Origin of the sequence: Sphingobacterium sp. InxBP1, from assembly GCF_026191775.1 — a bacterium.
In the GTDB taxonomy this organism is placed as follows: domain Bacteria; phylum Bacteroidota; class Bacteroidia; order Sphingobacteriales; family Sphingobacteriaceae; genus Sphingobacterium; species Sphingobacterium thalpophilum.
Genome location: NZ_JAINDX010000039.1, coordinates 230,687 through 288,357 on the forward strand (window position 1 = coordinate 230,687; position 57,671 = coordinate 288,357).

44 protein-coding genes (2 of these 44 running past the window's edge) are annotated in these 57,671 nt (G+C 43.7%); 11 read left to right on the forward strand and 33 right to left on the reverse strand.

All coding sequences use genetic code 11. From position 1 onward, the window contains the following. Positions 1-542, reverse strand: partial view of an alpha/beta hydrolase gene (locus tag K7A41_RS04140; RefSeq protein WP_265712724.1) — the 5' portion only. 307 nt of this gene lie to the left of the window's left edge; the window shows 542 of its 849 coding nt (coding positions 1-542); the start codon lies at positions 540-542; the stop codon falls past the left edge of the window. 25 nt (positions 543-567) lie between these two features. Beyond that, entirely contained in the window at positions 568-1,779 is a 1,212-nt protein-coding gene (locus K7A41_RS04145; RefSeq protein WP_265712725.1) for an alanine dehydrogenase, read from the reverse strand. A 155-nt stretch (positions 1,780-1,934) separates the two neighbouring features. On the opposite strand from K7A41_RS04145, the gene K7A41_RS04150 reads away from it, so the two are divergent. The 5 genes from K7A41_RS04150 (at position 1,935) to ytxJ (ending at position 6,393) form a co-directional block, all read left to right on the forward strand. Beyond that, the gene (locus K7A41_RS04150; RefSeq protein ID WP_265712726.1) at positions 1,935-3,860 is read left to right on the forward strand and encodes a nucleoside-diphosphate sugar epimerase/dehydratase; all 1,926 of its coding nucleotides are present in this window, start codon (positions 1,935-1,937) and stop codon (positions 3,858-3,860) included. 77 nt (positions 3,861-3,937) lie between these two features. Then, positions 3,938-4,609, forward strand: a complete 672-nt coding sequence (locus K7A41_RS04155) for a tetratricopeptide repeat protein (protein WP_028070760.1) — start codon at positions 3,938-3,940, stop codon at positions 4,607-4,609. Positions 4,610-4,689: 80 nt separating this feature from the next. Beyond that, on the forward strand, positions 4,690-5,178 hold the full coding sequence (gene ribH / locus K7A41_RS04160) for a 6,7-dimethyl-8-ribityllumazine synthase (RefSeq protein WP_265712727.1): 489 nt from the start codon (positions 4,690-4,692) through the stop codon (positions 5,176-5,178). A gap of 146 nt (positions 5,179-5,324) precedes the next feature. Further along, the gene (locus K7A41_RS04165) at positions 5,325-6,062 is read left to right on the forward strand and encodes a hypothetical protein (RefSeq protein WP_265712728.1); all 738 of its coding nucleotides are present in this window, start codon (positions 5,325-5,327) and stop codon (positions 6,060-6,062) included. Between the two features lies 1 nt (position 6,063). Then, positions 6,064-6,393 carry a bacillithiol system redox-active protein YtxJ gene (gene ytxJ / locus K7A41_RS04170; protein WP_265712729.1) on the forward strand — a complete coding sequence of 110 codons (330 nt, stop codon included), beginning with the start codon at positions 6,064-6,066 and terminating at the stop codon, positions 6,391-6,393. A gap of 86 nt (positions 6,394-6,479) precedes the next feature. On the opposite strand, the gene K7A41_RS04175 is transcribed toward ytxJ, so the two are convergent. Continuing rightward, the gene (locus K7A41_RS04175; RefSeq protein WP_028070764.1) at positions 6,480-6,890 is read right to left on the reverse strand and encodes an RNA-binding S4 domain-containing protein; all 411 of its coding nucleotides are present in this window, start codon (positions 6,888-6,890) and stop codon (positions 6,480-6,482) included. Between the two features lie 177 nt (positions 6,891-7,067). Between K7A41_RS04175 and K7A41_RS04180 the strand changes: the two genes are divergently transcribed. From K7A41_RS04180 to folP, 4 genes are read left to right on the forward strand one after another with little or no spacing between them, the layout of a single operon-like run. Continuing rightward, positions 7,068-7,886: a 2,3,4,5-tetrahydropyridine-2,6-dicarboxylate N-succinyltransferase gene (locus K7A41_RS04180; protein ID WP_028070765.1), complete on the forward strand. Its 819-nt coding sequence runs from the start codon at positions 7,068-7,070 to the stop codon at positions 7,884-7,886. Between the two features lie 31 nt (positions 7,887-7,917). Then, positions 7,918-8,496: an L-threonylcarbamoyladenylate synthase gene (locus K7A41_RS04185; protein ID WP_028070766.1), complete on the forward strand. Its 579-nt coding sequence runs from the start codon at positions 7,918-7,920 to the stop codon at positions 8,494-8,496. 1 nt (position 8,497) lies between these two features. After that, entirely contained in the window at positions 8,498-8,977 is a 480-nt protein-coding gene (locus K7A41_RS04190) for a DUF4920 domain-containing protein (protein WP_265712730.1), read from the forward strand. Beyond that, positions 8,974-9,813 carry a dihydropteroate synthase gene (folP, locus tag K7A41_RS04195; RefSeq protein WP_265712731.1) on the forward strand — a complete coding sequence of 280 codons (840 nt, stop codon included), beginning with the start codon at positions 8,974-8,976 and terminating at the stop codon, positions 9,811-9,813. Before K7A41_RS04190 ends, folP begins: the two co-directional genes overlap by 4 nt. A gap of 113 nt (positions 9,814-9,926) precedes the next feature. Here folP and K7A41_RS04200 read toward each other — a convergent pair whose 3' ends face one another. From K7A41_RS04200 to K7A41_RS04315, 24 genes are all read right to left on the reverse strand, one after another. Further along, positions 9,927-10,421, reverse strand: a complete 495-nt coding sequence (locus K7A41_RS04200; protein ID WP_265712732.1) for a c-type cytochrome — start codon at positions 10,419-10,421, stop codon at positions 9,927-9,929. Between the two features lie 17 nt (positions 10,422-10,438). Further along, positions 10,439-11,380 carry a transporter gene (locus tag K7A41_RS04205; protein ID WP_265712733.1) on the reverse strand — a complete coding sequence of 314 codons (942 nt, stop codon included), beginning with the start codon at positions 11,378-11,380 and terminating at the stop codon, positions 10,439-10,441. A gap of 54 nt (positions 11,381-11,434) precedes the next feature. Then, the gene (locus K7A41_RS04210; RefSeq protein WP_265712734.1) at positions 11,435-12,496 is read right to left on the reverse strand and encodes a cytochrome-c peroxidase; all 1,062 of its coding nucleotides are present in this window, start codon (positions 12,494-12,496) and stop codon (positions 11,435-11,437) included. A gap of 2 nt (positions 12,497-12,498) precedes the next feature. Next, positions 12,499-13,365, reverse strand: a complete 867-nt coding sequence (locus K7A41_RS04215) for an MbnP family protein (RefSeq protein WP_265712735.1) — start codon at positions 13,363-13,365, stop codon at positions 12,499-12,501. A 56-nt stretch (positions 13,366-13,421) separates the two neighbouring features. Further along, positions 13,422-14,270: a FixH family protein gene (locus tag K7A41_RS04220; RefSeq protein ID WP_265712736.1), complete on the reverse strand. Its 849-nt coding sequence runs from the start codon at positions 14,268-14,270 to the stop codon at positions 13,422-13,424. Between the two features lie 18 nt (positions 14,271-14,288). Further along, entirely contained in the window at positions 14,289-14,948 is a 660-nt protein-coding gene (locus tag K7A41_RS04225; protein WP_265712737.1) for an SCO family protein, read from the reverse strand. A gap of 84 nt (positions 14,949-15,032) precedes the next feature. Continuing rightward, on the reverse strand, positions 15,033-15,410 hold the full coding sequence (locus K7A41_RS04230; protein ID WP_051607064.1) for a hypothetical protein: 378 nt from the start codon (positions 15,408-15,410) through the stop codon (positions 15,033-15,035). A gap of 176 nt (positions 15,411-15,586) precedes the next feature. Next, a complete protein-coding gene (locus K7A41_RS04235) occupies positions 15,587-16,912 on the reverse strand; it encodes a DUF5125 domain-containing protein (protein ID WP_265712738.1) in 1,326 nt (441 codons plus the stop codon). A gap of 26 nt (positions 16,913-16,938) precedes the next feature. Continuing rightward, positions 16,939-18,432, reverse strand: coding sequence for a glycoside hydrolase family 30 protein (locus K7A41_RS04240; RefSeq protein ID WP_265712739.1), 1,494 nt, complete (start codon positions 18,430-18,432; stop codon positions 16,939-16,941). A gap of 45 nt (positions 18,433-18,477) precedes the next feature. Further along, positions 18,478-19,998 carry a RagB/SusD family nutrient uptake outer membrane protein gene (locus K7A41_RS04245; protein ID WP_265712740.1) on the reverse strand — a complete coding sequence of 507 codons (1,521 nt, stop codon included), beginning with the start codon at positions 19,996-19,998 and terminating at the stop codon, positions 18,478-18,480. Positions 19,999-20,009: 11 nt separating this feature from the next. Next, a complete protein-coding gene (locus K7A41_RS04250; protein ID WP_265712741.1) occupies positions 20,010-22,988 on the reverse strand; it encodes a SusC/RagA family TonB-linked outer membrane protein in 2,979 nt (992 codons plus the stop codon). A gap of 249 nt (positions 22,989-23,237) precedes the next feature. After that, positions 23,238-24,866 carry a DUF6377 domain-containing protein gene (locus K7A41_RS04255; RefSeq protein ID WP_265712742.1) on the reverse strand — a complete coding sequence of 543 codons (1,629 nt, stop codon included), beginning with the start codon at positions 24,864-24,866 and terminating at the stop codon, positions 23,238-23,240. Between the two features lie 160 nt (positions 24,867-25,026). Then, positions 25,027-29,577 carry an efflux RND transporter permease subunit gene (locus tag K7A41_RS04260; protein ID WP_265712743.1) on the reverse strand — a complete coding sequence of 1,517 codons (4,551 nt, stop codon included), beginning with the start codon at positions 29,575-29,577 and terminating at the stop codon, positions 25,027-25,029. A gap of 13 nt (positions 29,578-29,590) precedes the next feature. Next, positions 29,591-30,697 (reverse strand): efflux RND transporter periplasmic adaptor subunit, encoded by a 1,107-nt coding sequence (locus tag K7A41_RS04265; RefSeq protein ID WP_265712744.1) that lies wholly within the window; start codon positions 30,695-30,697, stop codon positions 29,591-29,593. Between the two features lie 143 nt (positions 30,698-30,840). Continuing rightward, positions 30,841-31,203, reverse strand: coding sequence for a hypothetical protein (locus tag K7A41_RS04270; RefSeq protein ID WP_028070780.1), 363 nt, complete (start codon positions 31,201-31,203; stop codon positions 30,841-30,843). A gap of 129 nt (positions 31,204-31,332) precedes the next feature. Further along, positions 31,333-32,265 (reverse strand): endonuclease/exonuclease/phosphatase family protein, encoded by a 933-nt coding sequence (locus K7A41_RS04275; RefSeq protein WP_265712745.1) that lies wholly within the window; start codon positions 32,263-32,265, stop codon positions 31,333-31,335. Positions 32,266-32,273: 8 nt separating this feature from the next. After that, entirely contained in the window at positions 32,274-34,565 is a 2,292-nt protein-coding gene (locus K7A41_RS04280; protein WP_265712746.1) for a GH92 family glycosyl hydrolase, read from the reverse strand. Positions 34,566-34,742: 177 nt separating this feature from the next. After that, the gene (locus K7A41_RS04285; protein ID WP_265712747.1) at positions 34,743-36,665 is read right to left on the reverse strand and encodes a RagB/SusD family nutrient uptake outer membrane protein; all 1,923 of its coding nucleotides are present in this window, start codon (positions 36,663-36,665) and stop codon (positions 34,743-34,745) included. 20 nt (positions 36,666-36,685) lie between these two features. Beyond that, a complete protein-coding gene (locus tag K7A41_RS04290; protein ID WP_265712748.1) occupies positions 36,686-39,937 on the reverse strand; it encodes a SusC/RagA family TonB-linked outer membrane protein in 3,252 nt (1,083 codons plus the stop codon). Between the two features lie 159 nt (positions 39,938-40,096). Next, entirely contained in the window at positions 40,097-40,789 is a 693-nt protein-coding gene (locus tag K7A41_RS04295; protein ID WP_265712749.1) for a response regulator transcription factor, read from the reverse strand. A gap of 7 nt (positions 40,790-40,796) precedes the next feature. Next, positions 40,797-42,119: a sensor histidine kinase gene (locus K7A41_RS04300; protein WP_265712750.1), complete on the reverse strand. Its 1,323-nt coding sequence runs from the start codon at positions 42,117-42,119 to the stop codon at positions 40,797-40,799. Between the two features lie 88 nt (positions 42,120-42,207). After that, positions 42,208-44,502, reverse strand: a complete 2,295-nt coding sequence (locus tag K7A41_RS04305) for a GH92 family glycosyl hydrolase (protein ID WP_265712751.1) — start codon at positions 44,500-44,502, stop codon at positions 42,208-42,210. Between the two features lie 10 nt (positions 44,503-44,512). Then, positions 44,513-45,235 carry a basic secretory protein-like protein gene (locus K7A41_RS04310; RefSeq protein ID WP_265712752.1) on the reverse strand — a complete coding sequence of 241 codons (723 nt, stop codon included), beginning with the start codon at positions 45,233-45,235 and terminating at the stop codon, positions 44,513-44,515. 6 nt (positions 45,236-45,241) lie between these two features. Next, positions 45,242-47,596: a GH92 family glycosyl hydrolase gene (locus K7A41_RS04315; RefSeq protein ID WP_265712753.1), complete on the reverse strand. Its 2,355-nt coding sequence runs from the start codon at positions 47,594-47,596 to the stop codon at positions 45,242-45,244. A gap of 61 nt (positions 47,597-47,657) precedes the next feature. Here K7A41_RS04315 and K7A41_RS04320 point away from each other — a divergent pair, with 61 nt between their 5' ends. Next, positions 47,658-47,861, forward strand: a complete 204-nt coding sequence (locus K7A41_RS04320; protein ID WP_265712754.1) for a TlpA family protein disulfide reductase — start codon at positions 47,658-47,660, stop codon at positions 47,859-47,861. Positions 47,862-47,957: 96 nt separating this feature from the next. Here the strand turns inward: K7A41_RS04320 and K7A41_RS04325 are convergent, their stop codons facing one another. From K7A41_RS04325 to K7A41_RS04345, 5 genes are all read right to left on the reverse strand, one after another. After that, positions 47,958-50,435 carry a phosphocholine-specific phospholipase C gene (locus K7A41_RS04325; RefSeq protein WP_265712755.1) on the reverse strand — a complete coding sequence of 826 codons (2,478 nt, stop codon included), beginning with the start codon at positions 50,433-50,435 and terminating at the stop codon, positions 47,958-47,960. A gap of 230 nt (positions 50,436-50,665) precedes the next feature. After that, complete coding sequence (locus K7A41_RS04330; protein ID WP_265712756.1) at positions 50,666-52,258, reverse strand: DUF3843 family protein; 1,593 nt, start codon at positions 52,256-52,258, stop codon at positions 50,666-50,668. A gap of 191 nt (positions 52,259-52,449) precedes the next feature. Then, complete coding sequence (locus K7A41_RS04335; protein WP_265712757.1) at positions 52,450-53,250, reverse strand: tyrosine-protein phosphatase; 801 nt, start codon at positions 53,248-53,250, stop codon at positions 52,450-52,452. A gap of 181 nt (positions 53,251-53,431) precedes the next feature. Beyond that, on the reverse strand, positions 53,432-55,393 hold the full coding sequence (locus tag K7A41_RS04340; RefSeq protein ID WP_265712758.1) for a hypothetical protein: 1,962 nt from the start codon (positions 55,391-55,393) through the stop codon (positions 53,432-53,434). A gap of 85 nt (positions 55,394-55,478) precedes the next feature. Continuing rightward, the gene (locus K7A41_RS04345; RefSeq protein ID WP_265712759.1) at positions 55,479-56,183 is read right to left on the reverse strand and encodes a hypothetical protein; all 705 of its coding nucleotides are present in this window, start codon (positions 56,181-56,183) and stop codon (positions 55,479-55,481) included. 268 nt (positions 56,184-56,451) lie between these two features. Here K7A41_RS04345 and K7A41_RS04350 point away from each other — a divergent pair, with 268 nt between their 5' ends. Beyond that, complete coding sequence (locus K7A41_RS04350; protein WP_265712760.1) at positions 56,452-57,096, forward strand: HAD family hydrolase; 645 nt, start codon at positions 56,452-56,454, stop codon at positions 57,094-57,096. Between the two features lie 47 nt (positions 57,097-57,143). Here K7A41_RS04350 and K7A41_RS04355 read toward each other — a convergent pair whose 3' ends face one another. Continuing rightward, positions 57,144-57,671, reverse strand: the end of a protein-coding gene (locus tag K7A41_RS04355; RefSeq protein ID WP_265712761.1) for an alpha-L-fucosidase. 978 nt of this gene lie beyond the right edge of the window; 528 of the gene's 1,506 nt are visible here — the last part of the coding sequence; the start codon falls outside the window, past its right edge — the gene reads right to left on this strand; the stop codon is at positions 57,144-57,146.

The following is a 57,671-nucleotide window of genomic DNA, read 5'->3' on the forward strand; positions in this document are numbered from 1 at the left end:
TTCTCCATAGAGATCACAGGATAGATCAGTCCCGCGAAATCGGGTCTGAGGGAAATGTGACTAGGGTTAGAAATATAATCTTTTTTAAATTTGGTAATCAAAGTAGAAGCCAGATGCCCACCTGCAGAAAATCCGATCACACCCACTTTCTTGAACTCGGGATGCGTGGTTCTGATCAACTGCATCGCACGCTGTGCGTCCTGAAGTGGCCCTATACTCTTATCCCGCATAATATTCGGCGATGGCAGTCTATACTGTAACACATATGCGGCATACCCATTTTTCACCAGTTCTTTGGCCACAGCATGTCCTTCATGATCCATGGCGATATGCGAATAGCCACCTCCAGGGATAACGAGAACCGCAATATTCTTTATCGCAGGTCCCTCCGGCATATAGGCAAATATTTTGGGAACATTTTTTTCGGTAAGAGTCAGCGGATTATCCGTTGCGTTGGGTATACTATCTGCATATAGGTTTGTTGCATCCTGAGCCTTTGTTAATGAGATCAGAGAAAATAAGATCATAAGAATTCTTTTCATCGGTTTAAGTTTGTTCATGTATATTTTATAGTGAAGACACGACCAAAAGATCCAGATCTTTGGCAGTCATATTAAAGCGGTCGGCCATATCAGCATTCGTCAGGTTACCCTGATAAAGGTAAATAGAACTCCTGATCCCCGGATTCTTCCAGATGGCGTTTTTCAGCCCTCCGAGCTCCGCGAAATCCAACAATATAGAGGTGAAAATATTGCTCATGGCATAGGTGGCTGTCCGCGCCACACGCGAAGCAATATTGGGGACACAATAATGAATCACATCAAATTTGCGAAAGACAGGCTTGTCGTGTGAAGTTACCTCTGAAGTCTCAAAATTTCCGCCTTGATCAATACTCACATCGATAATCACCGAATTAGGCTTCATTTTGGACACGGTTTCTTCGGAAATTACGCAGGCCGAACGCCCATTGCGGGCACGCAATGCACCAATAACGACGTCCGAACTAATAACGGCCTTATTTAAAATAATGGGTTGTATCACAGATGTAAACACCCTACTGCCCAGATTATTTTGCAGGCGTCGCAGTTTATAGATGGAATTATCAAACACTTTCACTTCTGCTCCGAGCGCGAGCGCCGTTCGTGCAGCCTGCTCGCCTACAGTTCCGGCACCTATAATCACCACCTCCGTCGAAGCTACTCCTGTAACTCCTCCGAGCATCAAGCCCTTTCCCCCAAATGCATTGCTCAAATATTCACCGGCGATCAAAGTCGCTGTCGCCCCCACAATCTCGCTCATAGCGCGAACCACTGCCAAACAACCGCCCTCATCTCTTAAATACTCATAGGAAATCGCGGTAATCTTTTTATGCATCAATGCTTTCAGCACCTCCACATTCATCAGCGAGGGCTGCTGCGACGACAATAACAACTGTCTCTCCTTCATCAACTTAACTTCTGCCACAGTCGGGCTCCCTACTTTAATGATCAGATCGGCCTGATACACCTCCTCTCTGGAAGAAACAATCCGCGCGCCCTGCTCGCTATAATGATGGTCCAAAAAGTTCGCCCCGGCACCCGCACCAGTCTCAATCACGACCTCATGCCCATTCTCGACCAACAAGGCAACCGCCAATGGAGTCAAGCATATACGCTTTTCCTGGAAGGAGATTTCTTTTGGAATACCGATAAAAAGACTTTTTGCATTCTTTTTCTTCTCAAACAACATCTCTTTTGGAGAAATCATCGCCTGATTCGCAAGCTTCCCTAACTCATTCATCTTATTAAATTGACTTTAGTTAAAATTACGATAAATAATTAATCTAATCAAAACGAAGATGAATATGCTTGCTTCTACAGGAATATTATACCACAAAGCCGATTGGAATGACGCAAAATTCTCTACATTTGTCTTAGTAAAACAGATATAATAACATGCTTAGTAAAGTCAGTATCGTACCTAGATGGATCATCTTTTTGTTGGATATTTTCAGCGTTTCCATGGCTTATCTCCTCGCAAACGTCATTTATTACGACTTTAACTTTGACTTTCTGACTGACATAGATTTCAGTATCCGATTCATCCTATTTATCAGCGTCTGCTCCTTGTCATTTTACCTATTCAAGATGTATACAGGAATAATTCGTTACACAAGCGCGATAGATTCCATACGCATATTATCGACGATCATATTCAGTGTCTTCGTTCTTCTGGTGATCAAATTAATCATTCAGGCCAACGAAATTGAACGCAACATTCCTACCGCATTGATCATATTTTTTGCCCTCTTTTCCTTTCTAATTCTGACCGTTTACCGGACCATCATTAAGATTTTCTTCCTCTATACCAAGAAAGTGAACGGCACCAGAAAGAAAACGTTGATCTATGGTGCAGGAGATTTGGGCATTGCAGTCAAAAGAACATTAGATCACGATATTCGCTCCAAAAATGCCATCATCGGATTTTTGGATGATAACGACCAGAAAATCAACAAAGTCATCGACGGAACCAAAATCTATTCCTCGAAAAAGTTCAGCCATCTGATCGGCACCCTCAACGTTGAAGAAGTCATCATTGCCTCGCACAACATTCCGTCGGAACGCAAAAACGAAATTACAGACATAGCATTAGAACGCAATGTCAGTATCCTGACGCTTCCACCAGTGAAAAAGATAATGAATGGGGACCTCAATCCCAATCAGATACAGAAAATAAAAATCGAGGATCTGCTCGAACGCGATCCGATTAAAATCAATGACGACCATATCCTGAGCCAGACAAAGGGCAAAAGGATATTGGTCACCGGTGCGGCAGGTTCCATTGGAAGCGAAATTGCCTCCCAGTTGGGAAAATATGAACCGCAGATGATTATTCTTTGCGACCAGGCTGAATCACCGTTACACAATTTGCAATTGGACCTGCAGGATGAATTTCCCAATCAGGTGTACCACACATATATTGCAGATATCCGGAGCACGAAAAGAATGCGTCTTCTCTTTGAAACTTTCAAGCCCCATTATGTGTATCACGCAGCAGCCTATAAGCACGTGCCTATGATGGAAAACCACCCTTTGGAAGCTGTACAGACCAATGTCATGGGGACAAAAAACCTTGCCGATCTGGCCGTGGAATTTCAGGTCGAAAAATTTGTATTTGTCTCCACAGATAAAGCTGTCAACCCCACCAATATTATGGGCGCAACAAAACGTATAGCCGAAATATATGTGCAGTCCCTAAACAATCATCTGGAGAGCCAGACTCAGGGCACCGCGAATACGAAATTCATTACCACCCGCTTTGGCAATGTACTCGGTTCAAACGGATCGGTAATACCCAGGTTCAGAGACCAAATTCAAAAAGGAGGGCCTGTTACGGTAACCCACCCCGAAATCACGCGCTATTTTATGACGATTCCTGAGGCCTGCCGCTTAGTACTGGAAGCTGGGGCCATGGGACAGGGAGGAGAGATATTCGTCTTTGACATGGGCAAATCGGTCAAGATTGTTGAACTTGCGAAGAAAATGATCCGGCTTTCGGGTTTCAAACCAAACGAAGATATCGAAATAAAATTCACAGGATTAAGACCCGGGGAAAAACTGTACGAAGAGCTATTAAACGACCTGGAAAACACCCTCCCCACACACCACGAGAAAATTATGATTGCCAAGGTTCGGGAAAATGATTACAGCATCGTGAGCCTCAAACTCGATGAACTAAAGTGCCGTTTAGCGACACAAAACAAAAACGAGGTTGTCTATCAAATGAAAATCATTGTACCGGAGTTTAAAAGTAAAAATTCGATTTATGAACAGCTAGACAAAGAAATTGAGCTGTCAAATGAGTCAGAACGCAAAAGTTAATTCATTTTAAAATTGTAAAACGCTTGCAAATTTGCCCGAAAAGTGTATTTTTGCAATCCATATTTTACTGATTAGTAATGTCTAAAAACACAAATAATACAAATCAAGGTTTCAAACCTTCAAAAGGATCTTTTTTTCAAGATAATCAGAAAAGCGTAGTCTTTATCTTAGGCGGTGTCGTTGTTTTGATTCTTCTTTATTTCGGGTATCAGAAGCTTTATTTGCAGCCTAGAGCCGAAGAAGCTTCCAACCGGATGTATAAAGCAGAGCAGCTTGCCCCCATCGATTCATTACAAAACAAAGCTATCTCTGGTGACGGATCCTTCCTTGGGTTTAAACAAATTGCGGAAGAATATTCAAATACAAAATCGGCTAATATTGCTAACGCTTATTTAGGTGGCCTTTACTTACGTCAGGGAAAATTTGATGAAGCAGTAAAGGCACTCGAAAAATATTCGCCAACTGGCAGTCAGATTTTAGACCCACTGGTCATTGGTCTTACTGGTGATGCTTATTCTGAACTAAAGGATTACAAAAAAGCAGCAGACTACTACAAACAAGCTTCGGAAAAATCGAGCAATTCGTACACCACTCCGTTATTTTTGAAAAAATTGGGTCTTGTATATGAAGCGCAAAACGATTATAAAAGTGCAGAAACTGCGTACAAAAAAATCAAAACAGACTTCCCCGAAAGTCAGGAGGCCTCGACAATCGACGGTCTGTTAGGCAGAGTACAAGCGCATCTATAAAGATCTTAAATCACGAGAAAAGGGACTATTTGATAGCCCCTTTTTTTGTGACCGTCTAATTCATTATCTTTGCTCCTATTATGGCAAGTAGCATTAAAAATTTATCCGACTTTTCGCATATTCAAGTTGCGGATGCAAGCCCGTTCAGATTTGCAATAGTAGTGGCACAATGGAACGCAGAGATTACCGGCGCGTTATTGAATGGTGCAATCTCCGGCTTAGAGAAGCACGGTGCAAAAGAAAGCAATATCGAAATCATTGAGGTCCCCGGAAGCTTCGAACTAACCTCAGGAGCAGATATCGCATTGAGAAATCAAAGTTTTGATGCAGTCATTTGTTTAGGCTGTGTGATCCAGGGAGAAACCAGACATTTCGACTTTATCTGCAATGCTGTGGCTAACGGGATTTCTAATGTTGGACTGAAATATAACAAACCTGTTATCTTCGGCGTGCTGACAACGGACAATCTTCAGCAGGCCTTGGACCGCGCAGGTGGCAAGCACGGCAATAAAGGCGAAGAGGCTGCGATCACCGCAATTCAGATGGCTGCCATAGCGCAGAAATTCTAGTTTGGTATCAATTTTGTCTACTATTTTAATCATGAAAAAGTATTTTGGGCCAACTTATTACACGCACAAATACTTTTAGTTTAGATAGATCGGTTAATAAAATATAGAATATCTTATTAATCGATTTTTATTTTTTTTATATGATTATGAGAACATCGAATATACTTTTAGTATTCCTGTTAACAATATTTTGCCCAAAACTCATCTTTGCGCAAAATGACAGCCTCAGCAAGCAGGTTTGGAGCAGTATAGGAGGAAAACAGAAATGGGACTCTCTGCAATATCTGGCTTTTTCAGCCAAAGGCAATGTGGTATCAGAACAACTTTCCAGCGAGGAACGTAAGTTTCTCTTCAACCGCTCCACCGGCGAATGCCGCTTTGATGGTTATAGCGGAGCACATCAGGTCACGTACCTATTTAATTATAAGGGTGCTGGCGGCGAGAAACTATTCGTTGCTGGAAATATCGTCAGCGATGGTCAGGAAATAAAACGGTCTATCAAAAGTCAGTTATTTGCCGACTTAAGCCTTTTATTGCTACCAACCCTGATTGAACAAAAGAATGTACAGCTTAAAAATCAGGACGAACGGTTTATTGGCGGGCAGAAACTTGCCGTCGTTAACATCAGCTCATCAGGTCCGGTCTTTGGCGAAAAACTGGATGGGCTCATCTATATCGACCAAAACACCGGTGAAATCACCCGCTACGAATACACAGATAGCAACGGGAAAGTCACTTATGAAGTGAGCAAGTATAAAGAGATCGGGGACGGCATACGGTTGCCCAGTGTCTTTAATGCAGCTGGCAACGACAAAAAAACCTGTATATTTCCCGCTATTTCTTCATTCGTGCAAGTAGAACAAAAAAAATTTAAAGAATTGTAATATGATCAATTGGATAGAACTGAATACCGAAGAACAGCTGGAAGACCTTTATCAATCCGATAAAAGATCAGCTATTTTCAAGCACAGTACCACCTGCGGGATTAGCAATATGGCCAAGCGAAGTCTTGAGCGCATGGCCAATACGGCCGACTGCGATTATACGATCTATCTCCTGGACCTGTTGCGCTATAGAGCGCTATCCAACGAAATCGCACAACGCTGGCAGGTTGAACACCAGTCCCCGCAGATTATTATCATTGAAGGCAAAAAGAGCTTGTATGATGCCTCCCATGGCGATATACAGTTTGATGAGCTCGAAAAATATCTCTAACCTGTCTGGTCGATGACCGTTTGGCTTGCTTTAAGGACCTCATTGCCCTTAAATTCCATTAAGGCAGAAACAGTACACCCCAAGCCTTACTCATCCTCCTTGTCCCACCAGTCTGATGCCTGAAGGTCATCAATTTCACGTCTGTCTTTTTTGGTGGGACGCCCTGTGCCACGGTCACGTTTGAGCACTGGTGCATGAAACATTGATTTATAGCCTACCGTCTCTTCGACAGGTGTCTGGTCCTCATAAAATTGGACCGCCGTCTTCGCGTCTACCCGGCGCTCCAGCAGGCCAATAACCTTAACGACTTTTTTCTCTATGCCTTTCTGAATATGATAAACATCCCCAATTTTGACCTCATAAGAAGGCTTAATATTCTGACCATTCAGCTTCACCCGCCCAGCCTTACAAGCTTCAGTAGCTAAAGTACGCGTTTTAAATACTCTGATTGACCATAAATATTTGTCAATTCTTAATTTTTCTGATGTAGCAGCCATAGTACAAAAATAGTTATATTAGCAGATTATCGTAGCGCCCCTGCTTAATTATTAACAGATCTTCGAATTAAGCGGCATTTTGATACCAGCGGAGCGACTGATAAAGTTGCTTTTATATACAACTTTATCTAAGTTTGTACATCAAAATAAACAAATTCATATAAGCAAACAAATAATATGGTAGAGCCACTAAAAAAACTGATTGAGGAAGCGTGGGAAGATAGACAATTATTAGAGTATAAGGAATATTCGGAAGCTATTCGTACTGTCATCATGAAGTTGGACAGCGGTGAGATCCGCGTAGCGGAATTGATTGGTACCAGATGGCATGTAAATGACTGGATCAAAAAAGCTGTTATCTTGTATTTCCCGATCAATGATATGCGTGAAATGACTGCAGGCCCTTTCGTATTTCACGATAAAATGAAGTTAAAAACGGACTACAAACACACGGGTGTACGCGTAGTTCCGGGTGCTTCTGCGCGCTTAGGCGCATATCTGGCCAAAGGGGTTATTATGATGCCCTCGTATGTTAACATCGGCGCTTATGTTGACGAAGGCACAATGGTCGACACATGGGCAACAGTAGGTTCTTGTGCACAGATCGGCAAACATGTCCATTTAAGTGGCGGAGTTGGTATCGGTGGTGTCTTGGAGCCGGTTCAGGCTGCTCCGGTGATCATCGAAGATAACGTATTTGTAGGTTCAAGAGCCATTGTTGTCGAAGGTGTACGCGTTGAAAAGGAGGCGGTATTGGGTGCGAATGTCGTATTGACAGCTTCCACAAAAATTATTGACGTCACCGGCCCCGAACCTGTAGAATATAAAGGTTATGTTCCAGCACGGTCTGTCGTAATCCCGGGTTCATACACCAAAAAATTTGCCGCAGGGGAATACCAAGTACCTTGTGCACTGATCATTGGTCAACGTAAAGAATCTACCGATAAGAAAACCTCTTTGAACGACGCCCTTCGCGACCACAACGTAGCAGTTTAATCTTAAGGGCAGGAATAAATACAGATAAAAAATGAGCACATTTGTCGAACGTGAGGATTTGAATAAAGCACTGGAAACGCTAAAAAATGGTGGCCTGATCTTATACCCAACTGATACAATCTGGGGAATAGGCTGTGACGCCACCAATCCGGAGGCTGTAGAAAAAATCTATCAGCTGAAAGGACGCGATAAAACCAAGAGCCTAATCATCCTGCTGCATAACGAAAACCAATTGGCCAGTTATGTTAACGATATCCCAGATGTTGCTTATCAACTTATTGAATATACAGACAAACCCTTGACAATCGTCTACTCGAATGCCAAAAACCTGGCGCCCAATGCAATTGCGGCGGACGGATCCATTGGCATTCGAGTTGTCAAACATGCTTTTTGCGAACAACTTTTGCAGCGTTTTCGCAAACCCATTATCTCCACCTCAGCCAACATCAGCGGCGAACCTTCGGCAAAAGACTTTGATGAAATTTCACCTGAGATCAAAAACGGGGTTGATTATATTGTAGCATACGACAGGGATGTTAAGACCGATGGTAGATCATCCACCATCATGAAACTCGATTCAAGTGGCAAATTTGAATTTATACGGAAATAACATGAAAAAAATCGTTTTATTGTTTTCGTTGATCCTTGCTGTTAGCAGTCAGTCACACGCGCAAAAGAAAGTAATACCACCGGCTAGACCCGGCGTAAAATATGGGAAAGAAATTGTCGCAGGCCATGCAATTACCGTAAATAAGCTAGATAAAGTGCTCAGCAATAAGAGTACTTTCCAGGGCAAAATCGAAGGGAAAGTGGTGGAAGTCTGTAAAAAGAAAGGCTGCTTCATGACCTTACAGCGCGATTCAGGAGAGCCGGTAATGGTGCGCTTCAAAGATTACGGCTTCTTTATGCCTGCAGATATCGTCGGCAGAACAGTAGTCGTGGAAGGCGTAGCCAGGAAAAAAGAAACATCTGTCGCAGATTTACAGCATGTGGCAAAAGACCTTGGTAAATCGCAAGCCGAAATTAGCCTGATTACACAACCTAAAAAAGATATCAGCATCATCGCAGATGCTGTGCTTGTGGTAAAATGAAAAAATTCCATACAGCGAGATCTCAGTCTATCAATGTCGGAGGTACCTTGCTGACCTTTGAAAAACCGGTCATTATGGGAATCCTCAATGTGACTCCTGACTCCTTTTACGATGGCGGCGAACATACGACTGTTGATGAGGCATTAAAAAAAGCGACAGCACTATTGCAGTCGGGCGCCCATATTCTTGATATAGGCGCGCATTCTTCCCGTCCAGGTGCTCCCCTGATATCCTCGCAGGAAGAGATGGACCGCGCACTTCCACCAATCCATGCTATCAAGAAAGCCTTTCCAGAAGCCATCCTATCCATCGACACATTTCGTGCAGACGTTGCTGCAGCTGCTATCGATGCCGGTGTGCATATTGTCAACGACGTATCCGGCGGTACACTTGACGAGGAGATGTTTGCAACTGTAGCTAAATACCAAGTGCCCTATATCCTGATGCATATGCGGGGCACCCCCGAGAATATGCAAGAGCAGACAACATACAGCGATATTGTAACGGATGTCGCCATTTTTCTGGGCGAACAGATATCACAATTACGGGACCTTGGTGTGAAAGATATTATTATAGACCCCGGCTTTGGCTTCGCCAAAACAGTGGAACAAAACTATGAATTATTGTACCGCATCGAAGAGCTGCATTATTTTGGTCTCCCTATTTTAGGTGGCATATCCCGTAAATCGATGATCTACAAAAAATTAGGAATTACAGCGCAAGAAGCACTGAACGGCACCACAGCACTCAACACCTTATTGCTCGAGAGAGGTGTACAGCTGCTGCGTGTCCATGATGTCAAAGAAGCCAGACAGCTGGTTGATCTATTTTTCTAAGTCCTCGAATGTACCCGATCCAGTACCCGGAGTGAAACGGCACTATTCCAGCTACCGGACCAGGTCAATTGCTATCCGAATTCTTCTACATACGCGGACAGTGAAACACAGATTTATTTATCCCCGCTATTACGTTCGCGCAAGTATTCCAAAATCGCCCTTGCCTCCTCCCGCTGTAGTCCAAGGCTAACCATCGGCGACGAAAAGTCTTTACTTAATGCTTTTGCATCTGGATCTTTTTCCAGCATTATGGCTGGGTCAAGCATCATGTTCATAATCCATTCGGGAGTACGACGCTTGATAACACCATCTAACGACGGGCCTACTACAGTTCTATCAAAGCTATGACACATGGCACATTTGGCAACAAATAATTCGACGCCTTTGCTTGCCAGCTGTGCATCAAAGGCTTTGTGCTCGAAGGATGTGACTGGGCCCACACCTTTTGACCCGTCCGTTTTGTAATCCAGCATACTTGTGCTCTCTGACGAAGCCATCTCAGCCGCCGTAGTAGTCGTCTTTTCTGTTTTTTGCCGTTCGTTTCCGCCACAAGCCACAAAAGCTGCAAGGCCAAGACAGGAAAGGATGACATTGATTCTTTTTTTCATATTTTCCTTTGTTATGTTTAAAAACTATATGATATATGCGTCAGCCAACGGCCTCCCGCCTTGGCCCTTCCATCTGCCAGCTCCTGTGACAGCAAAGTTTGATAATTTGCCCCCAGGTTAACCTTGCCTATATTGACCTCAATGCCCGCAATCCCGGCCAGGCTATAACCTCCTGACTGCGCTACATCATAGCGCTGCATACTGACGTCCTTGGGCTGCGTTTCATAGCCGACTCCCGCATTGGGAGAAAGCCGTACCCTATCTTTTATATTAACCTTATAATACAGGAGTGAATTCACGGACAACTTGTTTCCATAACGGTAGTCATATTTATTTTCAGTATTCATTTTATAGCTGACATTGGTGTTGAGCCCCAGATCCATCACCCTGATATCATAAGCCAGATTGATCATGAAATCTGTGCTCGCCGTACCCAGCTGAAAATTATTTGGTGCATCCTGGCTAGCGGCTGAACGTTGCGCAGGATCATATTTGCCCGAAGGAGCTTTCACTCCCGCACCTACCCAGAGCGAATGATTAAACATCTGATTCGATTTGGTACTGCCCATTTGTTCAAAAATTTTATAATAACCATAGACCACAATATCGCCGAGGCCATTCATTCGCCCAACTTCGCCACTGCCCGGAATATTTCTCGCATTGAAATTATAGGGAACTATTGCCATGATACGCCAGCGGCTTCCCAAATTCCAAGCGCCCCAGAGTTCCAGACTTTGATACGTTTCTTCTGCACTGATCGGAGTGCGGTTGCCTGTAGGACCAAGATGCGTCTGCAAGCTTTTATATTGGTAGCGTACCCCGACAAAACGTTTATTGAACTGCGGAAGAATACCAATATAATAGCTTCCAACACCACAACCGCAGATGTCACAGGCCCTAGAGGATAAGGGCAGCCCAATAAATAGCAATAGAAGTAATTTTATCGTTATCGACTTCATCTAATTTTATTTTTTCGCCTTCAGAAGCGAGTTTTTTCATTCACAATTAATTTATTAGTTGACCACAAACCCAGTATTTCCAGGCTCGCCCAGCTTTTTATTGCTGACAAAAGAATCATCATTCAGCGTCCTGAGGAAAGCGAGCAGATTAGCTTTTTCTTCCTCGGTCATCGCAATGCCCAAAGTACCGTCAGCTTTACGGAATCCACTATCCACAGTTTTTGAATCGACCATTCCTGTGCGATAATGTTCCAGTACGCGATCCAATGTCAGGAACCTGCCGTCATGCATATAAGGTCCTGTATAGGAAAGATTTCGCAGGCTTGGAGTTTTGAACTTATACCTGTCGTTATGATTTAAAGTCACCGTATCCCTGCCAATATCATTTGCATGATTGGGCGATAGGCCGTTGTTGTGGTAATCGCGGTCCGTAAAAAGTGGCTCGGCATGGCATCGTGAACAGTTGGCCTGAAAAAACAGGTACCCTTTCTTTTCAGGCTCGGTAAAACTGGCACCATTCTCTTTCCGCATGACCTGGTCATACTTAGCATCGGCACTGATCGCCATGAGCATAAACTGTGAAAGCGCTTTGAAGAAACGTTCGTCCGTAATCCCTTCGCTGCCAAAGGCTTTTTTAAAACGCTGCTGATAATCGGAGTCCTTCCGCAGCTTGCTCAGCACATTGCTCACGGATTCGTCCATTTCTACCGGATTTGTAATGGCATTGACCGCCGACATATCCAGGTCAAAGACGCCACCATCCCAAAAAAATTCTCGCTGCCAGGCCATATTGAAAATAGGCATGGGATTACGTATACCCAGGCGATCGTCGATACCATGGCTCACATCATGGCCATGATGGGTGAAGGCAGCGGAAAGAATATGACAACTTCCACAGGCGATGGTATTGTTGCGTGAGAGACGAGGTTCGTAAAACAACTGTCGTCCCAGTTCAAAAACATCTTCTGTAATCGGGTTTCGCTCAAATTTATAGACAGGTTCAGGGAAATTACCCGGACGAACAAATCCCACAAAGATGTCTCCGGCAATATCATCTGCTTTTTTGCAGGCCCACACGAGCCCCAACAGCAGCCCAATGACAAGGAACTTTTTCATGGCTACAGTTCTGATTCACTTTTGACAAAATTCTCTGTATGGTCGTGTGTAAACATCGACAAAAAATTATTTGCAATATTCTGGCTAAAATCACTGAACATCACAGTCGGATGTTGCACGATCGAGAAAGTATAAGGTCCATTGAAAATGTTTAACACATCAACAAAAAGGTGTACATTGCTGCGTAGCCCTTCCCGTACCTGAGCGATTCCTGCTGGATTCAGGTCCATAGTGACTTCCTTGATGTTGTTGAGCGTAGGCGCTTTGGGATTGTATCCCCCATAGCCCCCGATATGATATCTAAACTGTTTATTGCCCGTAGGATCTCCCTGTTGGTCATCAGAGATCGCATCGCAATACCCCTCCAGCTTGAAGAAAATATACCCCTGGTTCCAGCCCCAGTACATGCCGTCGTGTCCTGCTTCGGGATTAAACGAAAGCACCCCCTGACGATCTTCGGTAGGCATCGTACTTCTTGCACTATCAACGCCTACGATGAACTTTACTTTATTATAATCTCCTTCAGGTACTTCTACTTTTGCAAATCTGCTTCTCCTATCAGACCCCTCAATAAAAAAGTAGCTTTTTTCTTGGGGAACGATATATTCAGTACCATCCGCCTTGTAAAGCTTAATATTGCTGATAAAATAACGTAAGGTCTTGATGCGAAAGGCTTCACCTTTCGCATTCTTATACACACGTGGATCAAATCCCAGGGTCTCATCGCCGACAATATTGTCAAATTCGATGGAGAATAGCCCTTTCTTCGTATTATCCGGCATAGGTGCCTCTTCCTTGCTGCAGCTTACTCCAAGCAGGAGCGAAATACTCAAAATGAATGTTCTGATGGTAAAATATACTGTTTTCATGGTTCTTACTTTAAATCTTGTTATATGCATAATTTCTGTTTGGATGACTTCCTCTATTATGGAGTGACGTGTACGTGGTATTTGATTTCATCCTGATTGGCTTTTTTACCCTCTTTCCACAGTTCCACATTGATCTCCCAGCCCCCGGCCATGCTAAAGTTTATCAGCCCTTCGTAATAACCATTACCGGCACTGACTGCACCTTTATTATCCGAGGAGTCATGCCTCATCCCAGGCATATCAGTCTTAAATCTGACCTCATAACCGTCCAATGCCGGGAAGTAATGATGGTCCATTTTATTCATCAAGAACTGGATCGGCCTCTTGCCCTGTTTCACTGTATCAGGCAAGAGGCAAGACAGAAATACCCGGCTGTCGTCCCGTGTGCCCGAGCTCGTCGTGCGCATAAGTGAGGCTGGCGAAACCGGAATCTTGATCGCCACGGTATCTCTTGCTGTTTCCCCCCCACGAATAATGTGCAAATGCCAGCCTGTCCCCATGTCCGGAATGTCAGCCATGATAAAAACCATGTGGCTTTTATACCAGCCTTCGCCCAATGGTATGGGATGCTCGTAAGGTCCGCCATGTTTCATCTGCCCCATATTCATTTCGGGATAGAGATCCAGGGCTTTATCGTCGACAGGTCTGCCATTCTTGTCTTTCACCTTTAAATAAATCGTATGATATTTATTACTGAGTTTTGTGTCGCCATATACAATGTATGTATGGCCCTTGATTGATGTATCTGCCAAAAGATACAGTCCAGACTCTTCAGGTATACCGAATACTGTTGAATCCGCTGCACTTACACTGTTTTTGCTTACGCTTTTGTCTGCGCATGAAACTCCAGTAAGCGTGGCCGTTAATACAACAGTATATAATAAAGCTATTTTTATAAAGTTCATTTTTTTATGCGGTTTGTATTAGCCTTTATCTAACAGGAGCTGGATATCGGCAATAATTTTAGGGATAGAATCCGTTTGAGTGCCATCGTATACAGCACGTACATGAAATCTGGCATCCACAAGACTGAAAGCACCACTGTGATCAAAACCGCCGGGTGCATCCTTATTCTCCTGTGCAAAAGAAAAATAGCCTTCAGCGCCTGCAAGTGGATATACCTCATTTTTCGGACCGTTCAGGAAAAACCAGTTTTTCGGAGCTCCCAGCTCAGTAGCATAACGTTTCAGTACATAAGGACGATCGTACATAGGATCAACCGTATGCGACAGAAATACCACCCTTGGATCATGTTCAAAATGTCGGGCGATCTGCAATAGGTTCCGGGCAGTAATAGGGCAGATTGTCGGACATCGCGTAAAGAAAAAGTCTGCCAGATAAATCTTCCCTTGAAGACTCTTTTTTGAAACGACCGTGCTATCCTGATCCAGCAGCTCGAAGTCTGGAATGATGTGATATAGGGTATCCGTGACCTTATTTCCATCAATAATCTTATGTACTACCTCCCTTTCACCCAAGATGGGTAATCGCTCTCCCGTATTGGAAGAGGAACAGGCAGATGCTAGCCATAAGCCGCATGAAAATACAGTCACAGTAATTCCCTTCGGAAAAATTGTGTACATGTAATTTGATTTAAATTTTCTAAGACAAAAGAATTGGCACAATAGTCTAAACACTAGCGCGTCAATACGTAACTCCTATAACGTTTAAACCAATGGAGGGTGGAAAATGGAGAAGATAGGGCGGTAAGCATAATTCTCTTTCATTTCTGGAAAAGAAAAGCTTAAAGCAACTTCGTCGAAGACAGAGGTTTCAAAAGTGAAATTTAACTGGTTGTTGATAAAGACAACATCAATAATGCGCGTTTCAAGGTTTTTCTGTTCTTTTTCCTCATGCTCACGCATTTTTTTCATCAGGATACATTGTCCCCTACAGGAAAGGGCTTTTTCATTGAAACGATTAATACATTCATTGCGCGCTATATAATCCCTGTTGAGTTCAAAAATAGTCCATAACCATACTGTCGAGAAGCTCTGGAGGAGCATCAAAGGCAATATGATCCATATGAACTGTTTAGCTTTCATGAAATGACAATACCGCAAATATAAAGATTACAACGGTAACACCTACAACTAAACGCCAATAATTTTTTCTATCACCGGAGCATAGTTTAAAAACAATGGGACGAGTTGGTCTATTCGTATAAAAAACATCAGTCCCCGGCGCAAGCGCTACCCCGGGGACTGAAAGAAAAGAAAGCTTATTTTTCATTGACCGTCAACACAGCCTTCTTATTTCCTGCCGAAAGATCCATCGTAAAGATATAAGTCTTACCCACTTCTAGTACTTTGCCGGTTTTTATACCTAGATTTCCGGAATCACGCCCGTTCGTGCCATTTCCAATAAAAATGAGATCACTGGTCGTTGTCACATCCGCTCCGCCAAATTCTCCACCCCAGCCCTTCTGATGGAAAAATTTGAAATTGATGTTATCCGAATTCATGGAGCTACCGGCTGTCACCGTGACCTGATATTTTTTATTCCCAACAGGCACCATGCAAAGTGCTTTATCCGTATTCCAGCCAACCTGATTTGTGGATACTTTTGGTTTTCCGATGCCTTCTCCGATAATCCATATCGCTCCTGAACCATCGGCCTGCAGCGTGGCAAGCTCGTTGCCATTCATGGCTTCCACATTAAAATACTTCAGGGTAAAATCTGCAGTGATACGATACTTTCCGTTCATCCCGTTAAACGAAAGCGCTCCCTGTCCAGATGTCGTAAAGAAGTCGGGATCTATCCACCAGTCTTTCAGATCTTCGATCCCGTCAATTGTGACGGCTTCTCCTTTGACCATGTTCAACTCAGCTTTAAAATGCGTATCATCGATCCGATTAAACACCGTTCCGTTAACCGCATAAGCAATAATAAAAGGTGATGCCTGGTAGGTCAACGTATTAAAGGCAATGCTATATACGCCGGAAGTTGAATTTGAAAAAGGGATGTCCGCAGTGGCACCTAGGGCTATCGCGTTATTGACCCATCCAAAATTCATGACCTGGCCATTTGTACCTACTTTTGGGGTCTGAATATAGCCTTTTACGGAAAACGGAAAATTCTCCGTTGCCGCGTATTGGTTTTGGCCTATCTTCTCCATCTTATAGGACCTAGCTGCTGTTACCAACGTCAAATAGGGGAAATCCGGACGGCTTAAATCAATATCAAAAGACTTTTCGGTGCTCTTCTGGCTAATATTTTGCAGAACAAATTTGAGTGTCGCTTTTCCATCCGGAATATTCTTTAAGAATGGAATGTAAATTTTCCCCTTGTAATCTCCGTTTTCCTTTGTTCGTATTACCGTTTCAGCGACCTTATCGTCCGTAAAAAATAACTGTGCTTTGACCGTCGATAACGCGACTTCATTATCAGATACGTGGACCTCAAACTCCAGACTATCTCCAAAATGTGCTTCGGAAACAGCCGCTTTCCATTCAATCTTTGGGTCTCCGATTTGATAGACGTATTTTTCATCCTCTTTACAGGAACTGACGGCGAGTATGGCAGCGACTCCAATCAGTATATTCATGTGCTGTCTTTTCATCATCTCAAGCTTTAATTTGACCAACGATAAGAAACTACCGATTTAGCCGGCACATCATAGCTAAAATGGTGCTTTCCATCAGCTATTGTAATCTTACGGCTATCTCCGGCATCATTCAATAAAACAAGGGCGTAGGTTCCGTCTGTGTTCTGAAACGCAGTATAAACCAATCCATCTGCGGTATAACCCGACGCGCCAATACGTGTGGCCCCGGGTTTTACGACCGCCGCTAAATGCCCAACGATGTAATAGTGGGAGTTGCGCGTTATCGTTTTGTAATTCCCTTTATTGATATCCACGGCGCCATAGCAAGTCTGGCATCCGCCTTCGCGATTTGGGCCTTTGTCCGTATCCAGCATCAGGTTCCATACGATTACTGCCCTACACCAGTTATTAACTGTACCTAAAGCAACTTCCCTCATGTCTTCCATAAGGCGTTTTTCCAAATTACGCCCGTCGTTCCATTCTCCGATCGAGGTTTCGGTAAAGACCAGTTCTTTATCTGGACGTTGACGCTGAATATCAAGCAATTCGGCTTTATCACCACCGTAGTTGTGATAAGCCGCGCCAGCGATAAAGGACGCTGCTCCGGCATCGTTATAAATTTTGACCGGATAGTCTTCCTGGTCAGCCATATTGTCGTAATTGTAATTGTGGTCGAAGGCATAGATCTTTGTTGCCAGACCAGCCGATTTCAACTGGGGGCCCAGAGACTGTTTGATAAATGCTTGTTGCTCCTGCCAGGACATGTACATTGAAGCCGAGTTCTTCCTATTTAAAGGTTCATTTTGTACAGTGATTGCATGCACAGGGATGCCTTCTTTTTTCATGGCCTGTAGCCATTGAACAAAATACCAGCCATAGTCCTGATAATATTTTGGATTTAGCTGCCCGCTCGTCCATGAATCAAAAGGCTTTAAATCCACGAGATTGTTTACCTTCATCCATTTTGGGGGTGTCCATGGCGAACCCATGATTTTAACCTGGGGATTGATGGCCAATATTTCTTTGAGCACAGGAATAATATACTGAAGTTCTTCTGATTGCAGGCCGAAATTTTCTTTTCCTTCTTTATCCCAGCAGGTGTATTCGCTCAGCGAGAAGTCGGAGCATCCGATAGCAATACGGATATAGCTCATTCCCATTCCCTCTTTGTCCGAAAATGTCTCCGTGAGGAATTTGTGGCGGTCCTCCTTATTCATTTTCATTAGGTTGTAACAGGTTGAACCGGTCACTGCTGCCCCAAACCCGTCCATAGTCTGGAATTTTTGCGCGGGATTCACTGTGATTGTGTTGGGCGACATATTGAACTTAGAGCTGAAATCAACAAATCGTTTTCCGAAATCTGAAGACCGGCTTCCTGTAGTCGTGTAAATAGTGACGTCACCGTTATTTTTAATATCGTCTATTTGTGAAGGCGTATAGCTATCACGATTACAAGATGTTGCTGCGACCAAACAGGACAACAAGAAAGTGTATATCATAGTTTTATTATTACGTTTCATCTGTAATTTATTTTTCTGTCCATTAAACGCGTATACCTAGTTCAATTAGTAGCCCGGATTCTGCACTAGATTAGGATTCTGATCAATTTTTGGTTGAGGAATCGGTAGACGGTAGGAGTTCTTCGTGAAAGAATACACCTGCGCTTTTCTGCCCGAGTCTTTTGCATATACCGCATTCATCACCGATTCGACCTTATCCAGCCGTACAAGGTCAAACCACCGCTGTCCCTCAAAAGCTAATTCTAGACGGCGTTCCTTCAAATAGGCCTCTAATAAGGCTTCTTTATTGGAGCGGACTGCTGACGGTAATTTTGGTAATTTGACCCGCGCGCGTATTTTGTCAATAATATCCGCTGCTGCAGGCAAATCTGATCCCTGCTGAATCAACGCCTCAGCTTTCAGTAATAAGAGGTCTGCATAACGAAGTTTTACAATACTATTAAACGCAGATCTTAACTTAAACATGAATGGGTAATGGTTTGCAGGATAATAGTTGCTCCAAGTGGTAGAATAATATACTACCGATTCGTTCAAACGAATTTGATCGCCTTCGTTGGTATAAGCTTGTATCAAATCACGGGATGGGGTAACCCATTTTGCCCAAGTAAAATTGTTATCATAATTAGACAAATCCCGTCCAAACATCCAGGTGGCCCAATTGCCGCCCCCTGCGGTAAATTGAGCTTCCAAAATAGATTCTTTTGTGTTTCGCTGTGCAAGATCTGTATTGCTGGCATTCATCGCATATAAATCAGCATAATTAGGGTTCAAGTCAAAACCGTCGGCAGTCAGCGCATCTACAAACTGAATGACTTTTGTATAATCACGAATCGGCTTCTCCGCGTAGATCTTCGCTAACATGGCACGCGCCACCGACCTAGTAAACAATGTCTTATTCCCATTATTCGTAGCAGGTGCATCTGCAAGGGCGTCCATCAAATCTTTTTCGATCTGTTTATAGACTTCTTCTTCCGTGGCTTGCTTAGGAAAATATTGTGGGTAGACTTCACTTACATTGTCCCCTGTAATGTCCGGAGCAATGCTTGTAACAATAGGGATTGATCCAAAAATTCGTACCATATCGAACATGGCCAATGCTCGAAACAGTTTGCCCTGCGCTTTGTAAGATCTGATTTCAGCATCGCTGACAGAATTATCCGCGACACTGTCGACGTAAATAATCAGTCGATTTGCTCGGCCCACATCTTCTAAATATCGTCCCCAGTCGCGATCAATCACCGAATTTGATCCTTCGATGGAATTATTTTCAAAAGGTACAACCTCTGCACCCGTCGTCCCAGCATAAGCGTTATCGGCATGCGAGTCGCCAATTAAAAGTAGATCAAGATACCAATGCTCCTGCCGATCTTTCATCTGTTGATAAATCCCTGCTAAATAAGTCTCTACTTCCACCTTGTTTTTGAAGACAATCTGGCTGCCCTCATCAGTCTTTCCTTGACTAACATCTGAATAATCCGAAAGCGGATCGCGATTCAACGAACAGGAGAATAAAAACAGAGACCCGATTAATAGAGAAAGAATGTTATTTATATATATATTTTTCATGATACGGTCAATTAAAACTCAACATTAAGCCCCAAAACAAATGAGCGGTTCTGTGGATAAGTACCCCAATCGATGCCCTGAATTCTGGAATCCGATCCGCCTGAATATTGGTTCACTTCGGGATCCATGCCGGAATATTTGGTTAAGGTAAATAGGTTACTCACGGATAGATAAGGTTGAAATTTGTTGATACCAATCCGCTTCAGCATGTCAGGGGCAAAGGAATATCCTAAGGAGATATTTTTCATTCGCAGGTAACTTCCATCTTCAACAAAGTAAGTGGAATTTTTCATATCAAACCCCGCTTTAGGAACATTCGTAATCTGCCCCGGTACTCTCCAACGGTCCAAAACAACAGTAGTTTGGTTTCGCCCGTCATACATCCCTTCTGTTTCCATACGGCTGGCATTGAAGATATCATTTCCATAAGTTCCCTGTATGAAAATGCTGAGGTCAAAATTTTTCCATGAAAAACTATTTGTCATGCCATAAACAAACTTCGGAAGCGGATTACCGATATAGGTACGGTCACTGGACGAAATCTTGCCGTCACCATTCAAGTCACGATATATAAGTTCGCCGGTTTCGGGATTCACGCCATCAGAAATATATCCGAAAAATCCAGCTAGGGATCTTCCTGGTTCATTTTTTACAACAAAATCGTTCACATAATCATTCGTTTTGACATCATAATACACCTGCTGTAAGTCTAATTGCTGAAGTTTGTTTCGATTAAAAGAGATATTAAAATCTGTATTCCATTTCAAATTTCCTATTAGATTTTTAGTATTCACGGCAAACTCAAAACCATAGTTGTTTAACCTACCGCCATTTCTTTGGATTGTATTGGCCTGCTGTCCCTGCGGTAAACTAGCATTCATCAAGAGATCGGTCGTATTTTTATTATAATAATCAGCACTGATTGTCATCCGACTACTCAACATGGTGATATCAAAACCGATATTGGTTGTACTTGTTGTCTCCCAGGTCAGATCTTTAGCTCGCAAAACAGTGGGTTTGTTGATATTAGGAACTGAATTGTCCTTGCCCTCAACAAACCATTGCTGACGCTGAATACCACTCAATTGCAAATAGGCATAATCCCCTAGTCCATACTGGTTTCCTGTCTGTCCCCATCCGCCACGGATTTTAAAATCATTGATCCAGTCTACATCTTTCATGAAATCTTCCGAGGAGATCCTCCAAGCTGCAGAGACAGAAGGGAAATAGCCCCAACGCCGTTTTGGACTCAATTTTGAAGAGCCGTCGGCCCGCATATTCGCAGTCAATAGATATTTCCCATCATAATTATACATCGCGCGAGCAAAGTAGGACATGATTGCCCAATCCGAGGCTGAAGATCCTGTTCTGTCCCAGGAAATCTTATTTGCTGCATTGAGTGTTTCAATGACTCCATTTGCATAATTCGAACCATAAATATAGCTTCTGGAATATTTAGAATCCGTCCATGACGAACCCACCATTAGTTCCAGATTATGTCTAGCAAAGCTCTTATTATAGGTCAAAACATTGTCCCAGGTCAATACCGTGTTAGTATTACGGATATCCGAAGCTTCGCCAAATTGGTTTCTCCCCCAAGCGGTAATCCAAGGATCTAAGAAGGTAGTCATCACACCTGATCTTCTATCCAAAGAGAAGGAAGTTTTCATACTCAGGTTTGGCATCAAGGATATTAAGGCATTACCGGTGGCGACAAGGCGATTTTCTCGATTATTATTATTTTTTGTCCTTTCTAAATTTTCGAGAGGGCTAGTAATGTTATTAATGCCATAAAAATTATTGTAGAAACGATCCGGGTTAGCTGGATCCCATACCGGTGCATACGTCGGTGTTGTAACGACAGAAGTAACTACACCTCCCCGATTAGAACCAAGTCCCGAAGTAATTCCATTATCGTTGTTATCTGTATAATTGATATTGGCATTTACTTTTAACCATTTGCGGACCTGGTTATCAATATTCGCACGGAAATTATATCTTCTGAAAAAGGAGCCCTGTAATGTACCTGTTTCATTCAAATACCCGCCGCCCAAATAATACCGTAGCTTCTCATTACCGTCTGAAATAGATAGCTGATGATTTTGCTGAATGCCGGTCTTATAAGTCTCCTTAAACCAATCTGTTTGATCCACTAATCCATCTGGGAGATTTACAATGCCTATCTCATCCTGCAAGTCTTTGTACTGACTCGTGTTTAATACTTTGACAGTATTGTTGACCACGTTGGCAGTCCATTGTGTTCCGAGCGTAATTTTTGCTTCGCCAGCTTTGCCCGACTTTGTCGTAACCAAGATGACGCCGTTGGATCCACGAGAACCATAAATAGCAGCAGACGATGCATCCTTTAGAATTTGAATATCAGTAATATCATTCGGGGATAAAAACTTGATGTCTTCAACAGGGACTCCATCAACAACATATAACGGGGTTGTATTGCTATTAAACGACGTTATCCCTCGAACTTGGATCTGAGGAGCAGCGCCTGGCTGCCCGCTCGGTTGAATGACAGTAACACCTGCAGCTTTGCCTTGTATCGCTTGCCCAAAGTTCGTGACGGGCCTTTTCTCTAAATCTTTCGTAGAAACAGAGGAAATTGCTGTCGTGACATCCTTCCTTTTTACGGAACCATAGCCAATTACAATAACATCTTCAAGCAAATTGGTAGAAGAATTTAGTTGTACGGTCATTGTACGACTAGCCGGTAGTTCTTTGCTATCGTAACCAACAAAAGTAAATTGAAGCATGCTGCCTGAGGTCGCAAAAATTTGAAAACGCCCTTCCTCATTACTGGAAACTGCATTGCTGCTCCCTTTCTGTGTAATGGTAACTCCAGAAAGTGGCTTCTGGTTTTGAGCATCCAACACACGGCCACTGATCTGAATCCGGTCTTGTGCATACGTCAAATTCATCAGCGTAAACAGGAAAGCTAGCCCCATTAAAAAGCCTACTTTTCGAGTAAAGTAAATCATATGAAAAAAAATTGGTTATTGTTTAATGATTTGGTTATTCCAAATAGCGATGAGTTTCCCCTGCTCTATCGCCCAAAACAAAACTAAAGGGACATCAACAGGAAAAAAAGGCCTAGTCGTTAAAAAGTACTGAAAACAAAACACAACAAACTAAAAACAAGCAACTTACCAACAAAAACACAGGATAAAAAGTACCTACTTTACATGCTGGACCGCACGCAACAGGGGCCTTCTGGGCTTGCTGGCAGATCAGCGCCGGTCAATGACTGCGATCTGGCACACGGCAGCTTCAAAGGCATCCCTGTCGCCTGCGGCTTTATTGCGCACCTTCGTCCGGTAGTTGTAGACTGTACGAAGGGAATACCGAAGGAAGCTTGCGATCCTGACGGAATCATGAATGCCCAGGCGGATTAAGGCAAAGATCCGCAGCTCAGTATTCAGCAGCTCAGATTTTTTGGGATAGATCTTCTCATCTTCTTGCAGCAATGCATTGAATTCTTCAATAAAAGTAGGGTATAAATTCAAAAAAATACGGTCAAAATTGACATAGAGCTGTTGGACTTCCCGTTCTTCCATTTGTGTCGATTTCAATTGTTCCCGCAGTGCTTCCCATTGCTGATTGGTAGCCCGCTTTAACAAAGCTTTTCGGATGTCTTCCATCTTGTCAATGTAGCTCGAACACATATCAAAGAATTGGGCGATATATTCCTCTTTGATATGATTGGACTCCGCTAGCTTCTGGTTTGTCTGATTAATCTCCTGATTCAGTGCAAGCAGCTGCTGGTTTGTAGCTGACAATGCTGAGCGGATCTTGCGTAAATGTTTCACCTGCCGGTAGATCACCACCAAACCGATAATGACACCGATCAATAAAATGCTGACTACGGTCACCAAAGCAACCAGCTGCTTATTCTGTGTGCTTATTTTTTGCTGGTAAGCAGCATTGATAATCGGATACGAAGATGTACCCTCGATAATCCGATAGCGCACTTTACACAGCATCGCATCATCAATAGCTTTTTCTATAAACTGAAAAGCGCGGTCGAAATCCTGCTGGTCGTAGTAAGTAAGCGCGAGATCGTGAAAAGATGCATTATCGCGATTGGCCATTTCGATATCTGCACTTGCTGATATCGAAAGATAGTAGATCTGACTTCTTTTATCCTTTTCGTATTTATAGATGAGGCCCATAAAATACGCTATCAATGCCCGTTGCTCAATACGATCCTTTCCTTCTTTCCACAGTGCCAAAAATTGTCTTTTCGCGTCGTCACGGTTCCCGTTAAATAACGTTTTAATAGCAGTCGTGGTGCGGTATTCAACAGACGATCTCGGTAAGACCGACAACAAGGAATCCCGGTAACGTTCGCTGGCCTGGTAATATTCGGATCGGTTGTTGCTCTGTCCGTAATGGCTATAAAAAGCACTGTAGGTATCATAATATTTCGCCAACAGTCCATTCCCCAGTCTCGAAGGTTGAATTGTATTCAATAACTGGGATGCTTCGATATAACGGCCGATCGTCGAATAAACCCAAGCTAGATCGAGATTGATCAAAGTCCGGAGCGAATCACTTCCGGTAGAGGCCAGTTTTTGACATAGCATAATATAAGTCAATGCAGCATCTGAATCAAACTTTTTATAATTTTCAAAGATTTCATAATTCTTTCGGAAAAACTTCTCCGGATTACCTTCAAGTGCCTTGGCTTCCTGTTTTAATTTTTCCAGCCTATCTTCCCGATTTTTAACATAAACCTTCTGATTTTCCATCAGATAAGCCAGTCGCTGCAATACCTTGGTGCTATCTGAAAGTTCCTGAGCAGTTAGATGAAAAAACAACTGGGTGAAAATAAGAGAAAGAAAAATACACTTCAACATAAGTTCGGTTCGACTTCGTTCAGGCTAAACTACATAAAAATAACAACAAAAAAGAGGACATCTCCCGACGGCCTCTTTTCCTGACCCAAGATCGGGCCCAAGAATTAACAATTTAATTCTTTATCGCATGAAAAATAGTTTTTGTATCAAGGAGGCGAATTTATTTCCAGCCTCCGCCCAGGGCTTTATACAACAAAATCTGGTTCAGGGTATTCTCCTTCTCGAGCTCGACCTTCCCAATCTGTGCCTCCAATGATTCGCGTTGTGCAGTAACCACATCCAATGAAGTGACCCGACCTGCAATAAACAGTTCTTGAGCCGCTTCGATGGAGCGCTCCAACGCCGTTACCCGCTCGTCTACATACGTACGGCGCCTGGCAATTGCTTCCTGCGTCATGATTACATTGGAAACTTCGTTATACGCGTTAATGACCGATTTTTCGTAGTCAATAAATGCAATACCATAATCTGCCTTTGCTACCTCATATTGGGTCCTTAATTGGCGTTGATTAAATATTGGCAGCGTAATACCGCCAAATAGATTATACGCTATCGATTTATCCAGATTGAATAATTTGTTAAAATGGAAACTCTGCAACCCAATAAAAGGGCTGATGGCAACAGAAGGTAAAAACGCTAAACGCGAAGCCTCCTGCTGATTTGACGAAGCGAGCATTTTTAGATAGGCTGCTTTGATATCCGGGCGCTGGTTGACCAGATCATCCGGTGTACCAAAACTCATGGCGTGATACAAGTTGGTATTCTCCGCATAAGTACTTCTGTTTATTGGCTGATAATAGCGCCCCAGCAAACCGTTGATATGGTGCTCCCAAAGCGCAATCTCCTGGAGCAGCTGTTCCTTAGCCGATTTAGAGGTCGCCAACAAGGCTTTAAATTGTTGTACCGAGAGTTCGGTTGCATAACCTGCGTCCTTTTTGAGTTCAACCACTTCCAGCGCATTCTTATGTAGCTCAATATTGCGGTTATAGACCTTAATTTTTTGGTCCAGGGCCATCAGCTCATAATACGCCGTGGCAATATTCGAGACCAGTTCGGTTTCAAGTAGACGTTTTCCTTCCTGTTCGGCCAAAAAACCAAAATATGCGGCCCGCTTCTGATTTTTCAGTTTTCCCCAGAGATCGATTTCCCAAGAAGAACGCAGTCCGATAAAATAATCAGGAATAAAGGGCTCAGGAAGTTTTTCATCACTTTTCAGGTTATCCGAAAAGTTGGAATCATAATTTCCGATTCCCGATTCGGTATAATGCCCATATTTTCGAATTCCACCTTCCACAGCTGCCTCTACAGTGGGCCCCAGCGCTGCTTTCCGTTGTTTAAAGTAAGCCTGCGCAGATTCAAGACGTAGGATAGACTGCCGGATATCCATATTATTCCGCAGCGCTGAGTCGATCAGCGCAACTAAAAGAGGGTCCTTGAAAATCTCGCGCCAGGAGCGGCCACCGATATGGACACTGTCCGATACGGCCTTTTCTGAAAAAGCTGCAGGAGTAACAACTTTCTCCGGCGGAGCAGCCTTTTTGGGGACCGCACAGCTGCCAAACATCATCAAGGCAGCAATCACAAGGGAAACCCGTTTGACTACCTGTTTTTTATTTTCTCTTTTTGAAAATAAAATCACGAGCCCCGGAATGACAATCACACCCAGAATTGTTCCGATAAGCATACCACCAACGGCAGCTGTACCAATACTGCGATTTCCCAGAGCTCCCGCACCACTGGCCATCATAAGTGGGATCAACCCCGCGACAAAGGCAAAAGAAGTCATCAGAATAGGACGCAAACGGGCGACAGCACCTTCGATCGAGGCAGTGACAATATCCATACCCTGCTTGTATTTCAGATTGGCATACTCTACGATCAGAATGGCATTTTTACCGAGCAAACCGATCAGCATGACCAACGCAACCTGTGCGTAGATATTGTTTTCCAGGCCAAATACTTTCAGGAAGATAAACGCACCAAATATACCTGCCGGAAGACAAAGGAGCACCGGCAAAGGCAATAAAAAGCTTTCGTACTGTGCGCATAACAACAGATACACAAACAACAGACATAAAGCGAAGATGTATAGCGCCTGATTGCCAGAAATTACCTGCTCCCGCGTCATTCCGGACCATTCAATACTATAGCCCTGTGGCAGCTCAGAGGCAATCCTCTCCACCTCTTCAATCGCTTGGCCCGAACTGAATCCCGGCGAAGACTGACCTGTGATCATCGCCGAACTGAACATATTGTAACGCGTGATCTGCTCAGGTCCATAGATGCGCTCCATAGAAATAAACGCATTGTAGGGCACCATTTCTCCGGTTTCGTTTTTCACATATAGGCGGAGTACATCTTCGGGCCGTCTACGATATTCAGGCCCGGCCTGTACCATGACCTTATACATCTGCCCATACCGGATAAAGTTCGTTGCGTAAAGACTTCCCATGAGTGTTTGTAAGGTGTTCATGGCGTTTTCGACGGATATCCCTTTCTTGGCAGCCATGTCGTAATCTACTTTCAACATATACTGTGGAAAGTTAACGTCGAAGCTGGAACTAATATCCTGCAGAACTTCACTTCCCTCCATTTTGTCTATAAATTGCTGCAGCACTTCTGCCGTCTTGGTGAGGTCCTCATTGCCGCTACGGTCCAGTAAACGGAGCTCAAATCCAGAAGAGTTTCCAAATCCCGGAACTGTTGGCGGCGGGAAAAAGTCGATCTGGGCATCCGCAAAATCTTTGGTCTTCTCCCGTAATTCCCTGATGACATCGTCCACTGTCTGGCTGCGCTCCTTCCATGGTTTAAGGTTAATCATCCCCATACCGTAGGATGCACCGGACACCTCGGTAACAATGCTGTAACCTGAAAGCGTGGAGACTGTCTCAACCACATCCAGCTTCCGGGACACCGAATCGATCTTATCCAAAATACGTTCGGTTCGGTCTACTGTAGCTCCCGGTGGTGTCGTTACGGACACATAAATCATTCCCTGATCCTCAGTTGGAATAAAGCCCGACGGTAATATGGCACTACTGCCCCAGGTCGCCACAAAGAAACCTCCCAATAAAAGGAGCGTTAGCCCTCTCCGTGCACTTGTTTTTACTAAGAGGCCCTTATAGCCCGCCGCAGTTTTATCATAGACCAGGTTGAATTTTTTAAAGAATCGATCCAGCCAGTTGTTAGAAGGTTTACGATCATGTGGTGACCTCAAAAACAGTGCACATAAAGCTGGTGTCAAGGTCAGTGCATTGATACCGGAGATGACAATGGCAGCGGCCAATGTCAATGAAAATTGCCTATAAAATATCCCCACAGGTCCTGAAAGAAAAGCCACAGGCACAAACACTGCCGACATGACGAGTGTGATAGCCACAACGGCTCCGCCGACCTCCTTCATCGCTTCTAAAGTGGCTTCCATCGGCTGTAAATGTTCCTCTTCCATCTTTGCATACACAGCCTCCACGACCACGATCCCATTATCCACCACAATACCGATGGCAAGTACCAGAGCGAAGAGCGTCAGCAAGTTGATAGAGAAACCCAACATCTGCATGAAAAATAAGGCGCCGATCAGACAGACCGGAACAGCCAAAATCGGAATTACCGTCGCCCTGAAATCCTGTAAAAAGATAAATACGACAATAAACACCAATAGGAATGCCTCCAACAAGGTCTTGATCACCGATGAAATAGACGCATCCAAAAACCGCGAGACATCATATCCCATGGTATAGGTCATCCCTGCCGGGAAAGTTGTTTCCTTCAGTTCGGCCATGCGGTCTTTGACCCGTTGGATAACCTCCTGCGCATTGGAGCCAGGCAACTGCTTAAGCATGATTGATGCAGAAGGCCGTCCGTCCGTCTTGGACACCATTTCATAATCCAGCGAACCGAATTCCACATCTGCAATATCCTTGATACGGATAATGGAGCCGTTTGAATTGGCTCTTATCGGGATATTCGCGTATTCATCTATTTCCGTAAACTTACCCGGATAGCGCAATACATATTGCTGCATATTCCGCATTTTATCCGAACTGATTCCTGTCTGTCCGGGCGCGGCCTCAATATTCTGCTTGCGCAACGAAGCAACAACGTCTTCCGTAGAGATATTATATGCGGCCATCCGGTCTGGTTTTACCCATATGCGCATCGCATAGTCGCGCATGCCCATGATCTGCGCACGGCCCACCCCTTCAATACGTTTCAGCTCTTTCAGGATATTGATATCCGTGAAATTATATATAAAACGTTCGTCTGCTGTTTCATCATCGGTATACACATTGAGATACATCAGCATGGAATTCACTTCCTTCTCGGTGGTGACACCAGCTTTGATAACCTCCTCGGGCAGCTCATCCAGAACGGTCGTTACCCTGTTCTGTACGTTCACGGCCGCAATATCCGGGTCTGTTCCAACTTCAAAAAAGATCTGGATAACAGTACTACCATTATTGGTCGACACCGAAGTCATATAGGTCATCCCCGCAACACCGTTGATGGCCTTCTCCAGAGGAATGGCAACGGCATTGGTACTTACCTCGGCGTTCGCGCCGGTATAATTGGCATTTACAACCACTGATGGAGGTACAATATCCGGAAACTGCGTAATGGGCAGGGTGAATAATGCTAGTAATCCAAGTAGTGTGATAAACACCGAAATGACCAACGATAATATCGGTCTCCTTATAAATGTTTCAAACATAATTTATCCTCCGCTACAGCTTCCTCAATTTTGGGTTAATCTTCATGCCATTACGTAAATTCTGCACGCCCTCGTAGACCACTTTGACATTGGGATCCAGGCCACCTTCGACAATATAGTAATGTCCAACCCGCGATCCGGCTACAAAAGGAGTCATTTTAACCGTGCTATCGGGCTGCATGGTATAGACGTAGGTCTTGTCCTGAATTTCAAATACGGATTTTTGGTGTACAAAGGTATGCTGTCCGGTTTCCATAGGGACCGCAATTTTTCCTGTTGCCCCATGCTTTAAGATATGTTCAGCGTTGGGGAACTGTACCCGTAATGAAATCGATCCGGTATTTGCTTCAAATTCACTTTCGACAATGTGAGCGACCCCTTCATGTGGATATAAAGCACCGTTCGCCAGAATTAATTTCACGGTCTTCTTGGTGTCCTTACCGTTCAGTTTGTCCTGCATCATGGTCAGGTATTCGCGTTCGGAGATATCAAAATACACATTGACCTGACTGAGGTCCGAAATGGTGGTAATAAGACTTCCTTCCGTCAGCAAAGAGCCTTCCTTCAATAATATACGGTCAATGCGGCCATCAAATGGAGCATGGATCACGGTATAGTCCAATTTGGTCTGGGCTTGATTGACGAGCGCCCGTGCCTCTTCAATTTTCGAATTCGCAGCCTTTAACTGTATCTTCAGCAGATTATACTCTGAAGGGCTCACAATATTTTTATCCACCAACTTCTGGGTCCGTTCCATCTCCAGCTTTATTTTCTGAGCCTCAGCAATGGAATTATCATACTGTGCCTTGGCCTTTGCCAGCTCAGCACGGTACTCTTCGTTGTTGTATTTGAACAGCACCTGGCCTTTTTTCACCCAGGCACCCTCATCCACATAGATTTTGTCAAGGAATCCGTTCAGTTTGGAGCGCACCTCCACATTTTTAAACGCCTGTATATCCGCAATGTATTCTTGATACACAGTTGTATCCATAACAATCAGCGGCGTAACCGGTATGTTTTTAATTTCTTCTTTTTGATCAGCATTAGCGTTGGAGGAGTGGCATGAAGCCAGCGAACCTACCGTACCCAACAAAAGGCACAATGCAAGTAATTTCTTCATAAAACGATAAAAAATGTAAATGTTAAATGGAATGAGATCTAAAAGCGCCCCATAACCATAGGGCCCAAAGCCAATTGTGCTGTAAACCATCCGGAAAAAGCACAGCGGATTTTAGACGTCAGCAGGAAGATAAGAGACTGTAGCTAGAATGGCCTGAACCGATAGAGAAAACGGTAATAGCCGGGTAGACAAAGCGTCTTGGAGCGGTAAAATGGGTGAACTTTATCCTTCGAAAAACAGAAGGCTGTGAATAAAATCCCAAAGATAAAGATGAAGACCGACAGCACCTGATTGTTAAGCGAAAAGATACGGTAGTCGTCCTGCAGCAGTACTTTCTCCTCCGGAGAAGAGTGAATAGGTTCTAAATCCAGTATATCATCAAGAAAATATTCTACGATCGTCTCACCCGCATGCAATACCTGACCCGTCGCGGATGAAAAAGATTCATACGTCAGCAGGTTGAGGTAAGCAAAGAGTGTAAAATAATAGAATAATTTACCTAGCATATCGAATTTTTGCACCACAAAGATAGGATTTTAGAACACCAACAGTGTGGTATTCATGTAAAAAAACCATGACAGCCACAAAATTGCTGTCATGGTTTGTCGTGGATTTAGCCGATGTACCGCTTCTTTTCACATGTCTATTTTTACCACAACCGGAAAATGGTCCGAGGGAAGTCTGGTTTCATACTGCTTAAAAGAAAGCTCTTTGGGGAAGTCTCCCTTCTTCACCTCTCGCTGATCCTCTTTCGGGCTCCTGTAAGACTCAGTTAATACAGCATAATGTGTCACCTTGATGCTTGGGGTGACAAACACATGGTCTATCCGGCTGTCCGTCCAAAGGTTATTATCAAAAGCATTAAATGTACCGTTCCAAGCCAACTTGCTTGGGGCAAGTGCGTAGCTATCACGGATAAAACCCGATTGCTGCAAGGTGGAATAGATTGTATTATGCTGATTTACGTTAAAATCTCCGGTCAAGATCGCACGGTCATTTTTGGCCAGTTCCCGCATTTTGTTCACGACCAATTTACTGCTTTCCTCTCTCGCCTGAATCCCCACGTGATCCATATGCAGATTAAAGTACCATAACTTCTGTCCTGACCGGATGTGCTCCAGCTGCACCCAGGTACAGATCCGGGGCAGAGCAGCATCCCAGCCTTTTGACGGTTGCCCGGGGGATTGTGAAAGCCAGAAGACCCCAGTTTTCAATTTTCGGAACTTGTCTTTCTTAAAAAAGATCGGAGCAAACTCACCAGCTACTTTGCCGTCATCCCGGCCTACTCCCACATAGTCATACGCAGGAAGCGATTTTTTGAGATCCTCAAGCTGGGACGCCAACACCTCCTGTGCGCCAAAGACGTCATAATCCACAAAATCAATTAATGAGGCTATGACAGGAAGACGTTGCCCCCAGCCGTTTCCAGCCTGCCGGTCGCCTGCATTATCGTAGCGGATGTTATAGCTGCCAATCGTAAGATGCAATCTGTCCTGAGCAAATCCCGCTGCCTGCCATAAGGAAATCAAACAGCAGCACAAAAAAGTAAATACATTTTGTCGTCTCATTGTTCAGCTTACTTTATTTTATCATTACTAAAGGAATAGGGTGCGTCTTCCTTCCGGATACCACGTTTTGTATTGGGCTCATCGCTCATCGTGAAATCTAGATCTGCGCCTTTCAGTAAATCCGCATAGCGAATATAGTTTTTCTCATACAGCTTACCGTCCCAACGGAGCTGATCCACATATACACGATCGGTGCCTTGACCATTCGCGCGAATATGGACCTGTTTGCCGTTTTCTAGTTTCAATGTCACTTTGTCAAACTGGGGGGAACCAATTACGTATTCGCCAGATCCGGGCGCAACGGGGTAGAATCCCAACGAAGAGAACACATACCAAGCTGATGTCTGCCCATTGTCCTCATCACCACAGTAACCATCAGGCGTCGGAAGGTATAACTTATCCATAATCTTCCGTACCCAATATTGCGCTTTCCAAGGCTGGCCCGCGTAGTTATAAAGGTAGGGCATATGCTGAATCGGCTGATTACCATGCGCGTATTGTCCCATGTTCATCACCTGCATTTCCCGCATTTCGTGAATCATGCTCCGGCTTTTCATGCCCTCATAACTTGGAATAACAAACACGGTATCCAGCATGGCAACGAAAGATTTGTTTCCGCCCATCAGGTCAATGAGCCCCTGTGGATCATGAAATACACAAAAGCTCCAATGCCAGGCATTTCCTTCTGTATATTCCCGGGACCATGCGCTGGGATCAAAGTTAGCCACCAATGAGCCGTCGGAATTTTTACCACGCATCAGCTTTGTGGTAGGATCAAAAAGATTTCTGTAATTCAACGCTCGCTGAGCGTAGATCGCTGTCTCCGATTTGGGTTTGCCCAGGGCTTTTCCATAGGTGTATATACACCAGTCATTGTAAGCATATTCCAGTGAGCGGGCCACATTCTGATCCACTTTTACGTCGGCAGGGATATACCCCAGTTTGTTATAATATTCATAACCAAAACGGCCGGTAGAAGAATGTTCCGGATAAGCATGGTGGGCTCCGTGTTTCAACGCTTCCCATAGCAGCTCCTTGTCATATCCCTTGCGGCTGGTGATCAGCGCATCGGCGACAACCGAGGCCGAGTTATTGCCAATCATAGAAGCGCGATGTCCGGGTGACGCCCATTCAGGAAGGAATCCGCTTTCTTTGTACGCATTGACTAAGCCCTCCTGCATACGGTCATTCATGGACGGATATAATAAATTGAGCAGAGGAAACAAGCTTCGGAACGTATCCCAGAAACCGGTATCCGTAAACATCTCGCCCGGCAGTACCTGTCCGTTATAGGGGCTGTAGTGCATACGGTTTCCGGAAGCGTCGATCTCAGAAAAATCCCGTGGAAACAAGGTCGAACGGTATAGACAGGAATAGAAAGTACGCAGCCGGTCTATGTTGTGATCTTCAATCTGAATACGTCCCAGGACCTCATTCCACTGCGCTCTCCCTTCACGGACGACCTCCTCAAACGTTTTGTTTTTTACTTCGTTCAAATTACGTTCCGCCTGCTCAAAACTGATAAATGAGGATGCAACCCTGGCCACGACCTTGTCTCCCCTTTTTAATGCCCGAAACCCAACTATTGCACCGGCGTGATTATCTTGGATTTCAAGTTCATTACCTTTGATTTGCCCGCTTTTTACACCCGTAGAGTACGAAAAAGGCTGGTCAAAGGTGATCACAAAATAATTTTTGAAATTGTCGGGAACACCACCGCTATTTTTTGTCGAATAACCGATGATCTTATTTTCCTGTGGAATCACCTTTATATAGGAACCTTTATCAAAGGCATCGATAATGACATAGGCACTGTCGGTTTTAGGAAAAGTGAACTGGAAGATAGCGGCCCGCTGTGTAGGACTAAGTTCGGTGGTCACATCATGATCGGCCAGATAAACGCTGTAATAGTAGGGCTTGGCCACCTCTGCCTTATGTGAAAACCAGCTAGCGCGCTTCTCCTGGTCAAATTCGGGCCTACCTGTTACTGGCATTAATGAAAACTGGCCATAATCATTATTCCAGGGACTGGGCTGATGGGTCTGTTTAAATCCTTTGATTTTATCGGCGGTATAGGTATATACCCAGCCGTCCCCCATGTTACCGGTCTGTGGTGTCCAAAAGTTCATTCCCCAGGGGCGTGCAATCGCAGGATAGGTATTCCCGTTGGACAATTCATATTTGGACTCGGTTCCGATCAGTGGGTTCACATAATCTACAGGAGATACTTGCTGTGCCTTCCCGGCGCAGGCGAGCAACAACAAAAGGACTCCTCCACTTAATTTTTTAATATTGAGCATATCTGTTTATTTGGTTGACACAATTCCTTCGGAGCTAAAAAGCTAAAACGAATTAGTAAATATAGACAAGAATTTTAAAAGGTGGGCAAAATTCAGGATATCTTCACAAGATGGTTACAAAAAAAATCCCACAGCCAAACATAAGATTGATTGTGGGACTTTCTGTTATCAGAAAAATTACCAGCCGGGATTTTGTCCCAACGAAGGAGATTTCTGAAGTTCTGAATTCAAAATAGGAAATAAATAATGTTTAGGGGCTTCAAATACCCGACTTTCGACAAAGAAACGCTCCATCCGATACCTTTTGTCACCTATCTGTATCTTGCCGTTTGCATCCTCAACAGGTCGCATTCCATTGATCATATTCTGCAGTTTAGGATAAGAACTATTGTATGTTTTCCAATAATTTATACTCCTTTCGCTGTTTGAACTACCAGAAGCGGTGAAACGCTCATACTTCGCTTTTTCCGCCGAGCTGCTGGGTTCAAGGTACAGTCTACTATCAAAAGCTCGCTTATTTTCGTAGAAAAATTCCACTCTTCTTTCCCGGTAGATATACTCCCGCATTAAATTTTTGTCACCAAGCGTACTCTTTGGCATCGGGACCATGAAGGATCTTGATCTAACCTGATTGATTAGATCATAAATCTCTTGGGTCGGTCCATCGAGCTCATTTACCGCTTCGGCATAGATGTAAATAAAGTCAGGCAAACGCCAAACGGGTGGAGCACTAATAATAACGCTACCATTCTTATTCCAAGCCTCCTGTAGAAACTTTCTTAGGTAATAACCGGTACGGGTTGCATTATTTGCGCCGATTTGGTCAGCTCCACTGGCCACATTCGTTTGCGAAGGATTATTATTTCCACCCCGGAATGCCGCCCCATGAAATATAATATCACGATAAAATCGCGGATCTCTTTTTACAGAAACGTATGGATTTGCATCGTCATAACCATCTTGTTTAGCTTTGACACTATAGATTGGATAGCCATAACCATCAGGAGATATATATTCATATTCATCCACTTGCTCCTGGACAGGCATTTGGCGCGCTCCACCTCCTCGGCTAGGAGGATAGACATCGCCAAACCAACCTTCACCTTTATAACGCGTAAAAAAGAGTACATACTCGCTTTTAAAGGCTTCCATATCGTAAAACATTTGCCAAAGCCGAGTATATACCGTAGAGTTACTTGTATTCTGACCGCCGCTGTCTCCAAAATCTGAAGCTGAATATTTCTGATAAAGACTATAACGCTTTCCGCCGGAAACAGTAAAATCTAAAACCGCTTTCGCAGCTTCCTTAGCTTTGACCCAACGCTGGGGATCGGCAGTTGCATATTCGGACTCGAACTTGCGGTTCCCGTTATAACCCTTAGCAGCGGCACCATTCCAAAGAGGAGTTGCTCCGATCCAACGTGCCTCAGCTATCAATCCAAGACAGGCACCTTTATCAATACGTCCAAAATTCTGTCCCTCCCATTTTTCTGGTACAGCGTTGTAGGCTAAAGTCGCATCAGCCACAATTTTTTCTATAACCTTATGTACAGATTCCCGTTCAAAATTCATGTTCTCAGTTGCTGTTATGACATGATCGATATAGGGTACCTCACCATAAATTCGTACAGCCATTAGATGGAAATAAGCCCTTAAGAAATACACTTCCCCTATGCGCATAGGTAGCGACCCTGGCTCCAAAATATCGTCGGGTGTATTATATTTTTTTATTCCTTCCAGGATAACATTTGTTCGACGGATTCCATCATACATACTGTTCCAGAACTGGCCATTATCGCCAGGTAATTCATTGATATTCCAATCACCGGTATTATAACGGTTAGTAATGTTGCCTTCAACGGTTGATCCTTCCGCTTCATCTGTTATAGCTGCACTTGAAAAATGATAAAACCAAGAAATCGGCTGATTGACCCCCTTCGCTTTCGCATATACATCCGTTACAAGCTGATTGACTTTCTCATACCGCGTAAAAACCTCATCTTCACGAATCTGATCATCCGGTAGCTTGTCTAAATACTTGTTACAACTAGTGATTGCCAATGCAAGACAAGTGGCTATAAATAAAACATATTTTTTCATTTTTAAAAGATTCATAAAGGTTAAAAATTAAGGTTTATCCCAAAATTATACACTTTTAAGATCGGATACCAGTACCCACTGGTATTTCCCATTTCGGGATCAATGCTCAAATCTTTAAGCCCAGACCATGTAAATAGATTCATTCCTTGCGCATAAACACGCAATTGATTCAGACCTATTTTCTTAATCAAGTCTTTTGGAAGATTATAACCAATTTCAATATTTTTAAGCCGCAAATATTTTGCGTCGTATAAGAATAAGCTGCTATTACTGTTTTTGTTATTCTCCGAATTACCGATATGCAAAGCTGGATAGGTCGCTGTCGTCGCAGTTTCCGGAGTCCATCGTCCCATGTGCAGTGGTCTCACTGAACCCAGCTTATCTTGATCAAAAGTCGGAAAATCCCATACAGCCGCATCTTTCAATAAAATGGATGAGTTTAACGCTCCTTGAAATAAAAGACTAAAATCGAATCCCTTATATTGTAAAGATATAGGTAGTCCAAACTGAATTTCCGGGCTCCTTGGGTTTCCCATGACAGTCCGATCACCCAGGTCAGTGATCTTGCCATCTCCATTTAAATCTTTATAAACCACGTCCCCGGGGCCTACAATTCCCCACGGCTGAAAATTACTTTGATTTAACTGGTCTGCCTCGGCTTGATCCTTCACAAAATGATCAAAGACGTACACAAAGTTCTCATATAATCGCTTGCCAGTAGCTTGTCGATATTCGTATTGACGTGGCACCTCTTGCCTATAGACCAGTTTGTTTCGCGAAAAGGTAAAATTAGGCTTTAAAAAAAATCTCAAATGGTCTCCTATCATGTCGGAATAAGTCATTTCAATGTCGATACCACGATTACGTACCTTCCCGATGTTGATGAGTGGTGATCCTTTGCCAACCACCCCCGGGAATCCAATATCGTCGCTACCAAGCTCGGTAATGATATCATAACGATAGTCTTCAAACACATCAACACTTAAATTCATCTTGTTATTTATTAATCCCATATCGAGACCAATGTTAGTTTTCCTAGACTTCTCCCAAGTGATGTTCTCATTCGCTAAACGCCCTTCCCGGAGTCCACTTTGCCCATTGTTAAAGTTCTGTTCTCCAAAGCTGTAGCCATCTCCTCCCTGAAAAAAAGCGAGGTATCCGAACCGCGCATCACCGGGCATTTTGTCATTTCCAACAAGTCCCATGGATGCTCTCAGTTTCAGAAAGCTGAGCCAATCTTTGGTGCCGTCCATGAATTTTTCTTTACTTATCACCCATCCCAATGCTCCTGCAGGAAAAAAGCCATACCGCTTACCTTCAATAAAATTTTCAGATCCATTGTATCCGAAATTGAACTCAGCCAAATATTTCTCCAGATAATTGTAAGTGAATTGCCCCGTCATGCCTTGATACCGGATATCTACACTGGCTCTCGAATTTCCAGCATCATACACAGATTGGCTCGATCGATTGAATAATAACATTCCAGTGACTTGGTGCTTCTCATTGAATAGACGATTATAGTTTATTTTTGCTTGCAAAAAAGTTCTATTAAAAGGACTACTCTGCGTAAAATTGTTGCCTACGGTTTGGTCAACGGTGTATTTATTCCCATTGGTATATGTACCCTCATAATGTCCCGGATTCATAAAAATATCTATACCATTGGTAGGTTGGAAAGTCGCATAATTGGGGTACACCCTGTAACCTTCACTATATGTTCCCAATTCACGTCTCACCCACTGCTGTTCCTTAGCATCATAGGAAAACACTCCGTCAACAGAAAGGCCTTTTGTGATAAAATCCATATTCCAACCAACAGCAAAACTGCCCTCTAAATAGGTATTTTTCTCTGTGTGATAACCAGATCTGGTCAATTCGCCCAGAACGTTGAAACGATAGATTTGGTTACCAAACAATAAACCTGAAGGATTGTTTAGCAAATATTGCTGTGTGGAAGGTTGGTTGTTGGGATCCAACACGATGGGTAAATATGGAGGCTGAGTCATGGCTAAGGTCATTAATCTACCCGCCGAAGTGCCCGGGGAGGTACGGTTCGTGATCCGTGCCCCGAGATTTAATTTTACCCATAGGTTTTTTGTAATATTAACATCAATATTTGATCTAAAATTATAGCGTTGAAATTTAGGCGCTACACTATATTTCGATAAATCGACATGATCATAATTATTATCTTGCCCCATATAACCGCCCATAACGAAATACTTAGCAATTTCGTTACCTCCACGTATAGATAGGTTATATTCATGCTGAGGTGCAGTTCTAAAAATGTAATCGAAATAATCCCAGTTATACCCGAGACCATCTGAGTTATCTCCCTTGGCCTTTCTGAAACTATCAATAGCCTCAGGACTAAATAACTTCAGGTTATCAACATTCCCACCAGATAGCTTTGCATCATTAATTAACGCTTCATTATAAAGTGTAGCATAATCAGCAGATCCAAGCAGCTCTGGTAATTGGGCTGGAGTATTCAATCCGTATGACGCCTTAAAATCGACTGTAGCCTTATCCGCTGATTGCCCACGTTTTGTCGTTACAACAATTACACCATTTGCACCACGAATACCATAGGGAGCTGTCGCCGCCGCATCCTTCAGTATAGAAACGGTCTCTATTTCATCTGGAGCCAGATAGCTCATATCCCGCTCGATCCCATCAACAATAATAATTGGAGATTGATTGCCGTAAGTAGATTTACCTCGAATAAAAAGCTCAGAGCGGTCCACTCCCGGCTCCCCACCTGCATATTGGTTGACAACCAACCCCGGCAATCGCCCGGCCAACATATTATTAATGTTAGCTGCAGGACTTTGCACTAGATCTTTTGTCGTAATCGTGGCAACTGCACCGACAACATTTTTCTTTTTTTGCGTTGTATACCCCACCACGACAACATCCTCCAACGCTCTTACATCTTCAACAAGGCTTACTGTTATTGTTGTTCGGCCCGCTAATTCAATTTGCTGTGGCTGAAATCCGATATAGGAAAACGTTAGAACCGCATCTTTATAAGGTACTTCAATGCGATACTTGCCGGCCGCGTCCGTCTTGGTGGATTTGCCAAGACCTTTTACAACCACGCTGACACCCTGCAATACCTTTCCTGTTGAATTATTGGTGACTGTTCCCTCAATGACGATTTTCTCCTGTTTCGCGTAAATGGGATCCGAAGGGCTCCTCAGTTCGGCTTGCAAATAAGGACTACAAACCGAAAGAGTAAGAAATAATGGAATTACCTTTCTTTTCATAAATAAAAAAATTTATTCTTGGTTTTACTACTACAACAATTGGTCAGCGGGCCCATTTCAAAACACAGGAATATGTTCTGAAAAAGAATTTCCACTTAAAAAACTAATTCGTTTTAGTAAAAGTAAAAAGAAAGAAGCGAGAAACTTGTTAATCGATTGTTAATGACAATTATCCGAATTGACTTCTAAGATAAACCCTACTTTGTAAACTGTCTTGATGGCGACGTACCGCGATCTTTTCAGCATCTTCCTGATCTTACAGATAAAGACATCGAGACTACGCCCAAGAAAATAATCATTTTCGCCCCAAAGCGCCATGAGAATCTCTTCTCTCTTAAGAAGTATATTGGGTTTGTTCAAAAGAAAACTCCACAGTTCAAATTCCCGAGGCGAGACTAGCTGCCGAGATTTGTCTTGAAACTCGATAGCCAATAAATTATAATCTAGTTTTATATCACCCACATTTAAAGATTTATGCGAGTAAACATCATGCTTGACGACGTAATTACGCAATTTAAGAACGAGTTCCTCTACATCAAAAGGTTTTGTAATATAATCGTTTCCACCTAAACGTAGCCCCCTCAAACGGTCAATCTTTGACAAACGTGCCGTCAGGAACAGGAAATATTGGTTTCTATTTATCTGAGAAATGTATTCTACAAATTGGAATCCGTCCCAATTGGGCAATTGTATATCGACTATTAAAATGCCAAACTTATTTACCTCATATTGACTTATACCATCTTCGGCTGATATAACATGAGTAACTTCAAATCCACTATTTGACAGATAATCCCCTAGCATGGCTGCCAAATCAATATCGTCCTCAATCAATAATATATGGTCATACATTGACATGTTAATTGATTATTGGCATAAATATAAAAAAGGTGGTTCCACGTTGTTCATCTGACTTAACTTCAATATGCCATCGGTGGATTCGGACGACTTCCATAACGAAAAACAGGCCCAATCCTAAACCGGTCGAGCGCGCATAGCGTTTGCCCCGGTACCCTTTAGTAAAAATATGTGGCAATTGGCTATCGGATATTCCTATTCCATTGTCCTGGACTGCAAGGACTAGTCCATTGTTCGCAGCATATCCAAGATGAATGTCAATTTCCTTATACCTCGCGTTATTATATTTGAGCCCATTATCAACCAAATTATTGATCATGGTTACAAACAGAAATGGGTTTACGAGAACCTTAACATCTTGGCCTACCATCGCTGTTGTTATATGAATATTGGTGTTTTCATGAATTAGGACGGCGAGATCCTGCTTGAGTTGACCCAAAAGTTCCACAAGAGAGCATTCCTCAAAAATGATTTGTTCCTGATTAAAAATACTCAAATCTATGGCCTTGTTAACCAATCTATCCAGGCGCTTTATTTGACGACCCATAGTGTCGAGTGTTGCCGAAATTTTTGATTTCTCTTCCTCTGATACCTTTGCCGCTATATTTGATAATGCTATACGTATTGTAGTTAAAGGGGTATTAAATTCATGGGTAACATTATTAATAAAATCGGAAGCCATTTCCGCCATCCGTTTCTGTTTCATCCAATTACGATAAGTGCCCCAGTAAAGCCCAATAATTCCCGTGATGCAACATCCGGAGAGGAGTAGCAATGGGAAAATGGCCTTGAGAACCGACAGCGCGGTGTGGGTATTTCCCACGTATAAAGCGAAGGCCACACGATTTGACATTTTACTATTTGCCCCTACCGTGATGGATGATACTAAATCGTCTGTTTCTATAAATTGGCGATCACCTCCAATCAGAATAAACTGATTCTCGTCAGAACGGATGATAGGAATAAATTCTCGAGTATCAAAGGTTACAGAAACCTCCTTTAACACCAAAGCATAGCCAAAATCTCCTCCCAGATCAACATTCGCACGAATCACTTGAAAAAGACTGTCCATAGTCGATTCTTCTCGGAGCTTCGCGAGTAATTGCCCAGAAATACTGTCTCTTAACGCATAAAAAGCAATCCTATTTTCTTCGTACTCATATTTCAGTCGAACCAAATGAGGGATCAAGGCCGAATCGACAAGCTTTTGTCCTCCAGGGAACATTTTGTCATTCACGATATGCTTGTCATACGCGGCCTTGATTTCCCGTTTCTCTTTTTGAAATAGCTGACTTCTTTTTATATCATATGATCGTACAATCATAAGATATTGCAACACTAAAAATAATAAAAAGCAACATACAGCTATCCACTTGTATACATGCGATCGCCCCATTTACGCTGCAGACTCCTTACTTACTCGGTTTCGGCCCCATTTCAAAGAGCAGCGTGCCACCATTAATGATCTCCTGGAAGGAAAGCCTCCAGTCAGTCAGTCGCCGGCCGTTCAAGGAAACTGATTTCACATACACATTCTTTTCAGACTGGTTACGCGCGGTCACCACGAGACTCTTACCGCTTTCAAAGTTAATTTTTGCCGATTTGACCAATGGGCTGCCAATCCAGTAGCTATCTTCTCCGGGCGCTACAGGATAAAATCCAAGTGCCGTGAAAAGATACCAGGCCGACATCTGCCCGCAGTCATCATTACCGCCCAGACCAGCATGCCCATTGTGGTATTGATTACGGATGATCTGACGTAAACGGGCCTGCGCTTTCCAGGGGCTGCCCGTGATATTGTATAGATAAGCGACATGATGCGATGGCTCATTTCCATGCACATAGTTTCCAATAATTCCGTCCCTGGTAATGTCTTCGGTATGCTCAAAATACTTGTCCGGCAGCTCCATCGTAAATAAAGAGTCCAGATAAATCTCCAGTTTCTTCTTTCCGCCCATCAGCTCCATCAGCTCAACCGGCTGATGAGGTACATATAGGCTGTAATTCCAGGAGTTGCCTTCAATAAATCCCTGTCCGTGCGTATCCAGGACATCGAAGGCAGGCCTAAATTTACCTGCAGAATCTTTTGGACGCATAAAACCGATCGATTTATCATAAAGCGACTTCCAGCTTGTGGCCCGTTTCGAAAACGTTTGGTAAATATCGTCCTTGCCCAGTTTTTTGGCCAGCTGTGCAATGCACCAATCATCATAGGCATACTCCAAGGTATTGGACACCGAGGTGCCAGAGACGTCATCAGGTACATATCCTTTATCCATATAAGGTCCGATGCCTTCATACCTTCTCGCATTCGCTGTCTGCACGCAGGCCTGTAAAGCTGCTTCTGGATCTCCTTTATAAACGCCTTTTAGAATAGCGTCCGCAATGACCGAAACCGAATGATAACCACTCATACACCAGTTGTCATTGGCATAATGTGACCAGATTGGCAACATCTTTAACACACTTTGCTCATAATGTGCCATCATGGAGGCCACCATGTCTGCATTGCGTGACGGATTGATCAGATTCAAGAGCGGATGGAAAGCCCTGAACGTATCCCACAGTGAAAAGGAAGTATAGTTTGTAAAACCGTCTGCACGGTGTACTTCCTGATCCAAACCTTTATACTCCCCATTTTGGTCCATATATATGGTTGGCATCAAACTGGCATGATACATGGCCGTATAAAAATTGACCAGATCTTCCTTGTTCAGCATATCCGCCTCAATCTTTCGCAGTTCCTTTTCCCAGGCAAGCTGTCCTTGCCTGACATATGCTTCGAAATTCCAATCCGGCGCTTCTATCTGCATATTGCTCAGTGCATTTTTCATACTTACCGGGCTGAGTGCGACCTTCATCAGGACCGCCTCCTGCTCCTTCGTATCGAAGTCAAGATGCAGTTTGATGTTATGCGCAGCCAAATCAGGGAAGTTGTTTTGCTGATCAAACTTACGCCAGAAGCCATTATACACTGTTTTCCCATCTTCGTATTTCGCGCCGTAATTCTTGAAAGGCTTTGACGTCTTTATAGCAAAATATACTGTACGGGTCCTTGACCAGCCATTTGTCTGCCGGTATCCCACAAGTGTCGAATCATTCAATACCTTCACTACTGTCCACACATTTTTTCCTTCATAATTATAGATTCCCGCTGTCAAGTCGAGAATAAGATGAGAAGCATCCGACTGTGAGAAGGTATAACGATGTATACCTACTCGGGTAGTGGTGGTCATTTCCGCTTTAATCCGGTGCTTGTCGAGCAGCACACTGTAGTAGTTGGGTTCGGCACGTTCATTGGCATGGGAATAAGGCGACCGATAGCCCTCCTCCGGACGGCTGGCGGTGCCGGGGTTAAGCTGCACTTTGCCCTGAGTAGGCATAACCAATATATCCCCCAGATCCGAATGCCCTGTACCACTGAAATGGGTATGACTAAATCCTACGATCGTCGGGTCATCATACTGATAGCCGGCACAGTATTTATAGACATCGCCATTATACCGTCCGTTCACGGCATAAGATAGGGTATCTGTATCTGGGCTTAATTGCACCGCGCCAAAGGGAACCGTGGCCCCCGGGAAGGTGTGGCCCATACGGGCAGTTCCGATCAGGGGCTTCACATATTGAATAAGTTTGGTCTCCTGTGCTCTCAATAAACAGGGGAAAGACAGTAGCCCCAAACAGACTAAACTTTTTATATTCATCTCTTCAGAATTAGATCGTCGGATTTTGGCTGTAAGCTGCCCACAACTCATCAATAGTCTTTCCCGTCTGCATTTTCCAAAAACCCTCGTTATAGGTTTTATTGCGCATGGCCGCGTCCAATTTTTTAACAAAATCCTTCTTTATATGCTTGTTGATCCAATAAAAAAATCGTGCTGTAGTACGGTACGAATCGGTGTACTTCTGTTTTTCCGTAAATTCGGGCAGTTTCCAGTTTGCTCCGGCATTATCCAGACCATCCTCAAAACGCACAAAATCGGCAATTCCCTCAGTTATCCACCAAGGGCCGGCACCTTCCGGATAAGCTTGCACAATATGCATGACTTCATGCGTCACCACATCGATATCGCCCGGATTTTTGGCAAACCAGGCAGGGCTATACCTAACGATTCCACCCGCTGTTGCCGCTACACCTTTGTAATCAGGATCAATGACAAATGACACTTTTTTTATCGTCTTCGGGTTATACTTTTTGGCCAGCTTAGGGTAATTCGTGAAATACGCATCCTGCAATCTCACCTTCAGCGCCGGATTAAAATCCTTGTCTTTATTTATCCAGATCAAGGTATAACCGCCTTTGGTGATACTGTCAACTTCGACCGCAACCTTCCGGTCGTTTTCGGTATGCTGCCAGTTATCCTGCGCAGAAAGCGAAAAGGAAAACAGAAGACCCAGGGCAGCAAAAGCCGTGTTCAAAAATTTAACGTTCATCATGGCTTATTATTTTTTCTTTTTTGACTTAGTCGCCTTAGGTGCACCCATCTTCAGCTCGTTGGACATCGAATAAGGAGCAGCATCTGCCGTGTTGCCTCTATTGTAATTAGGTGCCGATGCCATGTCAAAGTGCAGGTCTCCCCCCTCGTGCAGAGCCTTGTGACTCAACCAGTTTTTACCATAACTTTGGCCATTCATCTGCAGGGCATTGACATATATATTTTCACTTGAGTTCTTTGGAGCATCTATAGTCAGGGTTTTGCCATTATCAAAAGTTAACGTGGCCTTTTTAAACAAAGGAGCTCCTAGTACATACTCATCCGTCGCTGGACAGACAGGGTAGAATCCCAGAGCCGAAAACACGTACCAGGCTGAAGTCTGTCCATTGTCTTCATCACCACAGTAACCGTCAGGAGTGGGTTTGTACATCCTGTCCATGACCTGACGTACCCAATATTGTGTTTTCCATGGCTGACCAGCATAATTATACAAATAAGGCATATGTTGAATGGGTTGATTGCCATGCGCATACTGTCCCATGTTGGCCACCTGCATTTCACGGATTTCATGGATCACACCACCATAATAACTATCATCGAAATCAGGAGCCTGAACAAATACCGAATCCAGCATATTGACAAAGGTTTTCTCGCCCCCCATCAAATCAATCAATCCCTTCACATCGTGGAAGACACTCCAGGAATAATGCCAGCTATTTCCTTCCGTAAATGCGTCTCCCCATTTGAGTGGATTGAAAGGTGTCTGGAATTTTCCGTCCTTATTTTTGCCACGCATCAGGTTTGTGGAAGGATCAAAAAGATTTTTATAGTTCTGTGCACGTTTTGCATACAGATCAATTTCTGCTTTTGGACGGTTGAGCGCTTTGGCCAGCTGATAGATCGTAAAGTCATCATAGGCATATTCCAATGTACGGGCGGCATTTTCATTGATTTTAACATCATATGGCACATACCCCAGGCTATTGTAATAGTCCACTCCTTTACGTCCGACAGCAGTCATTGGCCCTTCATGATTTGCTCCATGTAGCAGTGCCTCGTACAGCTTATCGATATCATAGCCCCGAAGACCTTTCATATAAGCATCCGAAACGACCGAAGCAGAGTTGTTACCGACCATAATATCAGCATATCCGGGGCTGCTCCATTCAGGCAGAAAACCGCCCTCCAGATACGCATTGAGTAACCCTTCCTGCATCTCCTTATTAATGGAAGGATACATAAAATTTAAGAAAGGATACAAGGCTCTAAAGGTATCCCAAAAACCTGTTCCGCCAAACAGGTAACCCGGTAGCGTCTTGCCATTATAGGGGCTGTAATGGACAATCTTGCCCTGGGCGTCGATCTCATATAGTTTATTCGGAAAAAACAAGGTGCGGTACATTGTCGAATAAAATGTACGCAGCTGATCAATATCATCTCCCTCGACTTTAATCTTACCCAGCGTCGCATTCCAGATCTGACGGCCATCCTCCTTAATCTGATCGAACGATTTATTGCCGAGTTCATTCAAATTCAACATCGCCTGCTCAGCACTGATAAAAGAAGAAGCTACTTTGACCTGAACAGGTTTAGACTTATCTGTGATCTTAAAACCGACGATTGCTCCGGTGTGGTTTCCTTTAATCTGCAATTGCCCATTTTTCTTCTCCTTTCCTTCCCATGTCGCTACGCTAGCAAAGGGCTGATCGAAGACAAGAACAAAATAATTCCGAAAATTCTCCGGCAACGGACCACGGGCATATTTCGACGAATAACCGATAATCATATTTTTTTCAGGGATAATCTGCACTTCAGATCCTTTATCGTAGGCATCCAAAACAATATAGGCATCATCAGTCTTGTTGAAGGAGATCCGGAACATGGCTGCACGTTCGGTCGGTGTCATCTCCGCAGTGACATCATGATCAGCCAGGTAAACCGAGTAGTAATAAGGTTTTACAATTTCCGCTTTATGAGAAAACCAGCTCGCCCGCTCATCTTGATCAAAAACAGGTTTACCGGTAACGGGCATAATCGAGAAAACACCATAATCGTTCATCCAGGGTGAAGGCTGATGCGTTTGTTTAAGACCGCGGATCTTATCGGCAGTATACTGATACTGCCAGCCATCCCCATTTTTGCCGGTTTGCGGTGTCCACATATTCATCCCCCACGGTCTCGCAATAGCGGGATAAGTATTACCGTTGGAGAGCTCAAATTTGGACTCCGTACCCATCAACGGATTTACCAGATCGACAGCCTCAATTTGCTGTCCTCGAAATTTCTGAGCCAAAACCGGTTTTGCGCAAAACAAACCCAAAGACAACAATGAGCCCAGAAAAACACTAAATGATTTCTTCATTATTTAGGAGTATATAAAAATTTTTGTACTAAAACGTATTAGTAAAGATATAAAAAAGAATATGAATTCAAAAAAACGGAAGTTTTTCCCAGCCTTCCGTCTTATGATTTTTACAAAAACTGAATACCATACTCGTCCTTATAAAGTAAATGGTATCCCACGCTACCTATTGATAGACAAAGCCGGCAACCTGATTTCAGCGGATAGCCCACGCCCGAGCGATCCCAAGCTAAAAGTGCTGCTCGAAGAATGGATAAAAAAATAACTGTCTGCCAATCATACCAAAATCCCCCAGCATTCAACAACTGGGGGATTTCTAACAAACACAGATCTGTATTCTGCTTGCATTCTATGGCCTTGGTTAACCCAACTGCGGATCAGTTTTGGAATGTTTGCCTGTCTCTACACGCCCGGCAAATTGACGCACATATTGGCTTCCCGAGATCTGTACCGAAACGTCATACCATCCCTCAACCTGATGGGACTCCACAATCCATCTTACCGATCGGCCGGCGCCGACTACGGCATTCTTTTTCCAGCTGCTGTATGCATTATCTTTGATTTGCACAGGCAGGGGTTTTTCGCCTTGATTGCTCACCTCTACAATGACATTTCCTGTCGGGACGCCTTTCTTCCCGATCTCATAGGTAGCCACAACCGAAAGGGGCTCATCCTTACCTTTAAATCCACGCATAAAGCCATTCGGACCATAGACCGTTAGATCATAATAGCCCTCTTTAAAGTCAGCTAGATCCCATTCAAAGTTTAATGATTCTCCCGCAACCACGGCAAAAGGCCAAAAACTCACGCCATCTTTATAACCTGAACCGCTATAAACGTTAAAAGGGCTGTTTAGTGATTGACTTCCGAACACCTTGTTTCCCGCCCTCATCGTAATCGCTATCTTGCCGCCAGTGGCATCGACAGTGGCATCGCTATAAAGCTCGTAAGCTAGCGCGCTAGAATTTTTCTGTCCTTTCTCCTGCCTTGCCAATAGCTCAGAGTGTCCCAGAGACCGCAACTTTTCCATATCCTCGGCGGTCCACACATGAAAGTTATTCGGCAGCGGCTTGGCCTTCGCACGGTCAATATCATAAATTTGCTGATTACGGTCCAAAAATGGCAAATCCACAGGATCTACAGCATCCGCCTTCCGGAATACCGAAGTCAGATTACCCGTAATAGCACGACGCCATGAGCTAATATTGTTTTCCTCCACCTGCTTACCCAGTTTATGCGCAAAAAAATACTCCATAAATTGGATAGTAGAGGTGATATCACACACTTCGGAATTTACCCAGCCGCCCCGGGACCAAGGTGATGCAACAATCAACGGAACCCGATACCCCAGTCCGACAGGCCCTTCGGTAGCATTCTCCTTTTTCTCGCCATCCGCCAGTTCCTGTGCCAAACTCACATATTCACCGCTGTAATCCAATCCGGCCGAGGTTTTACCTGATCGAGGATCGGCTGGATCAGGAGCAACGAACGGTGGCACATGGTCAAAATAACCGTCATTCTCATCATAGTTGAGGATAAAAATTGTTTTCTTCCAGACTTCCGGATTTTCAGTCAGAATATTCAAAATCTCCGATACGTACCAAGCGCCATACATCGGTGCACTGGGGTGATCCGAGAAACATTGCGGAGCCACGAGCCACGATACGGTTGGCAAGTGACCTGACACTACATCTTTTCTAAACTGATACAATACATCTCCCTTCGGCACCTTGATCTGCTCTCCTTCGTGAGTCACTGTAGTGGTTTCGCGGTAATAAGGATCCGCCTCATTGGTCTGAAAGGCTTTCTCATGTAGTGCTCTTTGTGACCTGGGCAGCTGCTGGTACGCATCCTCCGTGAATCTATTTAGCTTCGCGCTGTAACTCTTCAGCTGCTCCTGCTTTTGTTTAAGCTTATTCTTACTTTTCTGAACGCTCTCGGCCGTACCGGCAGATAGAGACCGCTCGATCTCCTGAATCTCAGCGGGCAATTCGGCCACTCGTTTACGCATAAATTCCAGATGACTCTTTTTGAATCCGATATGATATTGGGCAAACCATTCAAGATTATTGTCGGTAAAGTTACCGAGCAATTCCTCGCCATCGAGACCACTTTCCATACTGACTTCATTCTGATATACCTTCCAGGTGATTCCCGCTTCCTCCAACCGTTCAGGATATGTTTTCCAATGCGCCCACCGGTTGAAATAGATATCGGAGTTGCGAACCAAAGGCTTGGCACCCGGCTCTGGCACGCAGGTGCCGGTCCAAAAAAAGTGACGGTTTGTCGTTGTCCCCGTGATAGAGGAACAAAAATGTTGGTCGCATATAGTGAAGGCGTCCGCCAACGCATAGTAAAAGGGAATGTCTTCGCGGGTATAATAGCCCATGGTCAGCGGTATTTCACTTAAGACTTTCCCTCCCGGACGTTTTGCCTCGATCCAGTTATCATGTTTACCTTTATTTCTGGCCGCCATCTGATTTTCCCAGGAGTGAGGCAGATTGCCTGTCCAGGCGGCATTCGAATTCTTGATATCTAAGCGAAAGGGAGAGTAGGTGGTGCCAGAATCGCTGGATTGCAACCATACGGGGTTGCCGGAAGGCAGTCTGATCGCCCTGGGATCATTAAATCCGCGGACTCCCCGCAAGGTTCCGAAGCTGTGATCAAAGGAACGGTTTTCCTGCATCAAAAGAACGATATGTTCGGCATCTAAAAAGCTGCTTCCAGCAACAGGTTCAATAGCTAATGCACGCTGTATCGCCTCTGGGACTGCGTTCTGAAAACCAAAAACGCCGGCCAATAAAGATGCCTTCTTGATAAAATCTCTTCTACTATCCATAACTGCAAATTCTTGTTTTCTCCTATAAATACATTGGTTTCATAGCGAATATATCTATTAACAGTCGCTTTTTTGTGTAACGATTTTAACAAACAGCAACGCAATCGATTGAGGCAGATCCCTTATGCATAAAAAAGGACCAGTACCTCATGGATCTGGTCCTTTTCTTTGATCATCATCCCACCGCAATGTAGCGCTCATTAAGCGCTGGATGCTGACTAAAAGATTCTTTATTTCAGCAGTGGAAACGGCCCAAGGAAATAGCTGCCGCGTTTATAAAACCGTAGGAAGAAATCCAGTACATTTTCTTCTAGCGGAAAGAAAAATTGCTTGTCAACTTCCGCTTTAAATAGAGCCGCATAATACTTAGGTAGCTCACTCGGGAAAAAGTCCTCGACCAAAAGATTCAGAAAATAACGAGCGAAAGGCAAGGTAGTTTCCTTATCATCACCTTCCTTTTCAATAAAGGGGTTATGCGGCAGCGGGAAAAACTCCTCTATTCCCCCGAATACTTCAAGTCCTGTTTTGGGATTAAAGAAAAGCGTAACTTTTGCCTCATCCGCGATATCTAAATTAGATTCCGGTAAAGGAGAATCTTCTTTATCCGGGTATTTTTGCTGATAGGTTTTAAAGAATTCTTCTGCAAATGCTTTTACGTCCTTACCCTCCATAAACGCTACTGCTGCCCCTTGTTTGGACTGGAACAGCTTGCCCATATCCCGAAGTTGTTTCTCGTTTTTTTTCAGGCTCTTGTCCTTGCCTTGCATGGCTTCAATCCGATACGTCATCTCATATTGCTCCGGCAGATCAAAATTGATTTCCTCAGGCCCGACAACCGTCATAATTCCAGAAAGGTTCCAGGCATCTTTCCAGGGTACAATTTCCATATAAAAAGATATAGGCTCTGTGGGCTCCACAAACTCCTGGATAGAATCCCTATAAATCTTGAAAGGCACTTTCGTCCCCATATGCTTAACATGCACAAACTGCTCGTCTGCTTTGATATACGAGAAAAAGCTATGGATACGGTCGCCTAATGTTTTGACTGTCTGATAGAGTCCGTGCTGCGGTCCGACTACCGCCGCCGCAAACTCTGACGACTTCAGCGCAAATAGATGAAGCCTGTAATTATTGAAATGATTGTCCCGCACGCGGTAGACCATCTGCTGCAGTTGCGCTTGATCATGCTGGTAACGGCCTACCTCAGCAACATGCATCAGCTGGTTCAGGTTCGTATTATATTCACCCGCAGTCAGGTAATTGGTCGCAACAAGCTTCTCGATAAAGTTGCGTACCTCAAAATAGCTGGCTTCTTCACCTAGTGTATATTCCAATCTTAACTTTGCATTTTCCGGAGCAACTTCGTAATGTGTCTCCAAAACCGCATAGGCCAGATCTGTTACCAATTGTATCAAACGGCCATGGGGGTCGATAAAAAGATGCGGATTACGTTCACTAAAAAATAGCCAGGTCAGCACCGCCACATCTTCACTATTGATATCTTCCGGATAGTAGTCGGCAAGGTTATCATCCTGGTAGAAAGGTAAGAATTGATTGTACAATTCTTTATGGATGCTTCTGAAGGCTGCAAATATCCCCGCGTTCGCAATGACATCTTCTAAATAGCAGGTAAGGTAAATACTCAATGTTCTTAACGCGTCTGTGTGGATCAAATCATTGGTTTCCGAATCTTCAAACCACAAAGTGGACAGATTATCATTGATCTCATTTGCAACTTTCAAATAATAACTATCTATTTCATTTGTCTTCTGGTAAGTATGGTGTGCAATCCAATCCTGAATAAAAATTCTGTTTCCTCTCATATGAAAAATGCTAAATCCAAAAGTAGCCAAATTTTCGAAATATCCATGATGACGGCGCACAAACAGCTGCGAAAAATAATGCAATTTTATGCAATCAGAGAGATCCGCATACTACTTCATAGCGAAATCACCATCAACAAAAAAAGATGCCTGAATGGGCATCTTTTTTGTTTATTCAATATTTGCGATCTTTAACCCGCCGCTATTACGTTGTTGGTATTACCTAGATGATCCTGGAGCGTAGGGTTGAGAATGGTACAGGTCTTGAGCAGATCTCGCACGGGATATTTAGCCACTACATCTTCCAGTGCGGCCAAGTGCCGGCTGTGATGAGCATCTGTACCGACAAAATCATACATACCCGACTTGATCATCGTCAGCGCAGCAGATTTCACTTCAACACCATAATACCTACTGATAGAAAGCAGATTCAGCTGCAGCATACAGCCAGCATCTTTTATCTGCTTATACATATTAAAATTATAATGGTAATAATTGTAGCGTTCGGGGTGGGCCAATATGGGCTGATAGCCCAGGTTCTGAATGTCCAGAATGGTCTTGAACAAGGCCTTTGACTCCTGTAGATAAGACATCTCGATCAGCACGTAACCACCCGGTATAACACACAATTCATTCGCATCAATCAACCTCGCAATCCCATCATCGATCATGTGCTCAGCAGCATGAAAAATTTCAGGTGGATGGGGGATCCCTTTGATCGCCTTGACCAGCTGGTCTTTAGCGCCTTCAATGGTAACAGCTGAATTGGGGTGAACACCTTCCATAATATGTGGTGTACAAATAAATTTCTCAAAGCCCATCCTTCCCAAGCCCTTCAACAGGTCGATGGACTGCTCGACAGATTGACATCCATCATCTATGCCCGGAAGAATATGGTTATGCATATCAACTTCCAAAAAAGCTAGCTTGCCAATAACCTTTATTTTAGAATCTTGAGTTTTGTTTCCAAACAGTTTTGAAAATATCCCCATAATGAAAAGCGTAATATTGTTTAGTTGTTTATTATTATTTATCAATAATAAACAACAAAAGTAGCATTAATCGGCGTATTTCATAACAATGTTGTATCAACATTATAAAAATATAACCATAATATTACAAAAATTGCATCAAACTCATCAAGGTTAATTTTGTTTGATGCAATCTACAATGCTAATTACGGCCAATCTCCAAGAGAATTTGGTCAATCAAATAGCTGATGGCCCCATCCTTCGTCTGTGGCAATTTCGTTGACATTTCTGCCTCCATGCGGTTGGCCACAATACCTTTTGACGTAATTGCCGTGCTGCCATACTGATTTAGCTGCTCCATGGTCTGTTGCAGCTGTCGTCCCGGGTTCACGCCCATTTCCTGCAACATCGCCGGCAGCTTCTGCAGATCAAACGCTGCTGCCATTTTATTTTGTTTCATCAGTTTGATAAACTCTTTATTCGGGACCGCAGCCATCTTGTTGTGATGGATATCATGTAGGGATAAGGAGTCATTACTCACCATCACCAAATCATCTTTTAAAAGCACATACATCGGAAAATCTACGGCTTTTTTGGCTGCAAAAGCATAGATGCCATCTTCTATCCGCCCAATGGATTTGGCAACGGCCATATCCAGCCCTCTTTTAAACAACCGTTGATCTTTGGAGGTAAACATCCAGATAAAGACCGGAAGCGTTTCCTCTTTTGTCTTTTTTACTTCCGTTGCATTGTAATCCTCATCATAGCTATAGTCGATATATTCTCTTCTAAATTTACGCAGCCCGTTGACCACAACAAGATGATCGCCGGGCATCACCTGTGCAATTGCTTTTTCATCCAGTGCAATCTGCAGCGCCAGCATTCCCCACTCCACGATGTCTTTTTTCGCACCGAGCAGCCCACCATAGTATTTGGCTGCATAGGCCGGCATTTCACGCAGATAGGCTTCTGAATTCATATTGAAATTGAAGAAGCCAAGGGTTTTATCGGTCAGATACTTGCTGAACCTGCGATTTGGCTTCTGAGCATATAGGCGTTTGCACATCTCCGCGAGTTCACGGTCCAAACCAATGGAGCCCCGTAATTTCAGGACATTTCCGTCCTGTAGCAAATCCAGCACCCCATCCTGATATCCAGTCCTGAATTTTTCCATATCAACACCCATATATAGATAAGGAATGGTTTTATACGACAGAAGCCCACGATAAAGCTCTTCCACACGCGGCACATATAAGCGGATCAATCCCAGATCTTTCGCCACCTTGTGCTGATCAGCCATGGACAATGGTGTGAGGGTCCCAGATAGCAGCCGCGTTGCCTCGGCCTCCAGCCATTGATCACGCAACGCATTCCGGATGGAGTCATTTTTTCGGTTTTGATCTTCGTAATCGGTGTAAAGCGAGTCATAATAGGCCGGATCATGCATTTCCACCGCTTCAGCGGCAGCATCAGCTGCCATCTCTTCCATATCGGTCACGATCGTATCAGGCTCCGCGCCTTCCAGTACTGGCGGCATAGGCACCTCCAGCATCTTTTCACCTTCCTCTATAATCGCCGCCGTGGAATCTACCGGGACTGCCGCTGAGTCTACTTCCCCATAATCCCCAGCTGGAGGCATATAAGTAACTTTCTTTATGCCATAACGGCTTGCAACAGAATCATCCTCAAAAAATGAGCTTTCTATGGAAGCCGAAATAAAACGGGCGATCCGGTCATTATAGATCAGCATACTGCCCGGCTTCATGCCTACGCGGGTGTATCCGTTGGCAAACGGACGAGGTTCCCCGGCATCAAGCAGCAACTTTTCGAACTGTGTTTTATCGGCCAGAGGGAATATGAATTCGTAAAAATCCACACTGTCTGTGTTTCGCGTATAGAAATACGCATTTTGCGATAAGTCGATGCCTAAATTCTTGATATCCTGCCCTACTGTCGCACCGGATTTTTCAATTTGTTTGAAAAGACCCGCTTTCTGAAGCAGTTGATTCAACTTATCCGCGTTGGCCTTCTGGACAATCTCCTTTATGTTGAATGCAGCCATAAGGCCAGCATCTGCGGGTATCTGCTTGATCAATTCCTGCGATTTCAGCCCGCCCATGAACGATAAGCACGCCAATCCCGTTAATAAAAATTTCAATTTCATCTGTTCGTTGTTTTTTATCACTAATGAATCCATGTAAATCAAGACCGCCGAGGTCGCTATGACTTACCTATAGGTTTCACATCCGCTATTTTGTTAAGGTAATTTTATTTGCTAAAGTAGATTTGCCATATACCAGGTCCGTGAACGGCAATTTCACAAGCACGCCCTTCTTATTGCCTGCAACTTTTGCTTTGGCATTGGCCTGTGTCATGATCCCCCTGTCGAAACGGACAATCTGTGTGTAAAACGCGTCGGCAAACTGTGCGGTATTATCGCTGCCCAACTGGCTGAATTTCGTTTTCCATTGCCCAGATGTCACAAACTTGCGTTCAAAAACACGGTTCTGCGCATCATAATAATATCTGTTGACGTTTGAGATCTTCGTCTTAAACCGGTTGGCCAAAATATCCGAAAAGGCGTTGAGTGATTCTATCTGACTAAAATCGCAGGAGATATTAACGATATAATTGGAAAAATCAGTCTGATATTTCACGTTGGTAATTCCTTTGGTCTGTTTCAGAAGATCGACGGCTGCTTTGATCTCCTTTTCTATTTCAGTCTGTGAAGGTATCCTTATCCCCTTTATACTCTTCATCTTCATCAGGGAGGCTACTTTTGTTTTGCTTTTACTTAAATTCAATGTAGCCGCAATATGTCCTGAGCCATTGGATTTTAAATCGATCTGTTCGACAAAGTCAAAACAGCTGGATAAAGACACCGTCAGGAGCAGCGCACAGGTAATCACATAACATCTGCCCCATATACTTTTCGCTTTAAATATTTTTGCCATTATAATGTGGTAACGATCAATAATCTGTCAAATCAATATATGCCCCGCAAGACAAGCAAAGATTGTGCTATTTTTTATTCAACAAATTTATGAAAAGCGAAAATGTTTTTTTCTAGCTGATTTCAGGGAAAATTTAGGAGCTAGGGGCTGCCAGTTGCAATGGAGTCACAGTTCATCTCCTGATGATCGCTTCCTCCGGCGCGTAACAAACATAGACAAACGACATACTAGATCCTTAACAATCATCGTTTTTTACTAGATTAGCCTCATGAAGCTTATTATATTTGATCTCGACGGCACGTTGCTTGACACTTTACAAGACCTGGGAGATAGTTGCAATACAATACTGCAACAGTACGGATATCCTGTTCACGAACTATCGGCTTATAAGAAATTTGTAGGCAATGGTGTACAGAAACTCATCGAACGCGCGCTTCCCGAACAAGCACGCATAGAAAGCACAATCACAACTTTATTAAGCGCCTTTAAAAGGTATTATGAAAATAAGCCTGTATCGCATACACAGCCTTACACAGGTATTGTGCCTTTACTGGAAAGGTTAAGATCCTTAGGCTACCTCATTTCGGTTGCATCCAATAAATATCACGAGGCTGTTATACCCTTGATGGCGCAGTATTTTCCGAATATTTCATTTGATCTTATCTTAGGCCATCGCACCGGACGGCCGGCCAAGCCGGACCCCGATATCGTGCTAGATACACTCCATACATTGAATATAGCAAAAAAAGACTGTTATTATGTAGGAGACTCTTCGGTAGATATGGACACCGCGGCCAATGCAGGGGTAACTGCCATTGGTGTAACCTGGGGCTTTCGTGAAGAGGACGAGCTAAGGCAACATGGCGCAGATTATATTATACATCAGCCCCAACAACTGTTGGATATCCTATAAAAGAAAGGAACTTCGACGAAGTTCCTTTCTCTCACATTTCAAAATCACTACATTTTGGCATCCATCAACTTCTCACTTTGTGTTTTTGGACTGCCTAATGTCATTTTCAGGACAAAAGCCTTTTTTGAAACAAATGTTTCGGGAAGAGCAACATCATAATACGTATTTTTGTCAAGGTCCAAACCAATGTCAGCATGCTTCAATTCCAGTGCTTGTCCATTTTGCAGCAATATAGCTGTGGTTGGCACCTCGGTAGAATTCTTTGGCACAGCAATACGCACGATATTATTGACAGGCCGGTTAAACACAGTCAGATATAAGTTATCCTCCTTTCTGGTAAAGTATCCTAATTTGGACGGTGCAAGGCCGGCATGCCGTACACCATAGACAGCTTCTCCATTAATTTTAATCCAGTCGCCAATTTCCTTCGCCAACTTATCTTCTTCAGGGTGCATTTGACCATTTCCATCTGGGCCAAAGTTCAACACGAAATTCCCATTCATTGAGACACAGTTCATTAGCATATCGATCAAGTCATCCGAAGTTTTAGTATAAATTCCCGACCAATCCTTCAT

Bases quoted from the DNA above. Each gene is read 5' to 3' on its own strand.
- K7A41_RS04155 (WP_028070760.1), top strand. From the start codon at position 3,938: ATGTCTAAAAACACAAATAATACAAATCAAGGTTTCAAACCTTCAAAA.
- K7A41_RS04270 (WP_028070780.1), bottom strand. From the start codon at position 31,203: ATGCTAGGTAAATTATTCTATTATTTTACACTCTTTGCTTACCTCAAC.
- ytxJ (WP_265712729.1), top strand. From the start codon at position 6,064: ATGATCAATTGGATAGAACTGAATACCGAAGAACAGCTGGAAGACCTT.
- K7A41_RS04350 (WP_265712760.1), top strand. From the start codon at position 56,452: ATGAAGCTTATTATATTTGATCTCGACGGCACGTTGCTTGACACTTTA.
- K7A41_RS04335 (WP_265712757.1), bottom strand. From the start codon at position 53,250: ATGGGGATATTTTCAAAACTGTTTGGAAACAAAACTCAAGATTCTAAA.
- K7A41_RS04325 (WP_265712755.1), bottom strand. From the start codon at position 50,435: ATGGATAGTAGAAGAGATTTTATCAAGAAGGCATCTTTATTGGCCGGC.
- K7A41_RS04175 (WP_028070764.1), bottom strand. From the start codon at position 6,890: ATGGCTGCTACATCAGAAAAATTAAGAATTGACAAATATTTATGGTCA.
- K7A41_RS04215 (WP_265712735.1), bottom strand. From the start codon at position 13,365: ATGAAAACAGTATATTTTACCATCAGAACATTCATTTTGAGTATTTCG.
- K7A41_RS04290 (WP_265712748.1), bottom strand. From the start codon at position 39,937: ATGAAAAGAAAGGTAATTCCATTATTTCTTACTCTTTCGGTTTGTAGT.
- K7A41_RS04305 (WP_265712751.1), bottom strand. From the start codon at position 44,502: ATGAATATAAAAAGTTTAGTCTGTTTGGGGCTACTGTCTTTCCCCTGT.
- K7A41_RS04245 (WP_265712740.1), bottom strand. From the start codon at position 19,998: ATGAAAAATATATATATAAATAACATTCTTTCTCTATTAATCGGGTCT.
- K7A41_RS04285 (WP_265712747.1), bottom strand. From the start codon at position 36,665: ATGAAAAAATATGTTTTATTTATAGCCACTTGTCTTGCATTGGCAATC.
- K7A41_RS04210 (WP_265712734.1), bottom strand. From the start codon at position 12,496: ATGAAAAAGTTCCTTGTCATTGGGCTGCTGTTGGGGCTCGTGTGGGCC.
- K7A41_RS04310 (WP_265712752.1), bottom strand. From the start codon at position 45,235: ATGATGAACGTTAAATTTTTGAACACGGCTTTTGCTGCCCTGGGTCTT.
- K7A41_RS04280 (WP_265712746.1), bottom strand. From the start codon at position 34,565: ATGCTCAATATTAAAAAATTAAGTGGAGGAGTCCTTTTGTTGTTGCTC.
- K7A41_RS04250 (WP_265712741.1), bottom strand. From the start codon at position 22,988: ATGATTTACTTTACTCGAAAAGTAGGCTTTTTAATGGGGCTAGCTTTC.
- K7A41_RS04220 (WP_265712736.1), bottom strand. From the start codon at position 14,270: ATGAACTTTATAAAAATAGCTTTATTATATACTGTTGTATTAACGGCC.
- K7A41_RS04185 (WP_028070766.1), top strand. From the start codon at position 7,918: ATGAGCACATTTGTCGAACGTGAGGATTTGAATAAAGCACTGGAAACG.
- K7A41_RS04230 (WP_051607064.1), bottom strand. From the start codon at position 15,410: ATGAAAGCTAAACAGTTCATATGGATCATATTGCCTTTGATGCTCCTC.
- K7A41_RS04165 (WP_265712728.1), top strand. From the start codon at position 5,325: ATGAGAACATCGAATATACTTTTAGTATTCCTGTTAACAATATTTTGC.
- ribH (WP_265712727.1), top strand. From the start codon at position 4,690: ATGGCAAGTAGCATTAAAAATTTATCCGACTTTTCGCATATTCAAGTT.
- K7A41_RS04225 (WP_265712737.1), bottom strand. From the start codon at position 14,948: ATGTACACAATTTTTCCGAAGGGAATTACTGTGACTGTATTTTCATGC.
- K7A41_RS04320 (WP_265712754.1), top strand. From the start codon at position 47,658: ATGAATTCAAAAAAACGGAAGTTTTTCCCAGCCTTCCGTCTTATGATT.
- K7A41_RS04235 (WP_265712738.1), bottom strand. From the start codon at position 16,912: ATGAATATACTGATTGGAGTCGCTGCCATACTCGCCGTCAGTTCCTGT.
- K7A41_RS04150 (WP_265712726.1), top strand. From the start codon at position 1,935: ATGCTTAGTAAAGTCAGTATCGTACCTAGATGGATCATCTTTTTGTTG.
- K7A41_RS04255 (WP_265712742.1), bottom strand. From the start codon at position 24,866: ATGTTGAAGTGTATTTTTCTTTCTCTTATTTTCACCCAGTTGTTTTTT.
- K7A41_RS04315 (WP_265712753.1), bottom strand. From the start codon at position 47,596: ATGAAGAAATCATTTAGTGTTTTTCTGGGCTCATTGTTGTCTTTGGGT.
- K7A41_RS04265 (WP_265712744.1), bottom strand. From the start codon at position 30,697: ATGAAGAAATTACTTGCATTGTGCCTTTTGTTGGGTACGGTAGGTTCG.
- K7A41_RS04205 (WP_265712733.1), bottom strand. From the start codon at position 11,380: ATGAAGTCGATAACGATAAAATTACTTCTATTGCTATTTATTGGGCTG.
- K7A41_RS04340 (WP_265712758.1), bottom strand. From the start codon at position 55,393: ATGAAATTGAAATTTTTATTAACGGGATTGGCGTGCTTATCGTTCATG.
- K7A41_RS04200 (WP_265712732.1), bottom strand. From the start codon at position 10,421: ATGAAAAAAAGAATCAATGTCATCCTTTCCTGTCTTGGCCTTGCAGCT.
- K7A41_RS04345 (WP_265712759.1), bottom strand. From the start codon at position 56,183: ATGGCAAAAATATTTAAAGCGAAAAGTATATGGGGCAGATGTTATGTG.
- K7A41_RS04180 (WP_028070765.1), top strand. From the start codon at position 7,068: ATGGTAGAGCCACTAAAAAAACTGATTGAGGAAGCGTGGGAAGATAGA.
- K7A41_RS04330 (WP_265712756.1), bottom strand. From the start codon at position 52,258: ATGAGAGGAAACAGAATTTTTATTCAGGATTGGATTGCACACCATACT.
- K7A41_RS04240 (WP_265712739.1), bottom strand. From the start codon at position 18,432: ATGAAACGTAATAATAAAACTATGATATACACTTTCTTGTTGTCCTGT.
- K7A41_RS04300 (WP_265712750.1), bottom strand. From the start codon at position 42,119: ATGATTGTACGATCATATGATATAAAAAGAAGTCAGCTATTTCAAAAA.
- K7A41_RS04275 (WP_265712745.1), bottom strand. From the start codon at position 32,265: ATGAGACGACAAAATGTATTTACTTTTTTGTGCTGCTGTTTGATTTCC.
- K7A41_RS04295 (WP_265712749.1), bottom strand. From the start codon at position 40,789: ATGTATGACCATATATTATTGATTGAGGACGATATTGATTTGGCAGCC.
- K7A41_RS04145 (WP_265712725.1), bottom strand. From the start codon at position 1,779: ATGAATGAGTTAGGGAAGCTTGCGAATCAGGCGATGATTTCTCCAAAA.
- folP (WP_265712731.1), top strand. From the start codon at position 8,974: ATGAAAAAATTCCATACAGCGAGATCTCAGTCTATCAATGTCGGAGGT.
- K7A41_RS04190 (WP_265712730.1), top strand. From the start codon at position 8,498: ATGAAAAAAATCGTTTTATTGTTTTCGTTGATCCTTGCTGTTAGCAGT.
- K7A41_RS04260 (WP_265712743.1), bottom strand. From the start codon at position 29,577: ATGTTTGAAACATTTATAAGGAGACCGATATTATCGTTGGTCATTTCG.